Annotated in this window: 51 protein-coding genes and 1 tRNA gene (1 of these 52 running past the window's edge); 31 read left to right on the forward strand and 21 right to left on the reverse strand. The window is 75.4% G+C overall.

The window, feature by feature from the left end; all coding sequences use genetic code 11:
* Positions 1-96 precede the first annotated feature (96 nt).
* On the reverse strand, positions 97-846 hold the full coding sequence (locus tag WCD58_RS21980; protein WP_337705215.1) for a hypothetical protein: 750 nt from the start codon (positions 844-846) through the stop codon (positions 97-99).
* Between the two features lie 218 nt (positions 847-1,064).
* Here WCD58_RS21980 and WCD58_RS21985 point away from each other — a divergent pair, with 218 nt between their 5' ends.
* From WCD58_RS21985 to WCD58_RS21995, 3 genes are all read left to right on the forward strand, one after another.
* On the forward strand, positions 1,065-2,870 hold the full coding sequence (locus WCD58_RS21985; protein WP_337705216.1) for an acetyl/propionyl/methylcrotonyl-CoA carboxylase subunit alpha: 1,806 nt from the start codon (positions 1,065-1,067) through the stop codon (positions 2,868-2,870).
* Positions 2,871-2,949: 79 nt separating this feature from the next.
* The gene (locus tag WCD58_RS21990) at positions 2,950-3,372 is read left to right on the forward strand and encodes a DUF1707 SHOCT-like domain-containing protein (protein WP_337705217.1); all 423 of its coding nucleotides are present in this window, start codon (positions 2,950-2,952) and stop codon (positions 3,370-3,372) included.
* A gap of 195 nt (positions 3,373-3,567) precedes the next feature.
* Entirely contained in the window at positions 3,568-5,043 is a 1,476-nt protein-coding gene (locus WCD58_RS21995; protein WP_337705218.1) for an MDR family MFS transporter, read from the forward strand.
* A gap of 3 nt (positions 5,044-5,046) precedes the next feature.
* Here WCD58_RS21995 and WCD58_RS22000 read toward each other — a convergent pair whose 3' ends face one another.
* Together WCD58_RS22000 and WCD58_RS22005 are read right to left on the reverse strand one after the other, a co-directional pair.
* Positions 5,047-5,520, reverse strand: coding sequence for an anthrone oxygenase family protein (locus WCD58_RS22000; protein ID WP_337705219.1), 474 nt, complete (start codon positions 5,518-5,520; stop codon positions 5,047-5,049).
* Between the two features lie 139 nt (positions 5,521-5,659).
* The gene (locus tag WCD58_RS22005; RefSeq protein ID WP_337705486.1) at positions 5,660-7,360 is read right to left on the reverse strand and encodes a glycerol-3-phosphate dehydrogenase/oxidase; all 1,701 of its coding nucleotides are present in this window, start codon (positions 7,358-7,360) and stop codon (positions 5,660-5,662) included.
* Between the two features lie 394 nt (positions 7,361-7,754).
* Between WCD58_RS22005 and WCD58_RS22010 the strand changes: the two genes are divergently transcribed.
* Both WCD58_RS22010 and glpK read left to right on the forward strand, forming a co-directional pair.
* A complete protein-coding gene (locus tag WCD58_RS22010; protein ID WP_337705220.1) occupies positions 7,755-8,477 on the forward strand; it encodes an MIP/aquaporin family protein in 723 nt (240 codons plus the stop codon).
* A gap of 84 nt (positions 8,478-8,561) precedes the next feature.
* Positions 8,562-10,064 (forward strand): glycerol kinase GlpK, encoded by a 1,503-nt coding sequence (glpK, locus tag WCD58_RS22015; RefSeq protein ID WP_337705221.1) that lies wholly within the window; start codon positions 8,562-8,564, stop codon positions 10,062-10,064.
* A 16-nt stretch (positions 10,065-10,080) separates the two neighbouring features.
* Here the strand turns inward: glpK and WCD58_RS22020 are convergent, their stop codons facing one another.
* The gene (locus WCD58_RS22020; protein WP_337705222.1) at positions 10,081-11,148 is read right to left on the reverse strand and encodes a hypothetical protein; all 1,068 of its coding nucleotides are present in this window, start codon (positions 11,146-11,148) and stop codon (positions 10,081-10,083) included.
* Positions 11,149-11,342: 194 nt separating this feature from the next.
* On the opposite strand from WCD58_RS22020, the gene WCD58_RS22025 reads away from it, so the two are divergent.
* Positions 11,343-14,033: a helix-turn-helix transcriptional regulator gene (locus tag WCD58_RS22025; protein WP_337705223.1), complete on the forward strand. Its 2,691-nt coding sequence runs from the start codon at positions 11,343-11,345 to the stop codon at positions 14,031-14,033.
* 8 nt (positions 14,034-14,041) lie between these two features.
* On the opposite strand, the gene WCD58_RS22030 is transcribed toward WCD58_RS22025, so the two are convergent.
* On the reverse strand, positions 14,042-15,439 hold the full coding sequence (locus tag WCD58_RS22030) for an NAD(P)H-quinone dehydrogenase (protein ID WP_337705224.1): 1,398 nt from the start codon (positions 15,437-15,439) through the stop codon (positions 14,042-14,044).
* A gap of 124 nt (positions 15,440-15,563) precedes the next feature.
* On the opposite strand from WCD58_RS22030, the gene WCD58_RS22035 reads away from it, so the two are divergent.
* Positions 15,564-16,034, forward strand: a complete 471-nt coding sequence (locus tag WCD58_RS22035; RefSeq protein WP_337705225.1) for a gamma-glutamylcyclotransferase family protein — start codon at positions 15,564-15,566, stop codon at positions 16,032-16,034.
* A gap of 55 nt (positions 16,035-16,089) precedes the next feature.
* Here the strand turns inward: WCD58_RS22035 and WCD58_RS22040 are convergent, their stop codons facing one another.
* Together WCD58_RS22040 and WCD58_RS22045 are read right to left on the reverse strand one after the other, a co-directional pair.
* Positions 16,090-18,813 (reverse strand): Tex family protein, encoded by a 2,724-nt coding sequence (locus tag WCD58_RS22040; RefSeq protein WP_373696265.1) that lies wholly within the window; start codon positions 18,811-18,813, stop codon positions 16,090-16,092.
* Between the two features lie 103 nt (positions 18,814-18,916).
* Entirely contained in the window at positions 18,917-20,137 is a 1,221-nt protein-coding gene (locus tag WCD58_RS22045) for an amidohydrolase (RefSeq protein WP_337705226.1), read from the reverse strand.
* 287 nt (positions 20,138-20,424) lie between these two features.
* On the opposite strand from WCD58_RS22045, the gene WCD58_RS33710 reads away from it, so the two are divergent.
* The 4 genes from WCD58_RS33710 to WCD58_RS22065 all read left to right on the forward strand — a co-directional run bounded on the left by WCD58_RS33710 (position 20,425) and on the right by WCD58_RS22065 (position 25,490).
* The gene (locus WCD58_RS33710) at positions 20,425-23,142 is read left to right on the forward strand and encodes a serine/threonine-protein kinase (protein WP_373696262.1); all 2,718 of its coding nucleotides are present in this window, start codon (positions 20,425-20,427) and stop codon (positions 23,140-23,142) included.
* Complete coding sequence (locus WCD58_RS22055; RefSeq protein WP_337705227.1) at positions 23,139-23,972, forward strand: purine-nucleoside phosphorylase; 834 nt, start codon at positions 23,139-23,141, stop codon at positions 23,970-23,972. The genes WCD58_RS33710 and WCD58_RS22055 overlap by 4 nt, the downstream gene beginning before the upstream one ends.
* On the forward strand, positions 23,969-24,436 hold the full coding sequence (locus tag WCD58_RS22060) for a flavodoxin family protein (RefSeq protein WP_337705228.1): 468 nt from the start codon (positions 23,969-23,971) through the stop codon (positions 24,434-24,436). Before WCD58_RS22055 ends, WCD58_RS22060 begins: the two co-directional genes overlap by 4 nt.
* A gap of 118 nt (positions 24,437-24,554) precedes the next feature.
* The gene (locus WCD58_RS22065) at positions 24,555-25,490 is read left to right on the forward strand and encodes an NADP-dependent oxidoreductase (protein WP_337705229.1); all 936 of its coding nucleotides are present in this window, start codon (positions 24,555-24,557) and stop codon (positions 25,488-25,490) included.
* Here WCD58_RS22065 and rsmI read toward each other — a convergent pair.
* On the reverse strand, positions 25,479-26,348 hold the full coding sequence (gene rsmI, locus WCD58_RS22070) for a 16S rRNA (cytidine(1402)-2'-O)-methyltransferase (protein WP_373696263.1): 870 nt from the start codon (positions 26,346-26,348) through the stop codon (positions 25,479-25,481). The two genes, WCD58_RS22065 and rsmI, sit on opposite strands and share 12 nt — an antisense overlap.
* 13 nt (positions 26,349-26,361) lie before the next feature.
* Between rsmI and WCD58_RS22075 the strand changes: the two genes are divergently transcribed.
* Positions 26,362-27,927 (forward strand): dolichyl-phosphate-mannose--protein mannosyltransferase, encoded by a 1,566-nt coding sequence (locus WCD58_RS22075; protein WP_337705231.1) that lies wholly within the window; start codon positions 26,362-26,364, stop codon positions 27,925-27,927.
* Here the strand turns inward: WCD58_RS22075 and WCD58_RS22080 are convergent.
* Positions 27,878-28,144 (reverse strand): hypothetical protein, encoded by a 267-nt coding sequence (locus WCD58_RS22080; protein WP_337705232.1) that lies wholly within the window; start codon positions 28,142-28,144, stop codon positions 27,878-27,880. The genes WCD58_RS22075 and WCD58_RS22080 overlap by 50 nt on opposite strands.
* Before the next feature lie 75 nt (positions 28,145-28,219).
* Here WCD58_RS22080 and WCD58_RS22085 point away from each other — a divergent pair, with 75 nt between their 5' ends.
* Positions 28,220-28,345: a hypothetical protein gene (locus WCD58_RS22085; protein ID WP_337705233.1), complete on the forward strand. Its 126-nt coding sequence runs from the start codon at positions 28,220-28,222 to the stop codon at positions 28,343-28,345.
* On the opposite strand, the gene WCD58_RS22090 is transcribed toward WCD58_RS22085, so the two are convergent.
* The gene (locus WCD58_RS22090; protein ID WP_337705234.1) at positions 28,326-29,177 is read right to left on the reverse strand and encodes a class I SAM-dependent methyltransferase; all 852 of its coding nucleotides are present in this window, start codon (positions 29,175-29,177) and stop codon (positions 28,326-28,328) included. The genes WCD58_RS22085 and WCD58_RS22090 overlap by 20 nt on opposite strands.
* Before the next feature lie 54 nt (positions 29,178-29,231).
* Between WCD58_RS22090 and WCD58_RS22095 the strand changes: the two genes are divergently transcribed.
* Positions 29,232-29,852 carry a PadR family transcriptional regulator gene (locus WCD58_RS22095; protein ID WP_337705235.1) on the forward strand — a complete coding sequence of 207 codons (621 nt, stop codon included), beginning with the start codon at positions 29,232-29,234 and terminating at the stop codon, positions 29,850-29,852.
* Positions 29,853-29,886: 34 nt separating this feature from the next.
* Here the strand turns inward: WCD58_RS22095 and WCD58_RS22100 are convergent.
* The 4 genes from WCD58_RS22100 to glp form a co-directional block, all read right to left on the reverse strand.
* Positions 29,887-29,959: transfer RNA gene (locus WCD58_RS22100), tRNA-Ala, on the reverse strand.
* Between the two features lie 62 nt (positions 29,960-30,021).
* Positions 30,022-31,167 (reverse strand): divisome protein SepX/GlpR, encoded by a 1,146-nt coding sequence (gene sepX, locus WCD58_RS22105; RefSeq protein ID WP_337705236.1) that lies wholly within the window; start codon positions 31,165-31,167, stop codon positions 30,022-30,024.
* Positions 31,168-31,390: 223 nt separating this feature from the next.
* Positions 31,391-32,062, reverse strand: a complete 672-nt coding sequence (locus WCD58_RS22110; protein WP_373696264.1) for a GNAT family N-acetyltransferase — start codon at positions 32,060-32,062, stop codon at positions 31,391-31,393.
* Between the two features lie 13 nt (positions 32,063-32,075).
* Positions 32,076-33,329, reverse strand: a complete 1,254-nt coding sequence (gene glp / locus WCD58_RS22115) for a molybdotransferase-like divisome protein Glp (RefSeq protein ID WP_337705238.1) — start codon at positions 33,327-33,329, stop codon at positions 32,076-32,078.
* A 110-nt stretch (positions 33,330-33,439) separates the two neighbouring features.
* On the opposite strand from glp, the gene WCD58_RS22120 reads away from it, so the two are divergent.
* The 3 genes from WCD58_RS22120 to WCD58_RS22130 all read left to right on the forward strand — a co-directional run bounded on the left by WCD58_RS22120 (position 33,440) and on the right by WCD58_RS22130 (position 36,006).
* Positions 33,440-34,798, forward strand: a complete 1,359-nt coding sequence (locus WCD58_RS22120; protein ID WP_337705239.1) for a UTP--glucose-1-phosphate uridylyltransferase — start codon at positions 33,440-33,442, stop codon at positions 34,796-34,798.
* Positions 34,795-35,373, forward strand: coding sequence for a 5-formyltetrahydrofolate cyclo-ligase (locus tag WCD58_RS22125; RefSeq protein ID WP_337705240.1), 579 nt, complete (start codon positions 34,795-34,797; stop codon positions 35,371-35,373). Before WCD58_RS22120 ends, WCD58_RS22125 begins: the two co-directional genes overlap by 4 nt.
* A gap of 267 nt (positions 35,374-35,640) precedes the next feature.
* Positions 35,641-36,006, forward strand: a complete 366-nt coding sequence (locus tag WCD58_RS22130; RefSeq protein ID WP_337705241.1) for an FmdB family zinc ribbon protein — start codon at positions 35,641-35,643, stop codon at positions 36,004-36,006.
* A 240-nt stretch (positions 36,007-36,246) separates the two neighbouring features.
* Here WCD58_RS22130 and WCD58_RS22135 read toward each other — a convergent pair whose 3' ends face one another.
* The gene (locus WCD58_RS22135; RefSeq protein ID WP_337705242.1) at positions 36,247-37,158 is read right to left on the reverse strand and encodes a DMT family transporter; all 912 of its coding nucleotides are present in this window, start codon (positions 37,156-37,158) and stop codon (positions 36,247-36,249) included.
* A 201-nt stretch (positions 37,159-37,359) separates the two neighbouring features.
* Between WCD58_RS22135 and WCD58_RS22140 the strand changes: the two genes are divergently transcribed.
* Positions 37,360-38,055 (forward strand): SAF domain-containing protein, encoded by a 696-nt coding sequence (locus WCD58_RS22140; RefSeq protein WP_337705243.1) that lies wholly within the window; start codon positions 37,360-37,362, stop codon positions 38,053-38,055.
* Between the two features lie 213 nt (positions 38,056-38,268).
* Here the strand turns inward: WCD58_RS22140 and WCD58_RS22145 are convergent, their stop codons facing one another.
* On the reverse strand, positions 38,269-38,787 hold the full coding sequence (locus WCD58_RS22145; RefSeq protein WP_337705244.1) for a MogA/MoaB family molybdenum cofactor biosynthesis protein: 519 nt from the start codon (positions 38,785-38,787) through the stop codon (positions 38,269-38,271).
* 98 nt (positions 38,788-38,885) lie between these two features.
* On the opposite strand from WCD58_RS22145, the gene WCD58_RS22150 reads away from it, so the two are divergent.
* Positions 38,886-39,944, forward strand: a complete 1,059-nt coding sequence (locus tag WCD58_RS22150; RefSeq protein ID WP_337705245.1) for an NAD-dependent epimerase/dehydratase family protein — start codon at positions 38,886-38,888, stop codon at positions 39,942-39,944.
* Positions 39,945-40,056: 112 nt separating this feature from the next.
* Here the strand turns inward: WCD58_RS22150 and WCD58_RS22155 are convergent, their stop codons facing one another.
* Positions 40,057-41,436, reverse strand: coding sequence for a hypothetical protein (locus tag WCD58_RS22155; RefSeq protein WP_337705246.1), 1,380 nt, complete (start codon positions 41,434-41,436; stop codon positions 40,057-40,059).
* 172 nt (positions 41,437-41,608) lie between these two features.
* On the opposite strand from WCD58_RS22155, the gene WCD58_RS22160 reads away from it, so the two are divergent.
* Genes WCD58_RS22160 through WCD58_RS22170 form a run of 3 tightly spaced genes read left to right on the forward strand, consistent with a single transcriptional unit; the run spans position 41,609 to position 43,850 of the window.
* Positions 41,609-42,313, forward strand: a complete 705-nt coding sequence (locus WCD58_RS22160; protein ID WP_337705247.1) for a glycosyltransferase family 2 protein — start codon at positions 41,609-41,611, stop codon at positions 42,311-42,313.
* A 47-nt stretch (positions 42,314-42,360) separates the two neighbouring features.
* Complete coding sequence (locus WCD58_RS22165; RefSeq protein WP_337705248.1) at positions 42,361-43,158, forward strand: TIGR04282 family arsenosugar biosynthesis glycosyltransferase; 798 nt, start codon at positions 42,361-42,363, stop codon at positions 43,156-43,158.
* Positions 43,155-43,850 carry a class I SAM-dependent methyltransferase gene (locus tag WCD58_RS22170; protein WP_337705249.1) on the forward strand — a complete coding sequence of 232 codons (696 nt, stop codon included), beginning with the start codon at positions 43,155-43,157 and terminating at the stop codon, positions 43,848-43,850. Before WCD58_RS22165 ends, WCD58_RS22170 begins: the two co-directional genes overlap by 4 nt.
* Positions 43,851-43,857: 7 nt before the next feature.
* Here the strand turns inward: WCD58_RS22170 and WCD58_RS22175 are convergent, their stop codons facing one another.
* Complete coding sequence (locus WCD58_RS22175; protein WP_337705250.1) at positions 43,858-45,534, reverse strand: S1C family serine protease; 1,677 nt, start codon at positions 45,532-45,534, stop codon at positions 43,858-43,860.
* 85 nt (positions 45,535-45,619) lie between these two features.
* Between WCD58_RS22175 and WCD58_RS22180 the strand changes: the two genes are divergently transcribed.
* Together WCD58_RS22180 and WCD58_RS22185 are read left to right on the forward strand one after the other, a co-directional pair.
* Positions 45,620-47,206: a HAMP domain-containing sensor histidine kinase gene (locus WCD58_RS22180; RefSeq protein ID WP_337705251.1), complete on the forward strand. Its 1,587-nt coding sequence runs from the start codon at positions 45,620-45,622 to the stop codon at positions 47,204-47,206.
* Between the two features lie 100 nt (positions 47,207-47,306).
* Entirely contained in the window at positions 47,307-48,494 is a 1,188-nt protein-coding gene (locus WCD58_RS22185; RefSeq protein ID WP_337705252.1) for an LLM class flavin-dependent oxidoreductase, read from the forward strand.
* A gap of 56 nt (positions 48,495-48,550) precedes the next feature.
* Here WCD58_RS22185 and WCD58_RS22190 read toward each other — a convergent pair whose 3' ends face one another.
* Positions 48,551-49,255: a response regulator transcription factor gene (locus WCD58_RS22190; protein ID WP_337705253.1), complete on the reverse strand. Its 705-nt coding sequence runs from the start codon at positions 49,253-49,255 to the stop codon at positions 48,551-48,553.
* A 222-nt stretch (positions 49,256-49,477) separates the two neighbouring features.
* On the opposite strand from WCD58_RS22190, the gene WCD58_RS22195 reads away from it, so the two are divergent.
* A complete protein-coding gene (locus WCD58_RS22195) occupies positions 49,478-50,686 on the forward strand; it encodes a L,D-transpeptidase (RefSeq protein WP_337705254.1) in 1,209 nt (402 codons plus the stop codon).
* 82 nt (positions 50,687-50,768) lie between these two features.
* On the opposite strand, the gene WCD58_RS22200 is transcribed toward WCD58_RS22195, so the two are convergent.
* Positions 50,769-51,341 carry a hypothetical protein gene (locus WCD58_RS22200; RefSeq protein ID WP_337705255.1) on the reverse strand — a complete coding sequence of 191 codons (573 nt, stop codon included), beginning with the start codon at positions 51,339-51,341 and terminating at the stop codon, positions 50,769-50,771.
* Positions 51,342-51,352: 11 nt separating this feature from the next.
* Entirely contained in the window at positions 51,353-52,336 is a 984-nt protein-coding gene (locus WCD58_RS22205) for a helix-turn-helix transcriptional regulator (protein ID WP_337705256.1), read from the reverse strand.
* Between the two features lie 62 nt (positions 52,337-52,398).
* Between WCD58_RS22205 and WCD58_RS22210 the strand changes: the two genes are divergently transcribed.
* From WCD58_RS22210 to WCD58_RS22235, 6 genes are all read left to right on the forward strand, one after another.
* Complete coding sequence (locus WCD58_RS22210; RefSeq protein WP_337705257.1) at positions 52,399-53,277, forward strand: DNA-3-methyladenine glycosylase family protein; 879 nt, start codon at positions 52,399-52,401, stop codon at positions 53,275-53,277.
* A gap of 23 nt (positions 53,278-53,300) precedes the next feature.
* Complete coding sequence (locus WCD58_RS22215; RefSeq protein WP_337705258.1) at positions 53,301-53,897, forward strand: TIGR03086 family metal-binding protein; 597 nt, start codon at positions 53,301-53,303, stop codon at positions 53,895-53,897.
* Between the two features lie 57 nt (positions 53,898-53,954).
* On the forward strand, positions 53,955-55,337 hold the full coding sequence (locus WCD58_RS22220; RefSeq protein ID WP_337705259.1) for an MFS transporter: 1,383 nt from the start codon (positions 53,955-53,957) through the stop codon (positions 55,335-55,337).
* Positions 55,338-55,403: 66 nt separating this feature from the next.
* On the forward strand, positions 55,404-55,775 hold the full coding sequence (locus WCD58_RS22225; protein ID WP_337705260.1) for a VOC family protein: 372 nt from the start codon (positions 55,404-55,406) through the stop codon (positions 55,773-55,775).
* Between the two features lie 97 nt (positions 55,776-55,872).
* Entirely contained in the window at positions 55,873-56,412 is a 540-nt protein-coding gene (locus WCD58_RS22230; RefSeq protein WP_337705261.1) for a MarR family winged helix-turn-helix transcriptional regulator, read from the forward strand.
* 183 nt (positions 56,413-56,595) lie between these two features.
* Positions 56,596-56,663, forward strand: the 5' end (the start) of a protein-coding gene (locus WCD58_RS22235) for an FAD-dependent monooxygenase (protein WP_337705262.1). It continues 1,201 nt past the right edge of the window; 68 of the gene's 1,269 nt are visible here — the first part of the coding sequence; the start codon lies at positions 56,596-56,598; its stop codon lies off the right edge, out of view.

The raw sequence follows: 56,663 nt of genomic DNA on the forward strand, positions 1-56,663 counted from the left end.
CGTCGCGACACGCCGAGCCCGGGCGGTGATCGCGGGTCCGGTGACGAAACCCCGCGGATGCGCGGGCTTTCGTCACCCGGATCGTGATCGCGGCGCTCATGCGGGGTCCAGGCGCAGCGAGCGCACCACCGCGTCGGCGGCGTCGCCGTCGGCACCCACGGTCGGGGACGGGCGGGCGACGGCGAGCACCGCGAGCGTGCGCCCGGGCGCGCCGATGGTGCTGACGCGCACGAGCGCCCCGTCCAGCGGGCCCGCGTCGACGCGGCGCACCGAGGTGCGGGTGGGCAGGTCGGCGATCGCGTCGTCGTTGTTCGTCAGGTCGACGGTCGGGGCGCCGGGGGCGAGCTGCTCGGCGTAGGCGTCGGCGAGGCGCCGCGCCTCCGCGTCGAGGGCCGCGTTCTGCCGCGGGTCGACCCGGCCGGCCCGGGCCGGCACGCGGGCCGGGTCGGCGACGCCGACCAGGACGACCGCGTTCTCCCCGCGCCGCAGGATCGTGGCGCCCCCGAAGCGTCCCGCCGGGATCTCGACGACGTCCTGGGCCGGCACGACCCGCCAGCCGGGCAGCACCGCGACGGACGTGGCGGTGACGGCGTCGGGGGCACGCGGACCGGGGTCCGGCGCCTCCTCGGGCGGCGGCGCGTCGTCGGGGGGTGCCGCGTCCCTCGGCGGGCCGGCCGTCACGGGCGTCGGCGGCGAGGCGGGCTGCGTCACGGCCACGTCGTCCCCGGCCAGGCGCACGGCGGTGGCGCGGTCCGCACCGACCGCGCCGGCGACCACCGCGACGAGGCCGGAGAGGGCCAGCACGGACGCGCACGCGGCCACCGACCGCCACCACCAAGGCTGCATCGGTTGCCGACGGTAGCCGCGTGCCTCGTGTGAGCCGCAGGCGGGCGAGCCGTCACGATGCGTGGGACCCTCCGTCTCGTTGTGTGGTCATGGCCACGCTCACGCCCGCCGCACGCCCGCGTCGAGTACGAGAGAGTGACCCGGCCGGGCGCCCGTCCGGCCGCCCCTACACTGCCCCGACCGCCCCCGGTTCAGCGTCGCCCCCAGGAGGTCAACCGATGGCCGCGTCCGCCCCGACGGGGTTCGACCCGCTGCACACCGTCCTCGTGGCGAACCGCGGCGAGATCGCGGTGCGCGTGGTGCGCGCCTGCGCCGACGCCGGCCTCGCGAGCGTCGCGGTCTACGCCGACCCCGACCGCGACGCCCCGCACGTGCGCCTCGCCGACCAGGCCTTCGCGCTCGGTGGCGAGACCGCCGCGGACTCCTACCTCGACATCGAGAAGCTCCTCAAGGCCGCGCGGGACTCCGGCGCCAACGCCGTGCACCCCGGCTACGGGTTCCTCTCCGAGAACGCCGACTTCGCCCAGGCCGTCATCGACGCCGGGCTGATCTGGGTCGGGCCGAGCCCGCAGGCGATCCGCGACCTCGGCGACAAGGTCACCGCCCGCAAGATCGCCGAGCGCTCCGGGGCGCCGCTGGTGCCCGGCACCAAGGACCCCGTCGCCGACGCCGACGAGGTCATCGCCTTCGCCGACGAGCACGGGCTGCCGGTCGCGATCAAGGCCGCATTCGGCGGCGGCGGGCGCGGCATGCGCGTCGCCCGCGAGCGCGACGAGATCGCCGAGATGTTCGACGCCGCCGTGCGCGAGGCGGTGTCGGCGTTCGGGCGCGGCGAGTCCTTCGTCGAGCGCTACCTCGACCGGCCCCGCCACGTCGAGGCCCAGGTGCTGGCCGACCAGCACGGCAACTGCATCGTCGTCGGCACCCGCGACTGCTCGCTGCAGCGCCGCCACCAGAAGCTGGTCGAGGAGGCGCCCGCACCGTTCCTCACCGACGAGCAGCGCAAGCGCATCCACACCTCCGCCCGCGACATCTGCGTCGAGGCCGGCTACTCCGGTGCGGGCACCGTCGAGTTCCTGGTCGGCGAGGACGGGACGATCTCGTTCCTCGAGGTCAACACCCGCCTGCAGGTCGAGCACCCCGTCTCCGAGGAGACCAGCGGGATCGACCTCGTGCTCGAGCAGTTCCGCATCGCCGCGGGCCAGCACCTGCGCTTCGACGCCGACCCCGAGCCGCGCGGGCACGCGATCGAGTACCGCATCAACGGCGAGGACGCGGGCCGCGGCTTCCTGCCCGCCCCGGGCACCGTGACGCGGTTCGTCGCCCCCGACGGCCCCGGCGTGCGTGTCGACGCCGGCGTCGAGACCGGCTCGGTCATCGGCGGGCAGTTCGACTCGATGGTCGGCAAGCTGATCGTCACCGGCGAGGACCGCGAGCAGGCCATCGCGCGCTCGCGGCGGGCGCTGGAGGAGCTGGTCGTCGAGGGCCTGCCGACCGTCATCCCGTTCCACCAGGCCGTGCTGCGGGACCCGGCGTTCGTCGCCCCCGACGGTGCCGAGTCGTTCCTCGTGCACACGCGCTGGATCGAGACCGAGTTCGACAACCAGATCCCGCCGTACGAGGCCGCCCCGTCCGAGGACGACGAGGAGGCCGCCCCGCGGCAGACCGTCGTCGTCGAGGTCGGCGGCAAGCGCCTCGAGGTCTCGCTGCCCGGCGACCTCGCGATCGGCGGCGGGGGCGGCGCCCGCGCCGCCACGCCCAAGAAGAAGCGCAGCCGCTCCGGCGGCGGGGCCAAGGTCTCCGGCGACGCGGTCACCGCGCCGATGCAGGGCACCGTGGTGAAGGTCGCGGTCTCCGAGGGCGACACCGTGTCGGCGGGCGACCTCGTCGTGGTCGTCGAGGCCATGAAGATGGAGAACCCGGTCACCGCCCACAAGGACGGCGTCGTCACCGGGCTCACCCTCGAGGCGGGCGCCAGCGTCAACCAGGGCGCCGTGATCTGCGAGATCCCCGACGCCAACTAGTCGCGCCGAGGCGTGCGGCCCGTAGCGCTCCTTCGTCGCGCTACGTGCCCGAGCCGCCGGCGCGGGCATAATCTCGGGCATGGCCGAGGTCGGGGCGCACGAGCGGGAGCTCGCGATGGAGGCGCTCGATGCGCACCGGCGCGCCGGGCGGCTGGAGCGCGACGAGCACGCCAGCCGCTGCTCCACCGCGTCGCGGGCGACGTCGCGCGACGAGCTCGAGGCGCTGTTCCACGACCTCCCCGAGCCGCACCCCGACTACCCCACGCCGGGCCCGGCACGGCCCCGCCCCGTCGCCGCCGCGCCCGCGGCGCCGGAGCTGCCGGACCTCGTGGCGCCCACCGGCGCGACGATCGCCCGGCACGCCGGGCTGATCTCCCTGCTGACGCCGGCGGTCGCGGCGCTGATCTTCGCGGCCAGCGGCGGCCGCTTCCCCTGGATCTTCATCCTCGTGCCGTTCGTGATCGCCGGGGTGGCCTACATCTCCCACCGCCACGAGCGTTGAGCGGTTCGCGCCCGGCGCAATCCGCCACAGCCGGGAACACGGGTCCCCGACCCGACGTTGCCTCCCCCGTCGGCCGGTCGCTCGCTGTCGCGCGCCCGGCCACCCCCGGGCGAAACCCGTTCGCCTGTCAGGGGGGCGTGTGATGCTCTGGAGACCGGCCCGTGACCGCCACGGCCGCCGCCACGAGGGGGAACGATGACCGGCCCGTCCGGAACCGGCCAGGAGGCGCCCACGCGCCCGATGGTGATCATCATGACGTTGGTCGTCTCGGCGTTCGTGATGATCCTCAACGAGACCATCCTCAGCGTGGCCCTGCCGCACCTCACCGGTGACCTCGGGGTGTCGGCGACGACGGTGCAGTGGCTGACCAGCGGGTTCCTGCTGACGATGGGCGTGGTCATCCCGACCACGGGCTACATCCTCAACCGCTTCACGCCGCGCCAGGTGTTCCTGGCGGCCATGACGCTGTTCAGCCTCGGCACGCTGATCTGCGCGCTCGCCCCGGGGTTCGCCGTGCTGTTCGTGGGCCGCATCGTGCAGGCGTCGGGCACCGCGGTGATGATCCCGCTGCTCATGACCTCGGTCATGCGGCTCATCCCGGCCGACCGGCGCGGCGCCACCATGGGCACGATCTCGATCGTCATCGCGGTGGCCCCGGCCATCGGCCCGACGATCGGCGGGCTGATCCTCTCCACGCTCGACTGGCGCTGGATGTTCTGGAGCGTGCTGCCGCTGTCGGTGGCCGCGCTCGCCGTCGGGTTCGTGCTCTTCCGGCTCACCAGCGAGACCCACCGCACGCCGCTCGACCTGCTGTCGGTGGCCCTGTCGTTCCTGGCCTTCGGCGGCATCGTCTACGGCCTCTCGACGCTGGGCCACGGCGGCAGCGCGGTGGTCCCGCCGTGGGCCGCCCTCGTGGTCGGCGCCGTCGCGCTGGCCACGTTCGTCCTGCGCCAGATGCAGCTCCAGCGCACCGAGTCCGCGCTGCTCGACCTGCGGCCGTTCAGCCACAAGCCGTTCGTGGTCGCGATCGTGCTCTCGGCGCTGCTGTTCATGTCGCTGCTCGGCGCCGGGGCGATCCTGCTGCCGATCTACCTGCAGAACGTCCTGGGCGTCAGCGCGGCCACCACGGGCCTCGCGGTGCTGCCCGGCGGCCTGGTGCTCGGGTTCATGGGCCGCCCGGTGGGCCGGCTGTTCGACCGCGTGGGTGCCCGCCCGCTCGTGATCCCGGGTGCCATCGGGCTCGCGACGTCGATGTGGCTGCTCGCCCTGTTCGGCGCGGGTGCGGCCCTGTGGATGGTCATCGGGGCCCACATCCTGCTCATGGTGTCGCTCGGCCTGATGATGACGCCGCTGCTCACCGAGGGCCTCGCGGTGCTGCCCGAGAACCTCTACTCGCACGGCAGCGCCATCCTCACGACGCTGCAGCAGGTCGCGGGCGCGGCCGGTACGGCGGGCTTCGTCACCATCGCGGCCATCGGCTCGGCGAGCGCCTCCGGCACGCCCGACGCCGCCGGGCTGCGGCTCGCGTTCATGGCGGCCGGGGTCATCGGCCTCATCGCGGTCGGGGTGTCGTTCATGGTGCGGCGCAAGCCCGCCGCGGGCCCGGCAGCGCCGGAGGAGCTCGGGACGAGCAACGACACCACCCCGTCCACCCCGGTCGCCGGCGGCTGACGGTCACAGCAGCGGCGCCGCCAGCAGGGCCGCGGCCCCGAGGGTGGTGACCGCGGTGCGCACGCCGTGTGCGCGCACCCACGGGCGCTCGAAGGCCTCGCGGGCCCGGACGACGTCGGCGGCGTCGTGCGGGTCCGCGCGGTCGAGCCCGGTGTTCAGCGGGATGTTCACCGCCGCCGTGATCACCAGGGACGCGACCTGCAGCAGCGCCCCGAGGATCACCGCCGCCACCGGCGCACCCGCGACCAGCGCGAGCACCACCGCCGCGGCGGCGACCAGCGGGGCGCCGAGGAACAGCACCACGAACCCGGGGCGCACGATCACCCGGTTCACGGTCTGCATCACCGACACGAGCACCGGGTCGGGCAGCCGCGCCAACGCCGGCATGATCGACAGCGAGAACGCGAGGTAGAACCCCGCGAGCAGGGCCGAGAGCAGGCCCGCGAGCAGCGCGAGCGCGGGGACCAGGGTCGTCATGGCGACCAGTCCAGTGCCCGGCACCGGTCGCGACCAGTGCCGCGCGTCCGGCGTCTCTGCCCGCCCGTCCGGGAGCGAGGGCGTCCCTCGCTGCGTCCCACGCAGCCGGGGAGTCCCTCGCTCCTCCCGGGACGCCGCCTCAGCCGGTGCCGAGCGCCGCGAGCCGGGGGGCGCGCGGGTCGGGCGCGGCGACGCGCAGCTTGTCGGCCTCGATGTCGGTGTCGACCGACTGCGAGTCGCGCTCGGCCTGCACCCGCTCGACGTAGGAGCGGACCTCGAGGTCACGCTGCTCGTCGGTCCACCCCAGCAGCGGTGCCATCTGCGCGCCCACGGCCTCGGCGGAGTCGACGCCGCGGTGGGCGTACTCGATCGAGATGCGGGTGCGCCGGGTGAGGACGTCGTCGAGGTGCAGCGCGCCCTCGTAGGCCACCGCGTAGGCGATCTCCACGCGCAGGTAGTCCGGCGAGGCGGGCACCGGCTCGAGCAGCGACGGGTCGTCGTCGGCCATGGCGAGCAGGCCGTGCAGCAGCGAGCCGTAGCGGTCGAGCAGGTGGCGCACGCGGTGCGGGTGCAGCCCGTGGCGCTGGCCGAGCTGCTCGGACTGGTTGACCAGCGCGAAGTAGCCGTCGGCCCCGATGAGCGGCACCCGGTCGGTCACCGACGGGGCCACGCGGGTCGGGATGTCCTCGGACGCCGCGTCGATCGCGTCGGCGGCCATCACCCGGTACGTCGTGTACTTGCCGCCGGCGATGGCGACGAGCCCGGGCATGACCCGCGAGACGGCGTGCTCGCGGGAGAGCTTCGAGGTCTCCTCGCTCTCGCCGGCGAGCAGCGGGCGCAGGCCCGCGTACACGCCCTCGATGTCGTCGTGGCTCAGCGGCGTCACCAGCACCGAGTTGACGTGCTCGAGCAGGTAGTCGAGGTCCTTGCGGGTGGCCGCGGGGTGGGCCAGGTCGAGGTTCCAGTCGGTGTCGGTGGTGCCGACGATCCAGTGGTTGCGCCACGGGATGACGAACAGCACCGACTTCTCGGTGCGCAGGATCATGCCCGTGTCCGACGGGATCTTGTCGCGCGCCACGAGGAAGTGGACGCCCTTCGACGCCTTGACCCGGAAGCGCCCGCGGGTGCCGGCGGCGTGCTGCATCTGGTCGGTCCAGACGCCGGTGCAGTTGACCACCACCGACGCGCGGACCTCGGCCTCGCGCCCGCTCTCGACGTCGCGGACGCGCACGCCGGCGACCCGGTCGACCTCGTGGAGGAAGTCGACGACCTGGGTCGAGGTGCGCACGACGGCGCCGTACTGGGCCGCGGTGCGCCCGACCGTCATGGTGTGGCGGGCGTCGTCGGCCTGGGCGTCGTAGTACCGGATGGCCCCGACCAGCGCGCTGCGCTTGAGCGCCGGCGCCATGCGCAGCGCCCCGGAGCGGGTGAGCTGCTTCTGGTGGGGCAGCGAGCTCTTGCCGCCCATCGTGTCGTAGAGCGTCACGCCGGCGGTGACGTACGGACGCTCCCAGTGCTTGGTCAGCGGGTAGAGGAAGCTGACCGGCTTGATCAGGTGCGGTGCCAGGCGCGTCAGGTTGAGCTCGCGCTCGCGCAGCGCCTCGCGCACCAGCCCGAAGTCGAGCTGCTCGAGGTAGCGCAGCCCGCCGTGGAACAGCTTCGACGACCGGCTGGAGGTCCCCGACCCGAGGTCGCGCGCCTCCACGAGGGCGACCTTGAGGCCCCGGGTGGCCGCGTCGAGCGCCGCCCCCGTGCCGACCACGCCGCCGCCGACCACGACCACGTCGAACTTCTCGGACGTCAGCCGCTCCCACGCGCGTTCCCGCGACGCCGGTCCCAGGCGGGCCGGCTCGGCCGCCGCATCGAGCGCCTCCGCGGTCCCCCCGTCGTGCGCTCCCCCTGCGTCTCGTCCAGCGCCCACGTCCGGCCCCTCTCTCGTTCGTGTCCGTCTCCACAGCGTGCCGGGCCTGCCGCGACCGGCGTCCCGAGGGCGCTGTCAGTCACGCTAACGCGGTAACGCCGACCCCGGCACCGAGCACGCGGGGCAGCTGTTTGCTCCGTCCTGGTGCTCGGGTGCCCGCCCATCACCCTCGTCACCCCCGAGATCCACGTGAGTCATGGACACACGGTGAGCATCGCCACTAGCGTTCACGATCAACGCGCGCCCAGGACCCGCGGGGGGAGCACCGGACGAGCGTGTCGCAGAGGCCGGGTCGCCGTCGACAGGAGTCCTCGTGGGCGCTGGAAGCATCATTCTCTCGGAGTTCCTCGGCACCATGGTGCTGCTCCTCTTCGGCTGTGGAGTCGTGGCCAACGTGCTGCTGACCCGCACCAATGCCGACGGGGACACGGCGTCCTGGGTGCTCATCACGTTCGGGTGGGGTTTCGGGGTGTTCGCCGGCGCGAGCATCGCCGACGCCTCCGGCGGCGCCATCAACCCCGCCGTGACGCTGGCGAGCGCCATCAACGGCGGTACGCCGTGGGGCCAGGTGCCGTTCTATCTGATCGGCCAGTTCCTGGGCGCCTTCGTCGGCGCGGTCCTCGCGTGGCTCGTCTACAAGCTGCAGTTCGACCACAACGAGGACAACTCGGGCACGCTCAACATCTTCTCGACGAACCCGCCGATCAAGAAGCCGGCGTGGAACTTCGTCACCGAGATGATCGCGACGTTCGCCCTGGTGCTGTTCCTGCTGGTCAACCCCTACGGCAGCAGCCCGGCCATCTACGGTGCCGCGGCCGCGGTCGTCATGGGCATCGGCCAGGCGCTCGGTGGGTCCACCGGCTACGCCATCAACCCCGCCCGTGACCTCGGGCCGCGCATCGCGTACGCGGTGCTGCCGATCCGCGGCAAGGGCCGGCCCGACTGGGGCTACTCCTGGGTGCCCGTCGTCGCCCCGCTGGTCGGGGCCACGCTCGCGGCGCTCGTCGCGCTGGTCGCGCCCGTCAAGACGGGCTGACCCCGCTCCTCGGCACGGACGCCGACCCGGGGGACGGCACCCCACGCAGACATCGATCCTCACGACATCGCCAGGAGTTCAGGCATGACGCAGTACGTCGCCGCGATCGACCAGGGCACGACCTCGACCCGGTGCATGATCTTCGACCACTCGGGCCGGGTCGTCGCGGTCGACCAGCTCGAGCACCAGCAGATCTTCCCGCGGGCCGGGTGGGTCGAGCACGACGCCGCCGAGATCTGGGGCAACACGCGCCAGGTGTGTGGCGGCGCCCTGGCCCGGGCCGACATCAACGCGGACCAGGTCGCCGCGGTCGGCATCACCAACCAGCGCGAGACCACGGTCATCTGGGACAAGGCGACCGGCGAGCCGATCCACAACGCGATCGTCTGGCAGGACACCCGCACCCAGGCGATCTGCGACGAGCTCGGCGCGCTCGGCGGCGGCGCCGAGCGCTACCGCGCGAAGACCGGCCTCCCGCTGGCCACGTACTTCGCCGGCCCGAAGGCCCGCTGGATCCTCGACAACGTCGAGGGCGCCCGCGAGCGGGCCGAGCGCGGCGAGCTCGCGTTCGGGACGATGGACACCTGGGTGCTCTGGAACGCCACCGGCGGCAACGAGGGCGGGCTGCACGTCACCGACCCGACCAACGCCTCGCGCACCCTGCTGATGAACATCGACACGCTCGAGTGGGACCCCCAGCTCTGCGAGGAGATCGGGGTCCCGATGGCGATGCTGCCGGAGATCCGGTCGTCGTCGGAGAACTACGGCCCCATCCGCGCCCGCGGCACGTTCGCCGACGTCCCCGTGGCCGGCATCCTCGGCGACCAGCAGGCGGCGACGTTCGGGCAGGCCTGCCTGAGCCCCGGCGAGGCCAAGAACACCTACGGCACCGGCAACTTCGTGCTGCTCAACACCGGCACGGAGAAGGTCGAGTCGAAGAACGGCCTGCTCACCACCGTCTGCTACAAGATCGGCGACGCGCCGCAGGTGTACGCGCTCGAGGGATCGATCGCGGTCACCGGCTCGCTGGTGCAGTGGCTGCGCGACAACCTCGGCATCATCTCGTCGGCGCCCGAGATCGAGACGCTCGCGAAGTCGGTCGACGACAACGGCGGCGCCTACATCGTGCCGGCGTTCTCGGGCCTGTTCGCGCCGTACTGGCGCGCCGACGCCCGCGGCGTGATCGTCGGCCTCACGCGCTACGTCAACAAGGGCCACATCGCCCGCGCGGTGCTGGAGGCCACGGCCTTCCAGACCCGCGAGGTCATCGACGCCATGAACGCCGACTCCGGCGTGCCGCTGACCGCGCTCAAGGTCGACGGCGGCATGGTCGGCAACGAGGTCCTCATGCAGTTCCAGGCCGACCTGCTCGGCGTGGACGTCGTCCGCCCCGTGGTCGCGGAGACCACCGCGCTCGGCGCCGCCTACGCCGCCGGCCTGGCCGTCGGCTTCTGGGACTCCGAGCAGGACATCCGCGACAACTGGGCCCAGGACAAGGTCTGGACCGCGAGCATGGACGAGAAGCTCCGCGACGAGACCTACGCCGAGTGGAAGAAGGCGGTCACCCGCACGTTCGACTGGGCTTAGTGTCGCGGCAAGCCGGTCACGACCCGTCACACTCCTTCGTCGTTTCACGTGTCGGCTGCGGCGCCGCGCTCCGGCGGGGAGCGAGGACGTCGTAGATCTGGCCTCGGTCCTCGAGGCGGTGCAGCCGCTTCAGCGAGCGCCGCAGGACGGCCTCGTCGGGATGGCGGAGATACGCCGTCCCGGCGGGGCCGTTCTCACGCGCGGGGTCGCCGACCTCGAGCAGGCCCTCCGCGCGGTGGAAGCCCGGCAGCGCCCGCAGCGCCGCGAGCCCGGGCCGGCCGGTGACGACGCCGGCGGCCGGGACGTGGAGCGGGACGGTCGCGACCGAGGCGTCGGGCCGGTAGGGGTCGGTGAACCGCAGCGCGAACGCCGCCGGGTCGGCGAACCGCTCGGCGGTCAGGTCGGCGTGGCTGTAGCCCAGCGCCGGGCGGTGCAGCGACGGGTCCTGCGAGGCCGGGGTGAGCGTCGGCGCGAACCCCACCAGGCGGGGCCCGTCCCCGGTCATCGCGACGGTGCAGTGCGCGGGCCCCTCGCGCACGCCCAGCGCGTCCAGGCAGTGGCTGACGTGCGCGACGACGGCCAGGTGCACCGCCGTGGCGCGGCGGATCAGCACCGTGTGCCGCTCGACCGGGCCGCCCGCGACGCGGTCGATGCGCACGGCCTGCAGGTCGCAGAGCGCGTGGCGCCCGCCGGCGCTGACGGTGTTGACGACGAAGCGCGGGCCGCCGACCGGGCCCCGCGCGACCGGGAGGCCGGCGGCGCCCAGGGCGTCGTCCCGGGCCGCGTCGTCGCCGCGGGCGGGGGCCGTCGCGGCGTCGTGGTGCGGCAGGCCGAGCGCGTGGGACAGCGTGTCGGCCGCGTCGACGGCGCCGCGGCTGCCCGCGACGACCGCGGTGACCCCGCGCGCCGCGAGGTCACCGAGCGCCTCGCGGGGGTCGTCGACGAGCAGCGTGTGCGGGTGGGTGCCGGCGGCGAAGGCCGGCGCGCAGCGGCGCTGGTAGAGGTGCAGCGGGAGGACGCCCCGCTCGACGAACGACGCGGAGAGCTCACGGCCGGTCGAGACCGGATCGACGATGGTGATCATGGGGCTCGCTCCCGGGTCCGCGCGACGGGGGTCGCCCGGACGGCCGCACGCAGGCGCTGGGGGGCGCGCCGCGCCGGCGCCCACGGACGCCGGGGACCGTCCGGGCGACGAGATCCAGCTTCCGGACGCGCGGAGGCGCCTGCCCCAGGCAGATCCCCTAGTCCTGGCGGGCCGAACGGGCGACGATCGATCCCGTGGGGGGCACGGGGACGGTCGGGCGCAGCGACGAGCTCGCGCGGCTCGGCGCGCTGGCCGAACGGGTGCGCGGCGGCACCGCGACCGTCGTGCTGCTCGACGGCGCCCCCGGGGTCGGCAAGTCCGACCTCGTCGACCGGTTCGCCGCCGGCCACGGCGACTTCACGCTCGTGCGCACCCGCGCCCCGGCCGGCGGCACCGCCCCGCCGGGCGCCGTGCTCGCGCGCTGCCTCGCGGCGGCGGGCTGGACACCGGGCGACGGCGACGTGCCGCTGCTGCTCGGCACCGCGCTGCTCGCCGCGCTGGAGGACCTCGACCGCCGGGGGCCCGTCCTGTTCGTCGTCGACGATCTCGACCGCGCCGACCCCGAGTCGCTCGGGGTGCTGCGGCTGCTGCTGCGCCGGCTGACCCCGCTGCGCGTGCTCGCCGTGCTGACCGGCCGCGACCGCCCCGACGGCTGGCTCGACCTCGCCGGCGCCGGCGGCGGCTGGGGTGACGACGCCGTCCGCCTGCACCTGACCGGGCTCACCGTCGCCGACGTCGACGACCTCACCCGCGCGGCCGGGCGCACCGGCACGGCGTGGTCGGTGCGGCGCCTCCACGAGGAGACCGCGGGCAACCCGCTGCACGTCCGCGCGGTGCTCGCGGAGTCGGACCTGCCGGACCGCTACCGGCTGGGCCGCCCCCGCCCGCCCGGCACCCTGACCGCGGCGCTGCGGGCCCGGCTCGACGCCCTCCCCGATGCGCCCCGCCGGGTGCTCGAGGCGATGGCGGTGCTCGCCGAGCCCGCCTCGACGCCCGCGCTCACCGCGCTGGCGGGCCCCGACGCGCCGGGCTGCGGCGAGGCGCTCGTCGACGCAGGGCTCGCGGTGCGGCAGGCCGACGAGACCGGCGAGCACCTCGCGTTCCCCTCCCCCGTGCTGCGCGACGCCGTCTACGCGGGCACCCCCGCCGACCGTCGGCGCGCGCTGCACCGCGCCGCCGCCGACCTCACCGGCGGGAGCGCGCGCTGGCGTCACCTCGTGGGCGCCACCGACGGCCCGGACCGCGAGCTCGCCGACGGGCTGGACGCCGCCGCGGCCGAGGCGATCGAGCGCGGCGAGCTGGTGCCCGCCGCCGAGTACCTGGAGTGGGCCTGCGAGTGCAGCGACGACGACCGCCTCGCCGGCCGGCGGCTGATCGACGCGGTCCGCCTGCTCGTCTACGCCGCCCGCGAGGGCGACGCGCTGCAGCACGCCGAGGCGATCGAGTGCCTGCCCGACTCGGCGGCCCGCTCCGAGATCCGCGGGCTGCTCGCGTTCGCCCGCGACGAGGTGGCCTCGGCGCGGGACCTGCTGCTCGTCGCGCGCGACGAGGCCGCCGCCGAGGGCGGCGGCGAGCTCGCCGGGCGCATCGACGTCGAGCTCGCCTACGTGCACTCCCACCTCGCCAGCGGCGAGGCCGCCACGGCCGCGGCGACCCGGGCCCTGCGCGACCACCCCGACCTGCCCCGCCTGTGCGACGTCGCGCGCGCCTTCCTCGCCGCCGGCACGGCGCTCACCGACGGCGCGCCCGCGGGCCTGGAGCCGCTGGCGTTCCTCCCCGCGCGCCCCGTCGACGCGACACCGCCCCAGCTCCCGGCGCTGATCCAGCGCGGCATCCTCTCGGGCCTGCTCGGCCGCCTCGACCCCGCCGTCGCCGACCTCACGGTCGCCGCCCGCCGCCGCTCACCGTTCACGCGCTTCCTCGGCATGGCGGCCGACCTGCACCTCGTGTGGTGCCACTACCTGCTCGGCGAGTGGGACGCGGCCGGCCGGGGCCTCGAGATCGCGGTCGCGGGCGCCGACCAGTACGGCCGCAGCTTCGACCACGCCGCCCTGCGGTCGCTGTCGGCGATCCTGCACGCCGGGCGCGGCGAGGAGGCGGCGGCGCGGGCAGATCTCGCGGCGGCCACCGAGTGCGCCGAGGCCGCCGACTTCCTCGGCCCGCGCGTCCACCTGGCCATCGCCCGGGGCGCCATCGCGCAGGCCGCGGGACGCCCCGCCGACGTCGTCGCCGCCCTCACCCCGCTGACGCCCGGGGCCATCGAGGCCGACCGCGTGCGCCTGCTGTCGGGCTGGTGGCTCCCGGCGATCGCCGACAGCCAGATCGACCTCGGGTGGTGGGACGAGGCGCAGCGCACGATCGACCAGCTCGCGCGGGTGCCGGCGCGGGGCAGCTGCCTGCCGGTGGCGCGCGCGTGGGTGGGCGGGCGCCTCGCCGCGGCGCGCGGGGACATCGCGCTGGCCTGCCGCCTGTTCGAGGACGGGCTCGCGATGCCGGCCGAGGGCGGCGAGCCCGCGTGGTACCGCGCGCGGCTGCGGCACGCCTACGGGTGCCTGATGCTGCGCGTGGGCGAGCACGCGGTCGGCCAGGCCGTGCTCGCCCAGGCCTGCCGCACCTTCGCCCGCCTCGGCGCCCGGCCGTTCCTCGACCGCGCCCGCGCCGACGGGGAGGTCGCCCTCGACGACGACGCGCGCTGGACCGACGCCCTGTCGGACCGCGAGCGCGAGATCGCCGGCCTCGTCGGGCGCGGGTGGACCAACCCCGAGATCGCCGCCGAGCTGTTCGTGTCGGCGAAGACCGTCGAGTACCACCTGCGCAACGTCTACGGGAAGCTCGGCATCCGGGGCCGCCGCGCGCTGCGGGATCGGGTGCAGCTCGGGGCCTAGTCCAGCCGTCAGTCGAGGTCGTCGTGCTGCATGAGGCGCCGGCCCGCCTCGGTGACCGACCCGGACAGCGACGGGTAGATCGAGAACGTGTGGGCGAGGTCGCCGACGGTGAGGTTGTTCTGCACCGCCATGGCCAGCGGCAGGATCAGCTCGCTGGCCACCGGGGCGACGACCACGCCGCCGATGACGACGCCCGTCGCCGGCCGACAGAAGATCTTGACGAAGCCCTCGTGGAGCCCCGACATCTTCGCGCGCGGGTTCGTGCCCAGCGGCATGATCACCTCGCGGGCGGAGAACTCGCCGCTCTCGACCTGGGCGTGGCTGATGCCGACCGTCGCCACCTCGGGTCGTGTGAACACCGCCGAGGCGACCGTCTTGAGGCGCAGCGGCGCGACGCCCTCGCCGAGCGCGTGCCACATCGCGATGCGGCCCTGCATCGCGGCCACCGAAGCCAGCGGGAGCAGCCCGGTGCAGTCGCCGGCCGCGTAGACGCCGGGCACGTCGGTGCGCGAGACGCGGTCGACGGTGATGTGCCCGCTGTCGCGCAGCGTCAGGCCGATGTTGGCGGCGCCGAGGTCGTCGGTGTTGGGCACCGAGCCGACGGTCATCAGGGCGTGCGAGCCCTCGACCTCGCGGCCGTCGGTGAGCGTGACGCGCACGCCGTCGGCGGTGGCGACGACCTTGTCGGCGCGCGAGCGCGGCTCGATCCTCACGCCGCGCTCGGTGAAGACCTCCTCCAGCGTCGTCGCGGCGTCGGGGTCCTCGTGGGGCAGCACGCGGTCACGGCTGGAGATCAGCGTGACCTGGACGCCCAGCTCGGCGTACGCCGACACGAACTCGGCACCGGTGACGCCGGACCCGACGACGATCAGGTGCTCGGGCAGCGTCTCGAGGTCGTAGATCTGGCGCCAGGTGAGGATCCGCTTCCCGTCGGGCTGGGCGTCGGGCAGCACGCGCGGGGAGGCGCCGGTCGCGATCAGGGCGACGTCGGCGGTGACCGTCTCGGTGGCGCCGTCCGGGTAGGCGATGCAGATGTCGTGGGTGGCGCTGGTCCGGTCGCTCTCCTCGAACCACGCGCGCGCCTTCACCACCCGCACCCCGGCGGCCTGCAGCGTCGCATGGACGTCCGCCGACTGGGCGAGGGCGAGCCCACGAACACGGCCGTTCACGCGCGGCAGGTCGACCCGCGGGTCGTCGACGTCGACGCCCATCTCCGCGGTGCGCCGGAACCCGGCCCGCACGCCGGCCGAGGCGATGAAGGTCTTCGACGGGACGCAGTCGTACGCCACGCAGTTGCCGCCGAGGCTGTCCTGCTCGACGACCGTGACGTCGGCCTCGTGCTGGGCGGCGACCAGCGCCGCCTCGTACCCCGCCGGTCCTCCGCCGAGGATGACGATGCGGGTCATGGTGGTGGTTCCCTCCTGTGGCGTCACCCTGCATGGTCCACGACCGCGATGACGTGCGCGCACCGATCGTGTTCCGCTCACCGGTGCGGGCCCGCGCGCGCCTCTCCTGGCTACCCTGTCGCCCGTGCCGCTCTACGCCGCGTACGGATCCAACATGGAGCCCGCGCAGATGATGCAACGGGCGCCCCACTCGCCCATGTCGGGCACGGGCTGGCTCGAGGGCTGGCGCCTGACCTTCGGGGGCGAGGACTTCGGTCTCGAGGGCGCCCTCTCCACCGTGGTCGAGGACCCGTCGTCACGGGTCTTCGTGGTGCTCTACGACGTCAGCCCCCTCGACGTCGACCAGCTCGACCGCTGGGAGGGCGGCGAGCTGGGGATGCACAAGAAGCTGCGCCTGCGCATCCAGACGATGGACGGCCCGCAGCTGGCGTGGGTCTACGTGCTCGACGCCTACGAGGGCGGCCTGCCCTCGGCGCGCTACATCGGCGTGCTCTCCGACGCGGCCGAGGCCGCGGGCGCCCCGGACGACTACGTGCAGGCGCTGCGCGAGCGCCCCTGCCGCTCCGTCGGCCCCGGGCCCGGCTCGGAGCTGTAGCCCGCGGCGAACCCGTGTCCTCGGGACACGGGTCGCCGCCGGAGGAGTCGGGTCCTCAGCTCTTGTACCCGGCGCGACGCAGGGCCTCGGCCATCGCGTCGTTGGTGGGGGCGGGACGCCGGTCGCGGTTGCCCTGGCCCCCGCGGTTGCCCTGGCCGCCGCGACCCTGACCGCCCTGACCGCCCTGGCCCCCGCGCTCACCCTGACCACGGCCGCCGTCCTGCGGGCGCCCGCCCTGGCGGCCGCCACGGCCACCCTGGCGGCCGTCGCCCTGGCGACCGTCACCCTGACGCCCGTCCTGCTGGCGCCCGTCCTGGCCCTGACCGCCCTGACCGCCGCCGCGACCCCGCCCGCCGCGGCCGCGGCCACCCTGGCCACGACCACTCTCGCGCTCGGCGGGCTGTGTCGCGGTGCCGCCGGCCTCCGGGGCCGTCGCCGCGGTCTCGGGCGCTGCCGCCGGCGCCTCTCCCTGAGGACGGGGGCCACCCTGGCCGCCGCGACCCCGACCGCCGCGCCCGCGACCGCCCCGGCCGCCGCCGCGCCCGCCCTCGGGCCGGGTCTCGGCGGCGGCGGTCTCCTCCTCGTCGATGCGCAGCGTCAGCGAGATCCGCTTGCGCTCGACGTCGACGTCGAGGACCCGCACGCGCACGACGTCGCCCGGCCCGACGACCGCGCGGGGGTCGGAGACGTAGTCCTTGGACATCGCCGAGATGTGGACGAGCCCGTCCTGGTGCACGCCCACGTCGACGAATGCGCCGAACGCGGCGACGTTGGTGACCTGGCCCTCGAGCACCATGCCCGGCGTCAGGTCGGTGATCTGCTCGACGCCCTCGGCGAACTCGGCGGTGGTGAACTCGGGGCGCGGGTCGCGGCCCGGCTTGTCGAGCTCGGCGATGATGTCGAGCACCGTCGGGCGCCCGAAGCGCTCGTCGGTGAAGGCGTCGGGGTCGAGCCCGGAGAGCAGCGCGGTGTTGCCGACGAGGCCCTCGACGTCGGTGTGGGTGGACTCCACGATCCGGTGCACCACCGGGTACGACTCGGGGTGCACCGCCGAGCGGTCGAGCGGGTCGTCGGCACCGGGGACGCGCAGGAAGCCCGCGCTCTGCTCGAACGCCTTGGCGCCCAGGCGGGGCACCTCGCGCAGCGCCGTGCGGGACGCGAACGGGCCGTGCTCGTCGCGGTAGCCGACGATCGTCGTCGCCAGCCCCGCGCTGATGCCCGACACGCGGCGCAGCAGCGGCGCCGAGGCGGTGTTGACGTCGACGCCGACCGCGTTCACGCAGTCCTCGACGACGGCGTCGAGCGAGCGGGACAGCGCCGTCCCGGCGATGTCGTGCTGGTACTGGCCGACCCCGATCGACTTGGGGTCGATCTTGACGAGCTCGGCGAGCGGGTCCTGCAGGCGCCGCGCGATCGACACCGCGCCGCGCAGGGAGACGTCGAGGTCGGGAAGCTCGGCGGAGGCCTGCTCGGACGCGGAGTACACCGACGCGCCGGCCTCCGACACGACCGCCGCGGTGAGCCCGAGCTCCGGCTCGCGGGCGATGAGGTCGCGCACCAGGGCGTGGGTCTCGCGCGAGGCGGTGCCGTTGCCGATGGCGACGAGCTCGACGCCGTGCTCGCGCGCCAGCTCGCCGATCCGCGTGCGCGACGCCTCCCACTGCCGGCGCGGCACGTGCGGGTGGATGGTGTCGGTGGCGACGACCTTGCCGGTGCCGTCGATCACCGCGACCTTCACGCCGGTGCGCAGGCCGGGGTCCAGCCCCATGGTCGGGCGCGCGCCGGCGGGGGCGGCGAGCAGGAGGTCGCGCAGGTTGCCGGCGAACACCAGCACCGCGCCCTCCTCGGCGACCTCGCGCAGGCGCACCCGCAGGTCGACGATCAGGCGCGACAGGATGCGCGTGCGCCAGGCCCAGCGCACGGCCTCGCCCAGCCAGCGGTCGGCGGGACGGCCCCGGTCGGCGACGCCCACCGCGCTCGCGATGCGGGCGAGGTAGACGTCGTTGATCGCGGTCTCGTCGTCGTCGGCGGCCAGCGGGTCGAGCGTGAGCGCGAGCACCTCCTCGGTCTCGCCGCGCAGGACGGCGAGGATCCGGTGGGAGGGCAGGCGGGTGAACTTCTCGTCGAAGGCCCCGTAGTCGGAGAACTTCGCCGCGTCCTTGTCGCCCTCGCCGCCGCGCCCGTCGCGGTAGGTCGCGGTGAGCCGCCCGCGGCGCCACATCTGGTCGCGCAGCTCGCCGACGAGGTCGGCGTCCTCGGCCCAGCGCTCGACGAGGATCGCGCGGGCCCCTTCGAGGGCGGCGTCGCGGTCGGGCACGCCCTTGTCCGGGTCGACGTAGGAGCCGGCGGCGGTGCGCGGGATGTGCGTCGGGTCGGTGAGCAGCGCGTCGGCCAGCGGCTCGAGCCCCGCCTCGCGCGCGATCGCCGCCTTGGTGCGCCGCTTGGGCTTGTAGGGCAGGTAGACGTCCTCGAGGCGGCTCTTGGTCTCCGCTCCGAGGATGCGCGCCTCGAGCTCGGCGTCGAGCTTGTCCTGCGAGCGCACCGACTCGAGCACGGCGGTGCGGCGTTCCTCGAGCTCGCGCAGGTAGGTCAGGCGCTCCTCGAGGGTGCGCAGCTGGGCGTCGTCGAGCCCGCCCGTCGCCTCCTTGCGGTAGCGCGCGACGAACGGGACGGTCGCCCCACCGTCGAGCAGCTCGACCGCCGCCGACACCCGGTGCTCCACGACGCCGAGCTCGTCGGCGATGCGGCGGGTGACAGGGGGCAGCACAGGGGTCGACACACTTCCCTCGGCAGGAGGGACGTCCGTGGCGGTCACCGTCGCATCGCTCACGGACGCCATCGTGCCCGACCGCTCGTCGGCCGCGCCAAGCAGATGCGGGTGATCAGCCGCCGAGGGAGGCGAGTGCCGCGTGGACCAGGGTCCGCACACCGACGGGCAGGGCGCGCTCGTCGAGGTCGAACGTGGGCTGGTGGATGTCGGACATCTCCCCGACGCCCGACCACACGCCGAGCCGGCCCATCGCGCCGGGCACGTGCTCGAGGTACCAGCCGAAGTCCTCGCCGCCGCTGGACTGCTCGGTGCCGACGGCCGCCGCGGGGCCGTTCGCCTTCTCCGCGGCGCGGGCCAGCAGGTCCGCGGACACCGCGTCGTTCACCACCGGCGGGACGCCGCGACGGTGCTCGAGCACGTAGCCGACGCCGGTGGGCGCGAGCAGCGCGGTGACCAGCGAGCGCACCAGCGGCTCGAGCTCGTTCCACGTCGCGTGCTCGGCGGTGCGCAGGGTGCCCGCGAGCATCCCCTGCTGGGGCACCGCGTTCGCGGCGTGACCGGCCTGCACGGCGCCCCAGACGAGCACGGTGCCCGAGCGGGGGTCCACCCGGCGGGAGAGCAGGTCGGGCAGCCCGGTGATGACGGTGCCGAGCGCGTGCACGAGGTCGGCGGTGAGGTGCGGGCGCGAGGTGTGGCCGCCGGGCGAGGTGAGGCGCAGCTCGAGCATGTCGCACGCCGAGGTGATCGCCCCGGTGCGCGTGCCGACCTTGCCGACCTCGAGGCGCGGGTCGCAGTGCAGCGCGAAGATGCGGTCGACGCCGTCGAGCCCGTCGGCGGCGATGACGTCGAGCGCGCCGCCGGGCTGCACCTCCTCGGCGGGCTGGAAGACCAGCCGCACCCGGCCGGGCAGCGAGGGCGCGGACGCCAGCGCGAGGCCGGCGCCGAGGAGCATCGCCGTGTGCGCGTCGTGACCGCACATGTGGGCGACGCCGGGCACGCGCGAGGTGTAGGAGGCGTCGGTGTGCTCGGTGAGCGGCAGGGCGTCGAGGTCGGCACGCAGGGCCACCGTGCGGGGCTCCTGCCCGATGTCGCAGATCAGGCCGGTGCCGGGCAGCAGCCGGGGCTGCAGGCCCGCGGCGGTGAGGACCTCGGCGCAGAGCCGGGTGGTCTCGAACTCGCGGCGGGCCAGCTCGGGCCGGGCGTGCAGCGACCGACGCCAGCTGACGACGTCGTCGGCGTGCGCAGCGAGCCACCGGTCGATCCACTCCGGTCCGTTGCCGGCGCCGAGGTCGACCACGGGGGCCGACGCAGGGCGGGGCGCCGCCAGAGTCATCGAACACACCTCCCGTGTCGGGCCCGTGGCAGGTCCGACTGTCCGGACCAGCATGCCTGCGCCGGACGGCGGTTGTGAGCGATCGAGTCGCCTCGGCGCCGAGGGGTCGCGATCGCGCTGTCGGCGGCGACCTGTGTCACCCACCGCCCCGACGAGCGGGCGGTCTGCGCAGGTCACCGGCGTGCCGGGCCGCTGCCCGGCGCTTGCTGGCCGTCCAGCGCAGCTGATCTGACACGGGGTACCCCGGGGGCGCCCCGCCCAACGGTCGACGTTGCCATGATGGTCGGGTGAGCCCCGCACCCCCCGACGCCGCCGGCCCACGCCGGATCGTCGGTCGCTACCGCCTCGAGCACGAGCTCGGCCGCGGCGCCATGGGCACGGTGTGGTCGGCGTACGACGAGGTCCTGCACCGCCCGGTCGCGGTGAAGGAGGTGCGGCTGTCCTCGGTGCCGGTGAACGAGCGCGCCATCGTCCGCGAGCGCACGCTGCGCGAGGCGCGCGCGACCGCGATGCTCAGCCACCCGAACGTCGTCACCCTCTACGACGTCGTCGAGGTCGCCTCCGAGCCCTACGTCGTCATGGAGCTGCTGCCCTCGCGCTCCCTCGCGAGCTACATCGGCGAGCGGGGCCGGCTGACCCAGCCCGAGGCCGCGGAGATCGGGTCGGCGGTGGCCTCGGCGCTCACCACGGCACATCGGGCCGGCATCACCCACCGTGACGTCAAGCCCGGCAACGTCCTCATCGGCGAGAACGGGCAGATCAAGCTCACCGACTTCGGCATCGCCCGCAACGCCGCCGAGCAGTCGATGACCCAGACCGGCACGGTCCTCGGGTCGCCGCCCTACATCGCGCCCGAGGTGGCGATGGGGCGCGCCGTCGGGCCGGCCGCCGACCTCTGGGGGCTCGGCGCCACCCTCTTCGCCTGCCTCGAGGGGCGGCCGCCGTACGACGCGGGCGACCCGGTGGGCACGGTCACCGAGGTCGTGCACGGCGACGTGCCGGTGCCCGCGGGCCGCGGGCCGGTCGTGGACGTGATCCGCGGGCTCATGGTCAAGGACCCGGCGATGCGCATGCCGCTGGCGGCCGTGCGCCGGCGCCTGCGCCCGCTGCTGTCCGACCCCGAGGGGCCGGTGCTCTCGACGTCGTCGGCGCCGCGCACCGCGGCGATCCGCGTGCCCCGCCCGGGTCCGGCGAGCGACCAGGCCGGGCTGATCCCGGCGCCGTCCCCGGCCTCGTCGCCCTCGTCCTCCCGGGGCCCGACGGGCACGCTCGCCGACGGCGACGCGGCGGCTCCCGCTGCTCCCGCTGCCGACCAGCCGGGGAGGCCGCGCCCGTCGCCCGCGCCGCGGACCGGTCCCGAGGTGCCGGCGGCCGAGGCGCCCGCGAAGGAGACCGAGGAGGCCGGGGCCGCGCCCGCCGAGGAGGACGCCGGGTCGCCGGAGGTCTCGGTGGTCGCCGCGCCGGAGAAGGACGACGACGCGTCCCCGGCCGCCGGGGTCGCCGCGGCGGGGGCCGTCGCGGCGGCGGCCGCCGTCGCCGCGTCCGACGGCGACGCGGACGAGGAGCCCGCCGCCGAGGACGCGCAGGAGGCCGCCGAGGAGCCGGCGGGCGAGGCGGACGACAAGGCCGGCGGGGCCGAGGACGACGAGCCCGAGGCCGCGGCCGAGGAGGAGGCCGGCGCGGAGGAGTCCGCCGCCGGGGACGAGGCCGAGGAGAAGCCCGCGACCGGGGAGTCCGCGACGGCGGACGCCGAGCCGGCCGCCGAGGCGGACGAGAAGACCGGCGACGAGGCCGAGGACGAGGCCGCCGAGGAGCCCGCGGGCGAGCCGGTCGCCGAGGCGGCCGACGAGCCCGCCGCCGCGTCGTCCGAGGCCGTCGAGAAGGACGACGAGACCGCCGACGAGACCGCCGACGAGAAGCCCGACCGGGCCGCGGACGCGGCCGACGAGCCCGACGAGCCGGCGGGCGAGAAGCCGGACACCGAGGAGAAGCCCGACACCGGGTCGAACGGCAACGGCAACGGCAACGGGCACGGGCCGACCGCTCCGAAGACGCCGGCCCCCGCCGCGCGCGTCCCCCCGCCGCCGTCGGACGCCGAGACGACGATGGTCGGGCCGCGGGTGTCGACGTCCGAGGACGTCACGCGCACCGTGCGGCGCCCTCCCCTGCCGCCGCGCACCGGGCCGGCCCCCGCCGCGCGCTGGACCCCGCCGGGCGGCGCGCCGGCGCCCGGGTGGCGTCCCGCGCCCCCGCGGCCCCAGACGCAGGGCATGAACACCCCGGGCCCGGGGCAGCTGGCGTCGGACCCCGGTCCCCTGCCCTTCACGCCGACCCCGAAGCCGCCGGCGCCGCGCCGGTCGCCGTGGACGGTGGCCGCGGTGGTGGCGCTCCTGGTGCTGATGGCCGCGATCGGGGCCGTCGGCGCCTACGCGCTGACCCGCTCGCTGGCCGGCCAGGGCGCCACGACGACGATGCTGACGCCGTCGGGACCGGAGGTGGCGGGCGCGGTCCTCATCGCCCACGCCGACACCGACGAGCGCTACAGCGGCACCGGGCTCGGGTTCAGCGCGCTCGTGCCCGCCGGCTGGCAGCAGTTCCGGCTCGAGCAGGCCGGCGGGGACATCACGGTGCGCTTCGTGTCGCCGGACGCGAACCGCGAGCTGCGGGTCGACCGCGTCGCCGGCTTCTACCCGTCGCAGCGGGCCGCCGACTACCTCGCGCTGCTCGCCCGCCCGGCCGGCCTGGGCGTCGACGGCAGCACGGTCGGGCCGGTCGAGAACGTCGGCCCGGCCGCTCCGGGCGCGGAGCCGCCGCAGCAGGTCGTCTACCGCACGACCTCGGGGCCGGACGACCGCACGACGTGGGCGCGGCTGGTGCCGTCGGGCAGCGACCTCTGGGTGGTCCGGCTGACCGCGCCGAGCGCCGACCCGGTGGGCGCGCCCGAGCAGTTCCGCGCCGTCGCCGACAGCTTCGCCGTCCCGCCGCCCGAGGCGGCCCCGCGGTGACGATCACCGAACCGCCCGAGCCGCTCCCCCCGTCGCCCGAGGAGGCGGCCGCCGAGCTGGCGAAGCGCACCGGCGCGCTCACCCACGACGTCGCCGTCGTCCTGGGCTCGGGCTGGCGCCCTGCGGCGGACGCGTTCGGGGAGCCCGTCGCCGAGATCCCGTTCACCGACCTGCCCGGGTTCGCCCCGCCCGGCGCCCCCGACCACGCCGGGGTGGCGCGCTCGGTGGACGTCGGCGGGCACCGCGTGCTCGTGATGCTCGGGCGCACGCACCTCTACGAGGGGCACGGGCCCGCCCAGGTCGTGCACCCGGTGCGCACCGCGTGCGCCGCGGGCGCCCGCACCGTCGTGCTGACCAACGCCGCCGGCGGCATCGACCCGTCGTACGCGGTGGGCCAGGCGGTGCTGGTCGCCGACCACCTGAACCTGACCGCGACGTCACCGCTGGTCGGACCCGCGTTCGTCGACCTCACCGACGCCTACGACCCGGGGCTGCGCGCGCTCGCCCGCCGGATCGACCCCGACCTGCCCGAGGGCGTCTACGCCGGGCTGCGGGGCCCGCACTTCGAGACGCCCGCCGAGATCCGCATGCTGCGCACGCTCGGCGCCGACCTGGTGGGCATGTCCACCGTGCTCGAGACGATCGCCGCGCGGGCCGCCGGGGCGCGCGTCGCGGGGGTGGCGCTGGTCAGCAACCCGGCCGCGGGCACCACCGAGGACGCCATCGACCACCTCGCGGTCATCGACGCCGTGCACGCCGCCGCGGCGCGCACCGGCGAGCTGCTGCACCGGCTCGTCGCGGCCGCCCTGGAGGAGACGCCGGCCCCGTGACCCGGCTGCTGGTGGTGCACCACACGCCGTCGCCGACGCTGCACGAGCTGCTCGGCGCGGTGCTCGACGGCGCGGGCACCAAGGAGATCGAGGCCGACGTCGAGGTGATCAGCCGCCCGGCCCTCACCGCCGGCGCCGCCGACGCCCTGGACTGCGACGGCATCGTGCTCGGGACGCCGGCGAACATCGGCACGATGTCCGGGGCGCTCAAGCACTTCTTCGACCAGGTCTACTACCCCTGCCTCGACCAGACCGCCGGCCGGCCCTTCGGGCTCTACGTGCACGGCGGCTCCGACACCGCCGGCGCGGTCCGCGACATCCTGAGGATCACGGGTGCGCTGGGGTGGGAGCAGGCGGCGGAGGTCGTCACGTCCACCGGCGGGATCGGGCCCGCCGAGCGCGAGGCGGCGTGGGAGCTCGGCGCCACGGTCGCGCTCCGGGCGGTGGAGAGGGTCACCGGCTAGCAAGATCCTGGTTCGCGGAGCGGATGTTCCGCTGAGCCGCATTCGGAGCGTCCGCTCCACGAACCGAGATCTTGCACCGCCGGGGCATGCGCGCGCACCGGCGAGCGTTGCGCGGGGCATGACATCGCGAGCCGTGCAGTACCGCCGCTTCGGAGGGCCCGAGGTCCTCGAGGTCGTCGAGCGCGAGGACCCGGTCCCGGGCGAGGGCCAGGTGCGCCTCGCCGTCCGCGCCGCGGCGGTGAACCCGCTGGACTGGAAGCTGCGTGCCGGCGCCATGGCGGGCACCGACGCGCCGCCGGAGCCGCAGGTGCCCGGGTACGACGTCGCGGGCGTCGTCGACGCGGTCGGTCCGGGGGTGACCGGGTTCGCGGTCGGCGACGAGGTGCTCGGCAAGGGCGCGAACGGCGCGTACGCCGAGAAGATCCTGGCCGACGTCGTGCGCCTGGTCCGCAAGCCCGCGGCGCTCTCGTTCGAGCACGCGGCGTCGGTGCCGGTGGGCGCGACGACCACCTACCGGGTGCTCGACCTGCTCGGTCTCGGCGAGGGCGACCACACCGGGACGACGCTGGTGGTCGACGGGGCGTCCGGCGCCGTCGGCGTCTACGCCGTGCAGCTCGCCGTCGCGCGCGGCGCCACCGTGATCGGCACCGCGAACGAGAAGCACCAGGACGATGTCCGTGCGCTCGGCGCCACCCCGGTGGTCTACGGCGACGGGCTCGTCGACAGGGTCCGCGCCCTCGCCCCGCAGGGCGTCGACGTCGCGCTGGAGACGGCCGGCAAGGGCGCGCTGCGCGACCTCGTCGAGCTCACCGGCTCCCCCGACAAGGTCATCACCATCGCCGACTACCCCGGCGCCCAGGAGCTGGGCGTCACCTTCAGCTCGGGCGGCGACCCCGACGACGAGCGCCGCTGGCTCGCCGACGCCGTCGACCGCCTCGCCGACGGCCGGTTCCGCACCATCGGCGTCGTCACCTACCCCCTCGACGAGGCCGGGAAGGCCCAGGACGACAACCAGCACGGACGCGTGTCCGGGAAGCTGGTGCTAGTCCCGTAGGCGCACGGCCGCGTCGTAGAGCGACTTCGTCGACACGCCGCGCGCCTCGCCCACCTCACGGGCCGCGTCCTTGAGACGCCGCCCCTGCGCGACGAGCCCGAGGACCTCCGCCGCGAGGTCCTCGGGCTCCGGCGCCGACGCGGTCGCCGGGCCCAGCACCACCGTGATCTCCCCCAGGGGCTCGCGTGCGGAGGCCCAGGCGAGCAGGTCGCTCAACGGCCCGCGCACGACCTCCTCGTGCGTCTTCGTCAGCTCCCGGCAGATCGCGCCGAGGCGGTCGCCGCCGAGCTCGGCCACGGCGACCTCCAGCAACGACCTCACCCGCCGCGGCGACTCGAAGAAGACCGTCGTGCGCGGCTCGCGGGCGAGCCCGGCGAACCACGCCCGGCGCTCGCCGTCCTTGCGCGGCGCGAACCCCTCGAAGCAGAAGCGGTCGGTGGGCAGCCCGGACACCGCCAGCGCCATGAGCACCGCCGACGGCCCCGGCAGGCAGCGCACCGCCAGCCCCTCCGCGAGACACGCCGCGACCGCCCGGTAGCCCGGGTCGGACACGCTCGGCATCCCGCCGTCGGTGACGAGCAGCACGGTGGCGCCGCCGCGCACGTCCTCGACCAGGCCCGGGGTGCGCTTCACCTCGTTGTCCTCGCGGAACGTCGTGACGCGCCCGCCGATCTCGACGCCGAGGTCGGACGCCAGGCGCCGCAGCCGGCGGGTGTCCTCGGCGGCGACGACGTCGGCGCCGGCCAGGGCGTCGCGCAGGCGCGTCGAGGCGTCCGCCGGGTTGCCGAGCGGGACACCACCCAGCAGGAGCACCCCGACGAGACCCCCAGTTGGCACCTCTGGCACGCCCGAGACCATACGATCGGCCCCCGTGACGGCCACCATCGCGCGCCCCGCGTCCCCCGGCGGGCTCGCGCGACCGGCGCCCCAGGACGCCCCGGCCGTCGCCCAGCTCCTCGGCCGGCCGATGCCCACCGACCGCCTCCGCGGCTGGGTCACCGCGCTCGTCCTCACGGTGGTCGGCGGGGTCGTCCGGTTCTGGGACCTCGGCTGGCCCACCGACCAGGGCACGCCGATCTTCGACGAGAAGCACTACGTGCCGCAGGCCTGGCAGGTCCTGCGCAACGGCGGCTACGAGGACAACCCCGGCTACGAGCTCGTCGTGCACCCGCCGCTGTCCAAGCAGCTCATGGCGGTCGGTCAGTGGGTCTTCGGCTACGACCCGGTGGGCTGGCGGGCCGCGTCGGCACTCGCCGGCACGATCTGCATCCTCGTCATCATCCGCGTCGCCCGGCGGATGACGCGGTCGACGCTGCTCGGCGCGCTGGCCGGCGTGCTGCTCATCGCCGACGGCGTCAGCCACGTCTCCGCCCGCGTCGGCATGATCGACATCTTCCCCGCCCTGTTCGTGCTGCTCGCGTTCGCGGCGCTGCTCGTCGACCGCGACGACGTGCGGGCGCGCCTGGCCGTCGTCGTCGCCGAGGGCCGCATCGGCGACACCGTGTACGGGCCCCGGCTCGGCGTGCGCTGGTGGCGTCTCGCGGCCGGTGTGTGCTTGGGGCTGTCGCTGGCCGCGAAGTGGTCGGGGCTGTACTACATCGTCTTCTTCGGGCTGCTGCTCGTCGGCTTCGACGCGGCGGCCCGGCGCGCGGCCGGCGTCACCCGCCCGTTCGTCGGGACGCTGGTGCGCGACGTCGCGCCCGCGGTCTGGGCGTTCCTGGCCGTCCCGATCCTGTGCTACCTGGCGAGCTGGCTGCCCTGGATCGCGAGCGAGACGGGCACCGACCGCCACGCCGTCGGCCAGCAGCTGCCGGTCGGCGGGCCGTTCGGCTTCCTGCCCGACTGGCTGCGCGGCCTCGTGTACTACAGCACCAAGGTCCTCGAGTTCCACGCCACGCTCGACACCCCGCGCGGGTCGCCGCACCCCTGGGAGTCGAAGCCCTGGACGTGGCCGATGGGCCTGCGCCCGATGCTCTACTACTACGAGTCGGGCACCGCCGAGCTCGGCTGCGGCGGCCCGTCGTGCGTGTCCGCGGTGATGCTGATCGGCACGCCGGCCCTGTGGTGGGTGTCGGTGCCGGTGCTCGGCTGGTCGATCTGGCGTGTCGTGACGACGTTCGACTGGCGCCACGTGGCGGTGCTCGTCGGTTACGGCGCCGGCTTCCTGCCGTGGTTCACCAACCTCGACCGGCAGATGTACTTCTTCTATATGACGCCCGTGGCGCCGTTCCTGGTGCTGGCGGTGGTCCTCGCGCTCGGCGAGTTCCTGGGGCGCCGGGAACAGGGGCTGGAACGCCGCCGCACCGGCACGCTCGTCGTCGGCGTCTACACCGGGCTCGTCGTCGCCAACTTCGCGTGGCTATGGCCGATCCTCGTCGGCACGTGGATCACCGCCGACCGCTGGAATGCGGAGCTCTGGCTGCCGTCGTGGCGGTGACCAACGTGATCGACACCGCGAGCAGCCACACGCACCACACGACGTAGCCCGCGAAGTTCGTCAGCCGCGCGACGTCCACCCCGAGCGGCACGAGCACGCCGGAGGCGACGAGCACGGCGGCGGCGATGCCGGACAAGCGCAGCCACCGGCCGAACCGGACCGCGATGAGCACCGTGAACGCCGCGGTGAGCGCGCAGCCGAGGGTCTCGCCGATCATCTGCCCGACCGCGGCGGCGACGGCGAGCTGCTCAGCCGCTGCCTGCTCGCCGCCCTGCGCCCCGGACCGCCGGCGGTGCTCGCGGCGCTGCGCGTCGAGGCCCGGGACGCCGGCGACGCCGAGGCCGAGCTCGTCGTCGCCGACGCCCTGACCCGGGCGGGGCGGACCACCGCGCCCGGCGTCACATCCGACGTGCCGTGACCAGCCACGCCGCGGAGTCGAGCGTCACGCCGTCCGGGCCCTCGTGCGCCGCCAGCGTGGCGCGCAGGGCCGCCGTGCGCCGGTCGCGCTCCGCGGGCCCGAGGTCGGAGAGCATCCAGCCGAGCAGCCCGAGCACGAACGCCAGCGCGTCGTCGGCGTCGCGCCCGTAGACCTCGGGCTCGGCGACGCCGTCGAGCGCGACGTCGGTGAACCCCGCGCCCTCGAGCAGCGCCCGCACGTGGTCGGGATCGCTGAGCGAGAACGGCCCGGGCCGGTGGGGCGGCGAGGGCGGCGGGCCCGTCCCCGCCAGGTCGCGGGCGAAGGCGACGATCCACTCGTTGCTCGCCGCGGCCTGCCACGTCAGCAGCGTGAGCCGCCCGCCGGGGCGCAGGGCGCGGTCGAGGTTGGCGAACGCCACGTCGGGCCGTCCGAAGAACATCGCGCCGGTGCGGCTGATCACCGCGTCGAACTCCCCGTCGGCGAAGGGGTGCACCTGGACGTCGGCCTGCGCGAACCGGGCGTTGCCCACCCCGTCGGCCGCGGCCCGCTCCCGCGCCACCTCGATCATGCGCGACGACAGGTCGACCCCGAGGGCCTCCCCGGCGGGCGCCGCCCGGGCCGCGGCCCGCGTCGTCAGCCCCGTGCCGCACCCGACGTCGAGCACCCGGTCGGCGGCCCCGATCCCCGCCGCGGCGTGGAACGCCGGCTGGTAGCGGGCCAGGGCGAGGTCGAACCGGTCGGCGTGGGTGGCCCAGTAGCCACCTTCGGTGCCGTCCCAGGCCTGGGCCTGGGCGCGGTTCGTGGGATCGACGCGCGGGGTCATGGTGGACATGACCGTTCTCCGATACTCTCCAAGGGAGTATCAGAGTCGCCCCCAGGGGAGTACGTGTCAAGCCCTCGCCTCACGAGCACCTCGTACGCCGTCCTCGGACTGCTCGCCGTGCAGCCCTGGAGCACCTACGAGCTGACCCAGCAGATGGACCGCAGCCTCGGCCGGATGTGGCCGCGCGCGGCGAGCAAGCTCTACGAGGAGCCGAAGAAGCTCGTGGCGCACGGGCTGGCGTCCGCCGCGACCGAGACCGTGGGCCGCCGGCCGCGCACCGTCTACGCGATCACCGACGAGGGGCGGGCCGCGCTGGCCCGCTGGCTCGCCGAGCCCGGCGACGGCCCCGTGCTCGAGTTCGAGCAGCTGGTGAAGCTCGCGTTCGCCGAGCACGGCACGCGCGAGGACGCGCTGCGCACGGTCGCGGCGGCCCGCGCGTGGGCCCAGGAGCGCAACGTCGCGAACCGGGCGGCGGCCCGCGAGTACGCCGACGGCGAGGGCCCGTACCAGCACCGCGCGGCCCAGGGGATGATCGCCGGCGCGTTCTTCACCGATCTCTACGCGACGGTCGCCCGCTGGGCCGACTGGGCCGAGACGCAGATCGAGGCGTGGCCCGAGGACCCGGCCGACGCCGTGGCCGACCCCCGGGAACTGGAGGAGATCGCCCGGCGGGCGGACTGGTGAGAGCCGGTCGACCGACCCGCCGGAAGAGCAAGGGTGGAGCTGAGGGGAATCGAACCCCTGACCTACTCGATGCGAACGAGTCGCGCTACCAACTGCGCCACAGCCCCTGGTGCGACGCCAACTCTAGCAACGCCGCGGATCAGTGTCGGACATCGGGTCGGGCAGCGGGTCAGGCTCCCGCCGCCCGGCGGTAACCGTAGGTCCGCTCGCCGTCGAGGTCGTGGAACGCGGGGTCGTCGTCGGTGTCGTCGACCAGCTCCATGTCGTCCGGCACCGGCGGCGGGGGCGTCCGCGGAGCGGCCCAGCGGGGGGCGTCCCTGATGTCGCGGTCGTCGAGCTCCTCGTCGTCGTCCTCGGCGAGGACGTCCTCGTGCTCGTCGTACTCGCCGTCGATCCACTCGGTGTCGCGGTAGGACGCCATGCGCGCCTCGTGCTCGGCCTGGCGCTCACGGCGGGCCTCGAGCGCCCGCCGCTCCCCGGAGAGCCGTGCGGCACGGCGGGCGCGCACCTCCTCCTCGATGCGCGTCTGCCGGCGCAGGAAGACCAGGTAGCCGATCAGCAGGACGTCGGCGGCGGCGTGCAGCCACCACATCGCGCTCGAGACCACCAGCGCCGCGAGCGCGGAGAGGATCGCCACCGCGATGAGGCCCAGGGCGATGCGCTGACGGAACGCGTAACGCGCGTGCGCGGCGGCCTCGGCGGCGTCGGGGTCGAACCCGCCGCGCCCCGGCCGGTAGGGCCGCAGCTCGCGGGCGGCCTCGGGCTCCGGGTCGTCGAGGTCCCGGTCGAGGTCCCGGTCGAGGTCGTCCTCGAGGTCGTCGTACTCGTCCTCGTAACGGTCCTCGTCGTCGTACTCCCCGAGGTCCTCGGGCACGTCGGCGCGCTCGTCGTGGGCCGGCCGGCGCAGGACGCGCTCGCGCCCGACGTCACGGGTCGGCTCGTCGGCGGGGACACGGTCGTCCTCGCGCTCGTCCTCGTCGGCGTACTCGTCGTAGTCGTCGAGGTCGGCCCGGTCGGCGTCGAGGTCGAGCTCGGCGTCGAGGGCCTCCTGGGTCTCGTCGGCGCGCTCCGCCAGGGCCGTGCCGCCGGCACCCTTCGTCGCGGCCGCACGCTCGCCGCGGGCGCGTCCGTCCGTCTGCGCTGTCGCCACGGTGACCTCCTCGATCAGGGGTGCGCCGGCCGTCCTCGGCAGCACCCGGGCGCTCAGATCGGCCTCGGCGGGACGCGGGACCATCTGGCGGCGGCGGGCGACGACCGGGACGAGCACCACCAGCCACGCCAGGACCAGGGCCGCGAAGACGACCGAGCTCGGCACCGCAGACCTCCCACCCCGACGACGCGACGGCCGGATCCGGTCCGTCGCAGGCGCCACGCTAGTCACACGAGTCCCGCGCGCCCCGCAGTTCGGACGGCGTGTCGTGTGCGAGCGGTGACGAGATCCCTCCAGTAGGGGAACCTCACGCTGCGGGGTTTGGCCCCTTTACCACTCGACCGGATGGCGCGCCAGGTTCGACCTCTGGGCCATGTGGGTGCAGACCTCACGCGCGCTCGGCACGGCCGGCCCTGAGGAGTCGCGCCACGAGGCCGTCGGGCAGCACGTCCTCCTCGGTGACCGCCAGGACGAGGTGGTCGCGCCAGTCGCCGTCGACCTCCAGGTACCGGCGCAGCAGGCCCTCCTCGCGGAACCCGAGCTTGGCGAGGACCCGCAGGCTGCGCACGTTCTCGGGCCGCACGGTCGCCTCGATGCGGTGCAGGCCGACGCGCGCGAAGCAGTGGTCGACGGCGAGCGCGACGGCCGCGGTGGCCGCTCCCCCGCCCGCGACGTGCGCGCCGATCCAGTACCCGACGTAGGCCGAGAGCAGGGGCTCGCGGACGACGTTGCCGATCACGACCTGGCCGGCGAACTCCCCGTCCACGAGCAGCGTGAACGGCAGCGCCTGGCCCGACCGTCCCATCGACCGCAGCGCGCTCCAGCGCGCCGGCCACTCGACGAGCGCGTTGCGCTCCGCCCACGGTCCCGGCAGCGTCGGCTCCCAGGGCGCGAGGTGCTCCTCGTCGCGCAGCCGGGTCCGCGACCACGCGGCCCCGTCGCGCAGCCGGACCGGCCGAAGCTCCACGACACCCGCCGGGACCTTCAGGGCGCGGGTGCGGGCGGGCCAGCCGGGGTGGCGTCCGGTCGGTCGGGCGCCGCCCCACGGGGGTCGGCCCACGTCAGCCGGCCATTCAGCTGCGCGGCGCGAGGAACGACACCCGCACCGGGGCGTCCATGCCGATCTCGGTGGTGTCCTCGTCGACGACGATCAGCGCGTTCGCCTCGGCCAGCGACGAGAGCAGGTGCGAGCCCGAGCTGCCCAGCGGCTGGGCCAGGTACTCGCCGGTGGCGCGGTCGCGCAGCAGGCGCCCGCGCACGTAGCTGCGCCGCCCGGGCGGCGAGCTGACCGGGGAGAGCAGCGCGGCGGTGACCTCGCGGCGGTGCAGGTCCTGCTTGCCCAGGGTGAGGCGGATGAGCGGGCGGACCAGCACCTCGAAGGCCACGAGCGCCGAGACGGGGTTCGCGGGCAGGAGGAAGGTCGGGACCTCCTCGGCGCCGAGGCGCCCGAAGCCCTGCACGGAGCCGGGGTGCATGGCGACCCGCGAGATGTCGACGGGCCCGAGCTGGGCGAGGGTGTCCTGCACGTCCTCCCCCAGCCGCCCGCCGACCCCGCCGGCGATGACGACGATCTCCGAGCGCGCCAGCGCCGACGCGACCGCCTCGCGCAGCGCCGCCGGCTCGGTGGACGCGATGCCGAGGCGCACGACCTCGGCGCCGGCGTCGGAGGCCGCGGCGGCCAGGGCGTAGGAGTTGACGTCGACGACCTGGCCGGTGCCGGGCGTGCGGTCGAGGTCGACCAGCTCGTCGCCGACGGCCAGCACGGACACCCGCGGGCGCGGGTGCACGAGGACCTTGGTGCGGCCGACCGCGGCCAGCAGACCGACCTGGGCCGGGCCCACGGCGGCGCCGCGCCGGACGGCGACGTCACCCGGCGCCACGTCCTCGCCGACCCGGCGCACCCAGGCGGCGGACGGGACGGGGGTCTTGACGGTGAGGCGCGCGCGGTGGCCGGTGGCCCGGCTCGCGGGGTCGTCGGCGGCGTCGGTGTGGTCGTGCGGGGCGACGGCGTCGGCCAGCGTCGGCAGCGGCGCGCCGGTGGCCACGCGCACGGCCTGGCCGGGCTGCAGCCGGTGCGCCTGGCGGGAGCCGACCGCCACCTCGCCGACGACGGGCAGCTCGACCGGCTCGTCGGCCGCGGCCAGCACGTCGACGCTGCGCACCGCGAACCCGTCGACGGCGGCCTGGTCGAACCCGGGCAGGGCCCGGTCGGCCACGACCTCCTCCGCGCAGAGCAGCCCCTGGGCGGCGGAGATGTCGACCCGGATGGGCGCCGGGCGGACCGCGGCGTCGAGCACACGGCGCAGCTGGGCCTCGACCGTCCTCACCGCGACTCCCTCCTCATGGGGCCCATGGTCCTACGCCCGGCGCACCGGGGTCGGTTCCGACGCGCCCGATATCGTGGGACGGGCCCCGACGCTTCTCACGGAAGAGCCGCATGACCTACGTCGACGACGCCCTGGCCGCCCTCACCGCGCGGGACGCGCACCCCGCCGAGGTCGAGGCCTTCCGCCGCCGCCTCGAGCAGCTCGCCAAGCCGGAGAGCGCGGTGATGCCCGGCGAGGAGCTGGCGCCGGTGGAGGCGCTGCCGACGCTGGACACGCTGCCCGAGCCGTCCGACGACGACGCCCGCCGGGCGCTCGACGAGCTCGCGGTGATCAAGCTCAACGGCGGGCTCGGGACGAGCATGGGGCTCGCCGGGCCGAAGTCGCTGCTCGAGATCAAGCCCGGCACGAGCTTCCTCGACGCGGTCGCCGTGCAGACCCTCGCGCTGCGCGAGCGCCACGGCGCGCGGCTGCCGCTGCTGCTCATGAACTCCGAGGGCACCCGCGAGCCGTCGCTGGCCGCGCTGCGCCGCCACGCCGGGCTCGAGGACGACGAGCTGCCCCTGGACTTCCTGCAGGGCTCCGAGCCCAAGCTGCGCACCGACGACTGGCGCCCGGTGTCGTGGCCCGCGGACCCGCGCCTGGAGTGGTGCCCGCCGGGCCACGGCGACCTGTACACGGCGCTGGCCGCGTCCGGGGCGCTCGACAAGCTGCTCGCGGCCGGCGTGCGGCGGGTGTTCGTGTCGAACTCCGACAACCTGGGGGCGATCCCCGACGTGCGCATCTCGGCGTGGATGGCGGCCGAGCGGGTGCCGTTCGCGCTCGAGGTCGCCCGGCGCACGGCGATGGACCGCAAGGGCGGGCACCTGGCGTCCCACCACGGGTCGCTCGTGCTGCGAGAGACCGCCCAGGTGCCCGAGGGCGACGACTCGTTCACCGACATCGAGCGGTTCAGCTACTTCAACACCAACAACCTCTGGTTCGACCTCGAGCACCTGCGCGCGCTCCAGGAGGCCGACCCGGCGGCGCCGTACCTGCCGCTGATCGTCAACAGGAAGACCGTCGACCCCACCGACAAGTCCTCGACGCCGGTGCTGCAGCTCGAGACCGCGATGGGCGCGGCGATCGGGTCGGTCGAGAACGCGCGGGCCCTCGAGGTGCCGCGCACCCGGTTCGCGCCGGTCAAGACCACCGACGACCTGCTCGTCGCCCGCTCGGACCTCTACGACCTCACCGCCGACGGGCGCATGGAGCCGACCGGCGCCGCCCCGGACGTCAAGCTCGACAAGGCGGAGTTCGGGATGCTCGACGACTTCGAGCGCCGCTTCGCCGGCGGCGCGCCGTCGCTGTCCCAGGCGACGTCGCTGACCGTCTCCGGGGACGTGACGTTCGGCGCGGACGTGGTCGTCACCGGCGACGTGACGGTGACCGGGCCGCGGCACGTCGAGGACGGCGAGACGCTCGCGGGGTGACGTCCACGAAGGCGGACCTGCGGCGATCGCTGTCAGCGGCTCGGCGGGCGCGATCCTCTGTCGACCGCCGTGCCGACGCCGACGCCCTCGCCGCGGGGCTGCCGGCGCTGCTCGAGGGCGTCGACGACCCGATCTGCCTGTTCGTCGCCGTGGGTGGCGAGCCGGGCGGGCTGCCCGTGCTCGACGCCGCCCGCGCGCTCGGGCGCCGGGTGCTCCTGCCCGTGACGGTCGGCGCGGCGCCCCTGGACTGGGCGGAGTTCACCGGGGCGGACTCGCTGGCCCCCGGTCCCCACGGGCTGCGCGAGCCCACGGGGCAGCGGCTGGGTCCGCACGTGCTCGCCGACGCCGGGCTCGTCGTCGTCCCCGCGCTCGCCGTCGACCACCGCGGCGTGCGCCTGGGCCGCGGCGGCGGGCACTACGACCGCTCGCTCCCCCTCGCCGGCCCCCGGACCCGTCTCGTGGCCCTGGTGGGCGACGACGCCCTCGTCGCCGACGACCTCCCCGCCGAACCCCACGACGTCCCCGTCCACGCCGTCTGGCGCCCCCGTCACGGGGTGACGTGGCTGGCGTGGTGAGTCAGCGTGGGGGCCACGCTGACACTCAACGTCAGGAAACCCCCCATCTCGCGCCGCGGCCGTGCGAGCGATGCGGCATCGCTGGCATGTGAAGCCACATCCTCGCCGGCGCGACACGCCGAGCCCGTCGACCGGCGCGGCGGATGTCTCGGATCGGAACAGCAGTGACGCTGTCGGTGTTGGCACTCTCGAGGCGCGAGTGCCATCTACACTCTGCGCGGACATCAACGTCCCCGGGCGCGGGGGCGGACGAGATCAGGAGTGCACGTGCCGACCTATCCCTACGCCTGCACCGCCTGCGACCACCGCTTCGAGCAGGTGCAGGCGTTCTCCGACCCGTCGCTGACCGAGTGCCCGGTGTGCGGCGGACGGCTGCGCAAGGTGTTCTCGTCGGTGGGGATCGTGTTCAAGGGCAGCGGCTTCTACCGCAACGACGCCCGCACCGGTTCCGGGTCGTCGTCGGAGAAGGCGTCCGCGTCGTCCGAGTCCTCGGGATCGAGCGACGCGAAGAGCTCCGGGGAGTCGAAGAGCGAGTCCAAGAGCACCTCGGACTCGAGCTCGTCCGGGTCGTCGTCGACGGCGGCGTCGTCGAGCTCGGGCAGCACGTCCAGCTCCTCGGCGAAGTCGGCCTGAGAAGCACTCCGGCCGGGCCCCTCGTGAGGGAACCCGGCCGGGAGAAGCAGCGAGGGGTGGCCGGGACGCCGACCCCGAGTCGGCGTCCCGGACCTACCTGACGCCCACCCGCTCCCCAGCGGTCGGCGTCGAGGGCCTCACACAGTGGAAGACGGTTCGGGAGACGAAAACGTTGCCGAATCCCCCACACATCACCCTTTCAGGTGACAAAGTCGGGGTTTCGGTTCCGAGCGACGTGGATCACAACGGCCGACGACGCCCGCCCGGGCTGTGCTTCGCGGCGCCCGACCCGTCCCGCGGACCGCCCTCCTGGGCCGCCAGCAGCGGGGAGCGGGACAGCAGGAACACCCCGATCACCATCAGCACGGCACCGGCGAGCCCGCCCAGGAGCGCGAAGCCGCCGTTGATCTCCTCGCCGAGCAGCGCGATGCCCCACGTCGACGACAGCAGCGGGTTCCCGAGGATCAGCCCCGGCTGCGAGGCCAGCAGCCGTCCCGCCCGCAGCGAGTGCTGCAGCACCAGGAACGCGGCCGGCGCGACCGGGATCAGCAGGTAGCTCTGCCAGGTCGTGAAGACACCCGCGACGCCGTCGTGCTGGAGCGCCTCGGACATCGCCTTGACGATCACGGCGACGAACCCGGACCCGATGCCGGCGGCGATGCCGTAGAACGCGGCGCGGGTGACGGTCCGGGACCGCTTCGCGATCGAGCTGGTGAGCCACAGCAGGCCCATGGTCACGACGGTGCCGAGGATCCACGTGAGCGTGCCGGCGCCGAGGGCGTCGCCGCCGCTGGGTTGCAGCGTGACGAGCAGGACGACGAGGCCGATCGACATGATCGCGACGGCGATCCACTCCCGCCGCCGCAGCGCCCCGCCGAGCACCCACCAGCCGAGCAGCAGCGTGAACGGCAGCTCCATGACGAGCACCGGCTGCACGAGCGCGATGGACCCGAGGCTCAGCGCTGTCGCCTGCAGCGCGACCGCCACCGCGAAGATCGAGGTCCCGATCAGCCACGCGGGCCGCTGGACCATGTCGCGCAGGGTCCCGGCGCTGACGCCCCGGGCGCGGGCGCTGTCCTGGGCGGCCTTGCGCTGCAGGACCAGGGCCGTCGCGTTGGCGATGGTGGCGAGCAGCACGAGCACCACGGCCATGCCTGCGCCCGCCCTCTTCTCGATCGCCCGCAATTCTTCGGCCCGGCGCAAACTACCGCCCGCCCGGGCGGGGGCGCTGCGCCGGGCAGCGGGTGCCCACGATCACGCTGGGCCGAACGCCGTCCCCATCGTCCGATCGCGTCCACGGCCGTCCGAGGGACTTCCGGGCTCCGGAGGTGGCGCCGCCCTAGCGTCGACGACGTGCGAGAACGAGATGGGCCCGCCACGGAGCGGCGACGACGCCGCCGCCCGCGCCTCCCGCCGCCCGGGTGGCGGCGGACGGTGGCGCTGCGCCGGGCCGCGGCCGGGCTGCTGGCGGTGCTCGCGGTCGCGTTCCTCGCCGCTCCCGGTGTCGCGCCGGCCGGGACGCCCGTGCTGGTCGCTGCGCGCGACCTCGGGCCGGGGGTGGCGCTGGGGCCCGCGGACGTCGCGGTGCGCACATTGCCGCCGGACCTCGTGCCGCTGGGTGCGCTCGGCGAGCCGGCGGTGGTCGCCGGGCGTCAGGTGGTCGGCGGGGTGCGGGCCGGCGAGCCCCTGACCGACGTGCGCCTCCTCGGGCCGGTGGCCGCGGTTGCCGCGGCAGGGGTCCCCGACGCGGCCGGCGTGCCGGTGCGGCTCGCCGACGCGGGCGTCGCCGCGCTCCTGACGCCGGGCACGCGCGTCGACCTCGTGGCGGCCGGCGGGACGGGGTCCGAGGGGCTGGGGGCGTCGCGGGCGCCACCGGAGGCCGGCGAGCCGGCGGTGCTGGCGCCGGGCGCGGTGGTGCTGGCGGTGCTCCCGGCCCCGCAGCGCACGGCGGGCGCGGCTCCGGTCGTCGTGGTCGCGCTGCCCGCGGAGCTCGCGGCACGGGTCGCGACCGTGTCGCTGCGGGAGGAGGTGACGGTCACGCTGCGCTGACGGTCACGAGCCGCGCTCAGGGACGGTCGTGGTGCGGCGGGCGCTCCTCGTCGTAGCGACGCCGGTCGGCGTCGTCGGCCTCCGGGCCCGGGCCGGCGTCGCGGGCGGGATCTCGCTCGTCGGACGACGCCACGGGGTCGTCGCCGAAGATCGCCGCCCGCCGCGCCGCCCGCCGCCGGTCCTCCTCGCTCGGTGGTCCGCCCGGTGGTCCGCTCAGTGCTCCTCCATGCCCGACAGCTCGGCGATCACGTGGGAGATCATCGGGGTGAGGGTGGCCATACCGTCGCGGACGGCGGCGCGCGAGGACGCGAGGTTCACGACGAGCGTGCTGCCCGAGACGCCGACCAGGCCGCGCGAGAGCCCGGCGTCGACGGCGCCCGCCGCGAGGCCCGAGGCCCGGATCGCCTCGGCGATGCCGGGGATCGGGCGGTCGAGCACGCCCGCGGTCGCGTCGGCGGTCACTGCGCGGGGCGAGACCCCGGTGCCGCCGACGGTGACGACGAGGTCGACCCCGCCGATCACCGCGGTGTTGAGGGCGTTGCGGATCGCCACCGACTCGCCCGGCACGACGATCGTGCCGTCGACGACCAGGTTGGCCTCACCGAGCAGCTCGGTGACCAGCGGTCCGATCGAGTCCGCGCTCTCGCCCCGGCTGACGCGGTCGTCGACCACGACGACGAGGGCGCGTCCCAGCAACTCCTCCGTGCCGCCACGCAGCGGCTGGTTCTCCATGCCCGCCAAGGTAGTCGTGGCTCCGCGAGCGGAACGAAGCGGACGCGCGGCGACGGGCAGGTCACGGCGAGTACCCACGGTCGGGCTAGCGTGCGCGGGTGCGCGTTCTCCTCACGGGCGGTGCCGGCTTCATCGGCTCGCGGATCGCCGACCTGCTCGCCGAGCGCGGGCACACCCCGGTACTGCTCGACGCCCTGCTGCCCCAGGCCCACGCGGCCGGCAAGGCACCGGAGTGGCTCGACCGCTACGAGCTCGTCCACGGCGACGTCCGCGACGCCGGGCTCCTCGACCGCCTGCTGCCCCAGGTCGACGCGGTGTGTCACCAGGCGGCGATGGTCGGGCACGGCGTCGACCCGAACGACGCCCCGGACTACGCCGAGAACAACGACGTCGCCACCGCGGTGCTGCTCGCGGCGATGTACCGCTCCGGGCACCGCGACCTGGTGATGGCGAGCTCGATGGTCGTCTACGGCGAGGGCCGCTACTCGTGCCCGGAGCACGGGATCGTGCCGCCGCCGATGCGCCGCCAGGCCGACGTCGACGCCGGTCGGTACGACCTGCCCTGCCCGCACTGCGGGCGCGACCTCGAGGGCGAGCTGATCCCCGAGGACGCCCCGCTCGAGCCGCGCAGCACCTACGCGGCGACGAAGCTCGCGCAGGAGCACCTCGCGGTGGCGTGGGCCCGCGCGACCGGCGGGCGGGTCTGGGCGATGCGCTACCACAACGTCTACGGCCCCCGGATGCCGCAGAACACGCCTTACGCGGGCGTCGCGTCGATCTTCCGCTCGTCGCTGGAGCGCGGCGAGGCCCCGCGCGTCATGGAGGACGGGCGCCAGCGCCGGGACTTCGTGCACGTCGGCGACGTCGCGGCCGCCAACGTCGCGGCCCTCGGGACGCCGGCCGCCGAGGGTCGCTGCGTGCCCGTGAACGTGTGCTCCGGCGAGGTCCGCACGATCGGGGACCTCGCCACCACGCTCGCCGACACGATGGGCGGCCCCGCGCCCGAGATCGTCGGCGGCGCCCGGCCCGGCGACGTCCGCCACGTCACCGCCGACCCCGCCCGCGCCGCGGACCTGCTCGGGTTCCGCGCCCGCACGAGCTTCGCCGACGGCATCGCCGCCTTCGCGACCGATCCCCTGCGCGACGCCGTCGGCTGACCCGCCGGCGTGATCCTGCGGGCTCGCCGGTCCTCCTCCGCGAACGAACGGCGCTCTCGCTGCTCCGGAAGCAGCGAGAGCGCCGTTTGTTCGCCGCGAACTCCCGGCGCGCCTACCAGACCGTCGCCAGCAGGTGGTTGACCGCGAGCGCGAGCACCGCCTGGGCGAGCAGCCACCAGCGCCACGAGGCCCGCGGGAGCAGGGCCGCGAGCGGCACCACCCACACAGCGAACGGCAGCCAGATGCGCTCGACCTCGGACTTCGAGAGCCCCGAGAGGTCGGCGACGAGGACGGCGGCGAGCCCGGCCGCGGCGAGCGCGACCAGCACGAGCGGCGCGGCACGGGGCCGCCAGGCGGCGCGGCGCAGGCCCGCGATCACCGCGGGCCCGAGCACGAGCACGAGCGCGGCGAGGTTGCCCCACACCCAGTACTCGTACGGGCGCAGCAGCCCGTACTCGCCGGCCTGGTAGTAGCGGACCTTGACCTGCTCGTAGCCGTCGAACCACCAGAACCCGCCGACGGTGAACGCCGCGACGACCGCCGCCGCGCCGAGCCCGCCGGTGAGCAGCGGGGCGACCCGCCGGCTCAGCAGCGCGACGGCGACCGGCAGCAGACCGGCGAGGACGAACCCGTACGACAGGTACAGCGACAGCCCGAGCACCACGCCGCCGGCCACGCACAGGACGTGCCCGAGCACCCCCCGCCGCGCCGCGCCCAGCGCCAGCAGCGCCACGCCCCACGCGAGCACCGCGGCGAACATGCCGTCCGCCGAGACGCCGACCCAGACCGCGCCGGGGAAGAGCACGCCGAAGGGCAGGTAGGCGCGGGCGAGGTCGCGGTCGCCCAGCGCGGCGACGGTGAGCGCGACGGCGACGACGGCGGTCGCCCCGATCGTGGCGGTCACCGCGCCGGCCCACTCGCCGCCCGGGAAGCCGGCGCGGTCGAGCAGGACGTAGAAGATCGTCGCCGCCGGCGGGTGCCCGGAGGAGTGCGTGACGAGGGTGTCGGGGGTCAGGCCGGCGATGCGGTCGGCGAAGGTCGCGAGGAAGACCGACAGGTCACCCGTGCGGGGAATCTCCGCGAGGTACTCGGTCGGCGTCGCCAGCCGTTCGGCGACCCCGACCACCCACCCGTCGATCGTCGCCAGCGCGAACGTCCACGCCATCGAGGCGACGGCGGCCACCGCGAGCAACGGGCCCCACCGCAGGCGTCGGGCGACCGCGGGGCCACCGAGAGCGACGAGCAGGGCCACCAGGACCGCGGGGACCGTGCCCGGACCGACGTGCGGGAGCCACGACGCCAGCAGCGGCGGCCACCCCACGAGCACCGGCACCCCGGCGTCGATCAGCCGCCATCCGACCACGGACGACGCCGTGACCAGCAGCGCAGCGGCCAGGACGGCCAGCAGGTCACCCCGCAGGCGCAGCGGCGGGCGCGTCGCCGCGGGCGGCTCGCCGGCGGATCCGGGGCGGTCCCGCAGCTCGGTGGTCATCGCCGCCGGACAGTACGGAGCCGCGGTGATCTCGGGGTGAGGAGGTCCGTCCCGACGCCGCGAGGCACCCGGACGGGGCAGGCCGGACACGCCCCGACGGGGCACGGGACACCCGACACGGGGACCAGTCCCCGCACGGCGAGGAAACAGCCGGACTCATAGCGTGACGGCGATGGAAGCTCGGGTCGACGTGGTGCTCCCCTGTCTCGACGAGGCGGAAGCGCTGCCCGGCGTCCTCGCCGCCCTGCCCGACGGCTTCGACGCCGTCGTCTGCGACAACGGCTCGACCGACGGCACCCCCGAGGTCGCCGCGCGACTCGGCGCGCTCGTGGTGCACGAGGCCCGGCCGGGCTACGGCGCCGCCGTGCACACCGGGCTCGAGGCGACGCGCACCGACGTCGTCGCGGTGATCGACGCGGACGGCTCGCTCGACCCCGCCGAGCTGCCGGCCATGGTGCGCCTGCTGCTCGACACCGGCGCCGACCTCGTCGTCGGCCGCCGCGTGCCCCAGGCCCGCGGGGTCTGGCCCTGGCACGCGCGGGTCGCCAACCGGGTCCTGTCCGGGCTCCTGCGCGCCCGGGGCGTGGCGGTACGCGACATCGCTCCGGTCCGCGTGGCGCGCCGCGAGGCGCTGCTCGACCTCGGGGTCACCGACCGCGCCTTCGGCTACCCCCTCGAGCTGCTCATCCGCGCCGGCGCCGCGGGCTGGCGCCTCCGCGAGGTCGACGTCGCCTACCGCCCCCGGGGCGGCGGGCGGTCGAAGGTGTCCGGCTCGGTGAAGGGCACCGCGCGGGCCGTCCGCGACATGTCGAAGGCCATCGCGCGCACCCGGTCCGCACCGTCCACCGCACTCGGCGAGCGGGGCACCGCTCGATGACCGACGGGGTCGAACCGATCACGAGACCCCAGACGAACGCGCGGACCATGCGGACCACTGTCCCGTCCACGACGCCCGTCACGAGGGTCGTGCTCGTCCTCGCGAAGGCGCCCGTCGCCGGCCGGGTGAAGACCCGGCTGACGACGGCCACGACCCCCGCCGGCGCGGCCGACATCGCCGCCGCGGCCCTGCTCGACACCCTCGACGCCGCGCGGGCCGTCCGCGACGCGCAGGTGGTCGTCGCCCTCGAGGGCGACCCGGCCGACGCCGAGCGCCGCGACGAGATCACGGCGGCGCTCGCCGGCACCGTCGTCGTCCCCCAGCGCGGTGCGACCCTCGGCGAGCGGATCACCGCCGCGCACGACGACGTCGCGGACGCCTTCCCCGGCGCGGTGAGCGTGCAGATCGGGATGGACACCCCGCAGGTCGACCCGGCGGTGCTCACCGCCGCCCTCGACCTCGTCACCACCGACGCCGACGCCGCGCTCGGCCGCGCGCACGACGGGGGCTGGTGGGCGCTCGCGCTCGCCGACCCGCACCGGGCCGGGCTCGTCGCCGACGTGCCGACATCGCGCGACGACACCGGCGCCCGCACCCTCGCCGAGCTGCGGGTGGGCCTCACGCCCAGCCGTGTGCGCGAACTGCCGCCGCTGTCCGACGTCGACACCCCCGACGACGCCGTTGCGGTCGCCGACCTCGCCCCCACCGGCCGCTTCGCCCGCGCCGTCGCCGACCTCGTCCCCACCGGCCACGTCGCCCGCGCCGCCGCGGACGTCGTCCCCGCTGCCGGGTCGAGCTCCGCTCCGCTCCGTCTCCCCGTCATCCCCGGAGGCCTCCCACGATGACCCGCACGACAGCACCACCCGCGGGCATCACCGCCCCGACGGACACCGGAACCGTGTTCGACGCGGCGCTCGCGGGCCGCCGCCACCGGCTCGTGCGCCACGACGGTGTCGTGCTCCCCCTGGCCGTCCAGCGCTGGCACGACGACGCGGACACCGACGACGACTGGCTGCTCGCCCGCTGCTCCGGGCCCACGCTGGACCTCGGCTGCGGGCCCGGCCGGCTCGTCGTCGCGCTCGCCGACCGGGGCGTGCCCGCCCTCGGCGTCGACGTGTCCGTGCAGGCCGTCGAGCGCTGCCTCGAGCGCGGCGCCGCCGTGCTGCACCGCGACGCCTTCGAGCGCCTGCCCGGCGAGGGACGCTGGCAGCACGTGGTGCTCGCCGACGGCAACATCGGCATCGGCGGCGACCCGGTGACGCTCCTGCGCCGATGTCGCGCCCTGCTCGCCGACGGCGGCACGATCCTGCTCGAGCTCGAGCCCGACGCCGGCCTGTGGTGCGGCGGCGCCTACCTCGAGTGCCTCGACGAGCCCGCCCTCGACACGCTGGGCTTCGACACGCTGGCCGACGCCCCCTGGTTCCCCTGGGCGGTGCTCGGCCCGCACGCGGTCGACGACGTGGCCGCCGAGGCCGGCCTGAGGGTGGTCGACCGCGAGGAGGGCGCCCGGGCCTTCGTCGTCCTGACGCCGGCCTGACGGGCCCTCAGCGCCCGCCGATCACCCGGCTCCCGAGCGTCACCGGCACCTGCCGCGTGCCGCCCGGCGCCTGCAGGGTCAGCGTCACGGTCTGACCCGGCGCCCGCGACTGGATCGCCGCGACGAACGCGTTGGCGTCCTCGATGACCCGGTTGTCGACGCCCACGACGACGTCGCCCGCCGCGATCCCGGCGGTCGCCGCCGGCGAGCCCGGCGCCACGTCCGCCATGGCCGCGCCCCGCGGTGCCGCGTTCGCGACGCCGACCCCGATGACGGCCTGCGTGGCCTGCCCGGTGTCGACGAGCTCGGTCGCGAGCCGGCGGGCCTGGTTGATCGGGATCGCGAACCCGAGACCGATCGAGCCGCCCTCCTGCCCGGAGCCGCCGGTGACGCTCGCGATCGCGGTGTTCACGCCGATCACGCGGCCCTCGAAGTCGACGAGCGGGCCGCCGGAGTTGCCGGGGTTGATCGCGGCGTCGGTCTGGATCGCGTCGAGCACGCTGCTCTGCCCGGCGCCGGACCCGCCGGCCTCCACGGGCCGCTGCAGCGCGCTGACGATGCCGGTGGTGACCGTGCCCGACAGCCCCAGCGGCGAGCCGACGGCCATCACGGGCTGCCCCTGCACGAGCTCGTCGGAGTTGCCGAGGCTCGCCGCCCGCAGGCCGTTCACACCGCTCGCGCGGACGACGGCGATGTCCGCGGCGGGCGCCGTGCCGACGACCTGGACCGGCGCGGCCCGCCCGTCGGAGAAGATCGCCTCGAGCGCGCCGCCCTGGCCCGCCTGCAGGACGTGGTTGTTCGTCATGATCAGGCCGTCGGCCGAGAGCACGATCCCCGAGCCCTCGCCCGCCTGTCCGCGGATCTGCACGGCGCTGGGCAGCACGTTCGCGGCGACGGCCTCGACCGATCCCGGCGCGGGCGCGGGCCCCTCGCTCTCGGGCACCGGCTCGTCGAGGGCGGTGCCCTGCGACGAGGTCGACGACCCGCCGCCGATCCCGCCGACGACCACGGCGGACAGCGCGCCGCCGATGAGCCCCGCGACGAGCGCGAGCGCGACCAGCCCGAGGGTGCCGCGACGCCGCGGCGCCGGGCCGCCCGGTCCGGGACCTCCGCCCGGTCCGCCCGGTCCGCCCGGTCCCCCGCCCCAGCCCGCGCCCGGGTCGCGGGGCCAGCCGCCGGGCGGGGTCGCGGGTCCGGGCGAGGCGGCGCCCCAGCCGGTGGTCGGCGCCCCCGGTGACGTGGGTGGCCCGAACCCCGGCACGGCGGGCGCCTCGCGGGTCTGGGGCGCGGTCGCCGGGTAGGACGGCATCGGCCCGAACGCCGCTGTCGCGCCCGCCGAGGACGGGGGCTGGCCGAGACCGGGCGGGACCTGCGTCGGCGGCTGGGTCGGCGCCTGCGAGGGCGGCGGGGAGGACGCCGGGGTGGGAGCGCTGTACGACGTCGCGCCCTCGGTGGTGCCGACGCGCGTGGTGTCGTACTCGCGGCCGGTGCCCTCGGCCCACCGGACACCGCCGGGACCGCTGCTCTCGGTCGGCGTCGACGGGGCGGTCGACGGGGCGGTCGACGGGGCGGACGCCGCGCCCGGCGACGAGCTGGACGAGGCGGACGTCGACCCGCCGGGCGTGTCGGCCCCTGAGGGGCCGGGGCCGTCCGGGGCGGAGGGCGCGGCGTCGTTCTCGCTCATGTCCCAACCCTCTCGCATCGACCGTCCGGGCGCGTCGACCGGCGTCCCGCTGCCGGAGGACGCGCCGACGGGGGAAGCTGGTGGGGTGGACCGTCCCGCACCCGCCGCGCCGACCGGGGATCCCCCGGTCCTCGACGACCGTTCCGCGGCGGACACCACCGCCGCCACGGCCGCCACGGACGGCCGCACGGGCGGTCCCCTCGGCACGCCCACGACCGCGCCCGCCGACGGTGCCGCGCCGGCCGGCGACGACGAGGACCCGCCGCCCGGGCTGATCCGGCACCTCCTGCAGGGCATCCCGCTGCGCCGGCGGGTCGGCATCCTCGTCTCGGTCGGCGGCGGGCTGCTCGTCGCCCTGATCTCGATCGCGGTGTTCTTCACCGCCCAGCGCGCGCTCTACGACCAGCTCGACGAGAGCCTCGTGCAGCGCGCCACGGTGGCCGCGGCGGGCGACCTCGCCGACCCGCAGATCCTGCTGCGCGTCTCGTCCGACGCCCTCGCGGCCGGCGAGGTGCGTGTCGCCATCGTCACCTCGGACGGGGAGTTCGTCACGCTGCGGGGCAACAGCCCGCCGCTCGGCGCGGCCGAGGTGTCCGCGGCGCGCCAGGACCCGGCGACGTCGGTGCGCACCGGTGTCGCGGACGGCGAGGTCTACCGGGTCGTGGCCGTCTACGCCGGCGAGGGCCGCGCGCTCGTGCTCGCCCAGGAACTGGACCCGACGCGGCGGACGCTCTCGAAGCTCGCCGTGGTCCTGCTCGTCGCGGGCGCCTCCGGCGTGCTGCTCGCCGCGCTCACCGGCGTCGCCATCGCCCGCGCCGGCCTGCGGCCCGTCGAGCGCCTGATCTCGGCGACCGAGCGCGTCGCCCGCACCGGCGACCTGCGCCCGATCCCGGTCACCGGCGGCGACGAGCTCGCCCGCCTCACCACGAGCTTCAACGCGATGCTCGCCGCCCTGGCGTCGTCGATCGAGCGACAACGCCGGCTCGTCGCCGACGCCGGCCACGAGCTGCGGACACCCCTGACCTCGCTGCGCACCAACCTCGAGCTGCTCATGGCGTCGGACCGCGCGTCGGGGAAGCCCGGCGCGCCGACGCTCTCGGCGCAGGACCGCGAGGAGCTCCAGGCCGATCTGCGCGCCCAGGTGGACGAGCTGGCGAACCTCATCGGCGACGTCGTCGAGCTCGCCCGCGACGACCCGCCCGAGGTCGCCGCCGAGCCCCTCGACCTCGCCGACGTCGTCGAGCGCGCCCTCGACCGGGCCCGCCGGCGCGCCACCGCGGAGAACGTCACGTTCGACGTCGACCTCGCGTCGTGCGAGGTCACCGGCGACGCCAACGCGCTCGAGCGCCTCGCGCTGAACCTGCTCGACAACGCCGCGAAGTGGAGCCCGCCGGGCGGGCGCGTGCGCGTGACCCTGCGCGAGGGCGTGGCCCCGGAGCGCCCGGGCACCGCGGTGCTCGAGGTCGCCGACCAGGGCCCGGGCATCGCCGACGAGGAGCTCGACCTCGTCTTCGAGCGCTTCTACCGCTCCCTCGACGCGCGGACGATGAGCGGGTCGGGGCTCGGGCTCTCGATCGTCGCCCAGGTCGCCGAGCGCCACCACGGCGGCGTCTCGGCCGGACGGGCGCCCGAGGGCGGGGCCCTCCTGCGGTTCTGGATGCCGCGCCGCTGACGTTCCACAAGATGCTCACGGAGCGTCACGCGGTCTGTACGTGTGCCTGTGACCCGGCTTACGGTCGCCTCAGTCGGACACAGACGTCGAGGAGACTCCCGTGAGCAGACTGCGCTTCGGCACGTTCCTGGCCCCGTTCCACCGCGCCGGTGAGAACCCCACCCTGGCCCTGCAGCGCGACCTGGAGCTGATCGAGCACCTGGACGCGCTGGGCATCGACGAGGCCTGGATCGGCGAACACCACTCGGCCGGCAGCGAGATCATCGCGTCCCCGGAGATCTTCATCGCCGCGGCCGCCGAGCGGACCAAGCGGATCAAGCTCGGCACCGGCGTGACCTCGGCGAGCTACCACAACCCGCTCTGGGTGGCCGACCGCATGGTCCTGCTCGACCACCTCACCCGCGGGCGCTCGATGCTCGGCGTCGGGCCGGGCTCGCTGCCCAGCGACTCGGCGATGATCGGGCTGAACCCGACCGACACGCGCGAGCTGCTCGACGTCAACCTCGACATCATCATGCGGCTGCTGCGCGGCGAGGTCGTCACCGAGCAGACGAAGACGCACAACCTCATCGAGGCCCAGCTGCAGCTGCGGCCCTACACCGAGCCGTGCTTCGACGTCGCCGTCGCGGCCGTCGCCTCCCCCACCGGCCCGCGCATGGCCGGCCGCCACGGCGTGGGGCTGCTCTCGATCGGCGCGACGCTGACCCAGGACGGGTTCGACGCGCTCGCGCACCACTGGAACGTCGTCGAGGAGCGCGCCCAGCACTACGGGCAGCCGGCGCCGGACCGCGAGAAGTGGCGTCTGGTGGGTCTCATGCACATCGCCGAGACCAAGGAGCAGGCCTACCGCGAGGTCGAGTACGGGATCGAGAACTGGTTCCGCTACTTCCAGAAGACCGCGGCGTTCCCGCAGATGGCGGTCGAGGGCGGCGACGTCAAGGAGATGATCGACTTCATCAACGAGGCCGGCATCGGAGCGATCGGGACGCCGGACGACGCGCGGGCCCAGGTGCAGCGGCTCGCCGACCAGTCGGGCGGCTTCGGGGCGATGCTGCTGCTCGGGCACGAGTGGGCGAACCCGCAGGCCACGAAGCGCTCGTGGGAGCTCATCGCCCAGGAGGTGCTGCCGCACTTCCAGGGCACGACGTGGGGCGGGCGCAGCCACGCCGAGTCGACCCAGGCCGCCAAGGAGCGCGCGGGCCTGCGCCGCGACGAGTTCGCGGCCACCCAGCTCGACGCCGTCGACCACATGACCAAGAAGTACGAGGCGGAGGTCGCCTCGAAGTAACTCTTCTACGTGCGTGATCTTCTGAGCTATAGCTCAGAAGATCACGCACGTGGGCCTCACGGCGGGGTCTCGCGCAGGACGTAGCCCACGCCGCGGACGGTGTGGATCAGGCGCGCCTCGCCCTCGGCCTCGGTCTTGCGGCGCAGGTAGCCGACGTACACCTCGAGGGCGTTGCCGGTGGTCGGGAAGTCGTAGCCCCAGACGTCCTCGAGGATCCGGCTGCGCGTGAGCACGCGGCGCGGGTTGGCCATGAACAGCTCGAGCAGCGAGAACTCGGTGCGCGTGAGGCTGATCGGGCGCTCGCCGCGGCGGACGTCGCGGGTGACGGGGTCGAGCGAGAGGTCGGCGAAGCGCAGCGGCTCGGGGTCGGGCGCGCCGGTCTCCTCGTCCGGCGACGTCCGGCGCAGCAGCGCGCGCAGGCGCGCGAGCAGCTCCTCGAGCGCGAAGGGCTTGGCGAGGTAGTCGTCGGCGCCCGCGTCGAGGCCGGCGACGCGGTCGGACACCGCCTCGCGGGCCGTGAGCACGAGCACGGGGATGTCGTCGCCCGCGTTGCGCAGCCGGCGGCACACCTCGAGCCCGTCGACCCGCGGCATCATCACGTCGAGGACGAGGGCGTCGGGCCGCGGGCCGGTGTCGTTGGCCAGGGCGTCGAGCGCCTGCTGCCCGTCCGCCGCGAGCTCGACCTGGTAGCCGTTGAACGCCAGCGAGCGGCGCAGCGAGTCGCGCACCGCCCGGTCGTCGTCCGCGACGAGGATCCGCATGCGCACAGTGTGGCCGGACGGCCTGAGACGGTGCTGAGACGCGCCGGTCCGTTCTCACCCGTCCGGCCCAGCCCGATCGCGACACACGGTGGCGACACTCCGGCCCGAGTTGTCCGTTGTCGGATCGACATGGGCGACACGCAACCGCGCAGGGTCCCGGGGCGTCTCGCTCAGGGATGATGTCCAGGCTGGGATCTCCCGGATCGGGATGAGGAGTTGGGTGTGTCGAGGACGGAGCGCAGTCGCGCGACGCGAAGCCGGGGGCTCGACCGGAGGACGGCGGTCCCCCTGGTCGTCCTGCTCGCGGTCGTCGCCCTCCTGGGTGGGTGCGCCGGCGCCACGGGTGCCCCGCCGCCCCCGCCCGTCCCGCCCCTGGCGCTCGCCGCCTCGGTCGCGCCGGGCGCGGTCGACGTCGCCCCGGCCGACCCGCTGGTCGTGTCCGCGGCCGGCGGCCGCCTGACGTCGGTGACGGTCACGCCGGCCGGCGGCGCCGCGCTCGCCGGCACCCCCGACCCGTCGGGCACACGCTGGACGAGCCCGCAGCTCGCCTACGGCACCGAGTACCGCGTGCAGGCCGCGGGCCTCGACGAGGCGGGCCGCCCCGGTGCCCCGCTCGACCAGACCTTCCGCACGGTCGCACCCGAGGACACCCTCGAGATCGCGAGCATCCGCCCCACCGACGGGCAGACCGTCGGCGTCGCGATGCCGATCTCCATCACGTTCGCCGACCCTGTCACCGACCGCGCCGCCGTCGAGCGCCGGGTGTCGGTGGAGACCTCGATCCCCACCGAGGGATCGTTCCGCTGGATGTCCGACGAGCAGCTCAACTGGCGCCCGAAGGAGTACTGGAAGCCGGGCACGCAGGTGTCGGTGAACGCGCGCCTGTTCGGCGTCGACAGCGGCGGCGGCGTCTTCGGCGAGGAGGACCGGGCCTTCTCGTTCACCGTCGGGCGCGACCAGCGGGCCCGCGGCGACGTCAACGCCCACACGCTCGTGCTCTACCAGGACGGCCAGGAGCTGCGGACCATGCCCGCGTCCTACGGCCGCGCGCAGTACCCGACGCAGTACGGGGTGCACGTCGCGTTCGAGAAGCACGAGATCAAGCGCATGCGCTCCGACACGTGGGGCGGCCCCGCCGAGGGCCAGCCCGGGTTCTACGACGAGGACCTGCCGCTGGCCGTGCGCATCTCCAACAACGGCGAGTTCGTGCACGTCAACGCCGCCACCACCCGCCAGCAGGGCCGCAGCAACGTCTCGCACGGCTGCGTGAACCTCTCGCCCGCCAACGGCCAGTTCTTCTTCAACTGGGTGCAGATGGGCGACCCGGTGGAGATCGTCGGCTCGGAGCGGCCGCTGACCACGCGCGACGGCGACATCGCCGACTGGACGATCCCGTGGGAGGAGTACCGCCAGGGCTCGGCCCTGGCGTGACGACCCGCGCCGTGGCGCGCCGTAGATCGCAGGACAGCGCGACGAAGGAGCGCTGGCCTGCGCATCTACTTGGCGCGAGCAGCTAGAACTCGACGCGCACCAGGCCGAGGACCTCGGCGCGCCAGTCCGCGTAGGCCTTGCCGATCGCCTGGCGGTCGGCGGCCTGCTCGGACGGGGTCGCCGACGGCGTGCTGCCGTCGAGGCTCGCGGCGATGTCCGCGCCGCTCCACTCCGGGCCCGCGGTGCGCACGCGCAGGTGGCCCGGCGCCCGCTCGGCGCGCAGGGCGTGGGCGAGCACGCGCATGAGGGCGGTGCGCGCCTCCTGGTCGTCGGGCGCCTCGGTGTCGATGTTGGTCTGCCCGCCGACGAGCACGACGGTCGACGCGTCGTGCAGCGCGGGCAGCACGGTCTCGGCGGCCCGGAAGCGGCTGAGCAGCCCCTCCGAGAGGAACTGCTCGACCCGCCCGACCAGGCTGCCGCTGCGCGGGGTCATCGCCACCGGGAGCTGCACGTAGGCGTCGAAGGTCTGCCCGGACACCGCCTCGCCGAGACGGTCGAGCGAGTCGACCACCGTCGTCTCCGCACCGGTGGCCCGGATGGCCTCCGCCACCTCGTCGAGTCGATTGCCGCCACCGGTCACCAGCACGCTCGTCATGGCGCGTGACCCTAATCGGGCGGGGGCACTCCGGGCACGCCGTAGAGCGCCAGCACACGCGCCGCCGCGTCGGCCATCTCCTCGCGCAGCTCGTCGGGCGCCAGCACCTCGACCGCGTCGCCGTAGCCCAGCAGCCCGGCACGCGCGGCGACGAGCGAGCGGAACGGGGCGGTCATCACCTCGCGGCCGTCGCCCTCGACGCCGGTCGTCCTCCAGGGCCCCGCCTGCACCGCGAGCGCGACGCGGCGCAGCGTCGGCGCCCACGCCGGGTCGACGCGCACCGTCACGTCCACCTCGGCGGTCGGCGCCTGCAGCCGGTCGCGCAGCTCGGCCCACACCTCGGCCAGGCCGCGCTCGTCGGGACGGCGCGCGGGCGTGCCGGTGGCGGCGACGTCGCGGACCCGGCTGACCCGGTACATCTTCGGCTGCCCGCGGTGGGCGGCCACGAGGTACCAGGTGCCGGCCTTGCTGACCAGGCCGTACGAGTCGACGGTGCGCCAAGTCGCCTCGGCGGCGTCGCCGGTGGCGTAGTGGATGCGCACCCGCTCGTCGGCGACCAGCGCGGCGTCGAGCGCGGGCAGGGCGGGCAGGTCCTCGGGCGCGCGCCGCCAGCCCTGGTGCTCGACGAGCAGGCGCCGACGCGCCCGGTCGACGCCGTCGCGGCGCGCCTCGGGCACGGCGGCGAGCAGCTTGCGTGACGCCGACGCGAGCGCCGTCCCCAGCGCGCCCCCGTCCGCCGAGGCCCCGAGCGCGACGAGCGCGCGCAGCTCGTCGTCGGTCATGCCCGTGACGTCGGTGCGGTAGCCCTCCAGCAGCGCGACGCCGCCGCGGCGCCCGCGCTCGCAGTACACCGGCACCCCCGCGGACGAGAGCGCCTCGACGTCGCGCTGCACGGTGCGCGTCGACACCTCGAGGCGTCGGGCGATCTCGGGCGCGGGCAGGCGGCCGTGGGTCTGCAGGAGCAGCAGCGTCGCGAGCAGGCGGTCCGAGCGCACCGTCCGAGAATGCCTCAGAAACACGACAGAAGGTGTCGTGTATGAGGTCGCACGCTGCCCCCATGACCGCCGCACTCGCCACCCGCGCGCTGGAGCCCCTCGGCCCGTTCGACCTCGAGCAGACCCGCGCCTTCGTCGGCCGCTGGGGCCCGATCACCCGGCACACCCCCACGCCCGACGAGATCCTCCGCCTCACCGCACCCCTCGACGGCGACCACCGCCCCGTCGCCTTCGCCCTGCGCCAGGCCCGTCCGGACGGGCCCGTCGAGGTCGAGATCGCCGGGGCCGAGGGCGCCGAGGACCGCGCCCTCGCCCAGGTCGCGCGCCTGCTCTCGCTCGACCACGACGCCCGCGACTACCCGGAGGTGGGTCGCCGGGTCCCCGCGGTCGGACGGCTCATGGCCGCGCACCCCGGCCTGCGCCCGACCCTGTTCGGCGGGGGCTACGAGGCCGCCGCGTGGGCCGTGGTCTCCGCCCGGATCAGCGAGCGCCAGGCGGGCACGGTCTTCCGGCGCCTGTCCGCCGCGCACGGCGAGCGGCTCACGGTCGGGGGCGCCGAGGTCGAGGCGTTCCCGCGCCCCGAGGCCCTGCTCGCGATGACGGAGCTCCCCGGGCTCCCCGCGGAGAAGGTGCGCCGGCTCCACGGCGTCGCCGAGGCCGCACTGGCCGGGGAGCTCGAGGTCGACCGGCTGCGCGCGCTCGGGCCCGACGGCGCCCGGGCCGCACTCCGGCGCCTGCGCGGCATCGGCGACTTCTACGCCTCCCTCGTCTGGCTGCGCGCCTGCGGCGTGGTCGACGAGTGGCCCGCCGGCGAGCCCCGCTGCCGCGCCGCGCTCGCCCGCCTCCACGGACGCCACCCCGACGACCCGCTCGACGACCTGGTCGACGAGCTCCGCCCCTACCGCACCTGGGTCGCGCTGCTCCTGCGCGTGGCCTCCTGACCCCCACCTCGAGAAGGAGAGACATGACCACCGAGTCCGACCCCCGCGCCCTGCTCACCCGCGCGCTCGACCAGATCGGCGACCTCGTCGCCGCCACGGGGCCCGACGCCCTCGACCGCCCCACCCCGTGCGCCGACTGGGACGTCCGCGCCCTGCTCGACCACCTCGTCGGCGTGCACCGCCGCATCGCCCACGTCGGCGCCGGCGGCCACTTTGCCGACGTCCCGTCGCGGCCCGAGGTCGCCCCGGGCACCCACGCCGCCGAGATCGCCGCCGCCCGCGCGGACGTCGACCGCGTCTGGATCCACGACGACACCGTCCTCGACCGCGTGCTCACCGTCCCGTGGGGCACGATGCCCGGCCGGTTCGTCGGCTTCGGCTACGTCCAGGAGCTCACCGTGCATGCGTGGGACCTCGGCGCCGCGATCGGGCGCACCGCGGGCCTCGACGACGCGCTCGCCCTGGCCGTCGAGGACACCGCCCGCCAGGTCCTGCCCGCCGCGCCCCGCGGCGGGGACATCCCGTTCGGCCCGCCGGTCGCGGTCGCCGCGGACGCCGGGCCGTACGAGCGGCTGGTCGGCTGGCTGGGCCGCGACCCGCAGGGACTTCTTGTCCGATAGCCCGACAATCCGGATCCTCGTCCGGCGTGAGGTCCGCGTGAGCGTGAGCATCGCCCGATGGCGGTCCCGACTGGTGCAACGGAGCGCTCGAGCCCGGCCGGCGCGATCCTGGAGCGGCTGCCCCTCGCGGGGTGGCACCGCCGCCTGGTCGTGCTGGTCGGTGTCGGCTCGTTCTTCGATCTCTACGAGGTGTTCCTCGGCGGCGTGCTCGCCCCGATCCTCGCCAAGGAGTTCGCGCTCGGCTCCGCGGGCAAGGCGGCGGTGGTCGCCAGCGGGTTCCTCGGGATGTTCGTCGGCGCGAACGTGCTGTCGGTGCTCGCCGACCGCATCGGGCGCCGCCGGGTGTTCCTGCTCAACCTGCTGACGTACTCGCTGTTCTCGCTCGCCGCGGCGTTCTCGCCCGACATCGGGTGGTTCCTCGTGCTGCGCTTCCTCGCCGGCATCGGGCTGGGCGCGGAGCTGGTGCTCGTCGACACCTATCTCGCCGAGTTCCTGCCCGCCCACGCCCGCGGGCGGTACACGGCGTGGGCGTACACGGTCGGCTTCCTCGGGGTCCCGGTGGCCGCGCTGCTCGGCGGCAAGCTCGTCGGCTCGGCGCAGATCGGCGGGATCGACGGCTGGCGGTGGCTGCTCGTCGCGGGCGGACTCGGCGCGGTGTTCGTGCTCCTGCTGCGCCGGGTGCTCCCGGAGTCGCCGCGCTGGCTGGAGTCGCAGGGCCGCGGGGACGAGGCCGTCGAGGTGGCGCGCACGATCGCGGCGAAGGTCGGGGCGCCGGTCGCCGCCGAGGACGTCCGCGCCGGACCCACGGACGAAGCCGAGAAACGCTCGACCGTCGAGGTCCTGCGCACCGCGCTGACCGGCACCTACCGCACGCGCACGATCATGTTGCTGATCTTCCAGGTGCTCCAGACCGTCGCCTACTACGGCTTCGGCACGCTCGCGCCGCTCGTGCTGGTCAGCAAGGGCTTCGAGGTCACCGAATCGCTCGGCTACGCCGCGCTGTCCTTCTTCGGCTACCCGATCGGTTCGCTGCTCTCGGTGCCGCTGGTCGAGCGCTTCGAGCGCAAGTGGCTGATCGTCGGCTCGGCGATCGCCATCGGCGTGCTCGGCATCGTGTTCGCCGCCGCGAGCGCGGTGTGGCTCATCGTGCTGGCCGGCTTCCTGCTGACCTCGGCGAGCAACGTGTTCTCGAACGCGTTCCACATCTACCAGGCCGAGATCTTCCCGACCTCGATCCGCTCCACCGCAAGCGGCGTCGCCTACTCGCTCTCGCGCGCCACGTCGGTGGTCATGCCGTTCATCGCGGTCCCGCTGCTGGCCACGGCCGGCCCGGTCGCGGTCTTCGGCGGCGCGGCGTTCCTGATCCTGCTGCTCTGCCTCGACGTCGGCATCCTCGGGCCGCGCAGCACGGGCCTCGCGCTCGAAGAGGTGGACGCCTGAGCGATGAGTCGGGCGCCCGGGGCGCGTCCCACCTCCGACACCGTTTCCCGGCACAGGAGGTCCGTCATGGCCCGCCCCGTCGTCCACTTCGAGATCACCGGTCGTGACCCCGCGGCGCTGCACCGCTGGTTCGGCGAGCTCTTCGCCTGGGACTTCGACGAGCCGAGCACCGTCGCCGAGGGCATCTCCGACCCCGGCACCTATCACTTCACGGCTCCGGAGGGCGGCATCCCGGGCGGGGTCGCCGGCGGTCCGGGGTACACCCCGGGCACGCTCTTCTACGTCGCCGTCGACGACGTCGAGGCCGCGCTCGCACGGGCGGAGGAGCTCGGCGGGCGCCGCGTCTTCGGGCCGGCGGCGGCGCCGTCGGGGCTCGTCGTCGGGCACCTGGCCGACCCCGAGGGCAACGTCGTCGGCCTCGCGGCCCTGCCGGGCTGAGACCGAGTCCGCCCGCGAATCGTTCCGAGCACGTATTATCCGAGGAACGGGAAGTGACCCGAGGGCACGGGTGGGGCGCGACGGACGGGGGCGGACAGTGGCGACGAGGGCGGGGTCCACAGCGTCGACGGCGTCGACGGGGTCGGCGGCACCAGCGGGCAAGGACGCCCGGCGTCGCACCCGCCTGGACCCGCCGGCCGACCTCGTCGCGGCCCCCGGCTACGGCGCCCGGCGGGTCTACCAGGCCTACCTCGCCGCGTGGAACCGTCACGTCGACTCGGTGCTCACCGGCCCGCAGTTCGCCGTGCTCTCCACCGTGCGCGCCTACCCGGACGCCGACCAGACGTCGCTGGCCAGCGCGGTCGCCCTCGACACCTCGACGATGGCCGACGTCTGCCGCCGCATGGAGCGCCGCGGACTCATCGCCCGCCACGAGGCGCCGCACGACGCGCGCGCGAAGGTCCTGACGCTCACCGACGCGGGCGTCGAGGCCCTCGCGGAGACCAACCGCCGCGCCCGCGCGCTCGACGAGGCCCTGCTCGCCAGCTGCCCGGAGGAACAGCGCCCGCACCTCGCGGCGCTCCTCAACGACCTCGGGCAGCAGTGGGAGCAGGTCGCCGAGCGCGACAGCCTCTGACACACGCACGCGGAGCAATCGCCACGAGCCGATGCGCCTCCTCCGTAGCCTGAACGGAGCATGCCGCCGCCTGCGATCTGTTACGGCCGTGTCTCGGGACACGTCCGGCTATTGCGTCCTCGGATAGTACGTGCTCGGATTGAACGCAGCCGAACGCGAGCACCACACCGGGAGGGCGGCCAGATGGCGAGCCAGTCGTTCGAGGTCACCATCGTCGGGGGAGGTCTGGGCGGCCTCTGCGCGGCGCTGTC

It is taken from the genome of Actinomycetospora flava (genome assembly GCF_037400335.1).
Taxonomy (GTDB): domain Bacteria; phylum Actinomycetota; class Actinomycetes; order Mycobacteriales; family Pseudonocardiaceae; genus Actinomycetospora; species Actinomycetospora flava.

What these genes read in the sequence shown, in the direction of transcription:
- WCD58_RS21980 (WP_337705215.1), bottom strand. Translation starts at nt 846, where the DNA reads ATGCAGCCTTGGTGGTGGCGGTCGGTGGCCGCGTGCGCGTCCGTGCTG.
- WCD58_RS21985 (WP_337705216.1), top strand. Translation starts at nt 1,065, where the DNA reads ATGGCCGCGTCCGCCCCGACGGGGTTCGACCCGCTGCACACCGTCCTC.
- WCD58_RS21990 (WP_337705217.1), top strand. Translation starts at nt 2,950, where the DNA reads ATGGCCGAGGTCGGGGCGCACGAGCGGGAGCTCGCGATGGAGGCGCTC.
- WCD58_RS21995 (WP_337705218.1), top strand. Translation starts at nt 3,568, where the DNA reads ATGACCGGCCCGTCCGGAACCGGCCAGGAGGCGCCCACGCGCCCGATG.
- WCD58_RS22000 (WP_337705219.1), bottom strand. Translation starts at nt 5,520, where the DNA reads ATGACGACCCTGGTCCCCGCGCTCGCGCTGCTCGCGGGCCTGCTCTCG.
- glpK (WP_337705221.1), top strand. Translation starts at nt 8,562, where the DNA reads ATGACGCAGTACGTCGCCGCGATCGACCAGGGCACGACCTCGACCCGG.
- WCD58_RS22020 (WP_337705222.1), bottom strand. Translation starts at nt 11,148, where the DNA reads ATGATCACCATCGTCGATCCGGTCTCGACCGGCCGTGAGCTCTCCGCG.
- WCD58_RS22030 (WP_337705224.1), bottom strand. Translation starts at nt 15,439, where the DNA reads ATGACCCGCATCGTCATCCTCGGCGGAGGACCGGCGGGGTACGAGGCG.
- WCD58_RS22045 (WP_337705226.1), bottom strand. Translation starts at nt 20,137, where the DNA reads ATGACTCTGGCGGCGCCCCGCCCTGCGTCGGCCCCCGTGGTCGACCTC.
- WCD58_RS22065 (WP_337705229.1), top strand. Translation starts at nt 24,555, where the DNA reads ATGACATCGCGAGCCGTGCAGTACCGCCGCTTCGGAGGGCCCGAGGTC.
- rsmI (WP_373696263.1), bottom strand. Translation starts at nt 26,348, where the DNA reads ATGGTCTCGGGCGTGCCAGAGGTGCCAACTGGGGGTCTCGTCGGGGTG.
- WCD58_RS22080 (WP_337705232.1), bottom strand. Translation starts at nt 28,144, where the DNA reads ATGATCGGCGAGACCCTCGGCTGCGCGCTCACCGCGGCGTTCACGGTG.
- WCD58_RS22090 (WP_337705234.1), bottom strand. Translation starts at nt 29,177, where the DNA reads ATGTCCACCATGACCCCGCGCGTCGATCCCACGAACCGCGCCCAGGCC.
- WCD58_RS22120 (WP_337705239.1), top strand. Translation starts at nt 33,440, where the DNA reads ATGACCTACGTCGACGACGCCCTGGCCGCCCTCACCGCGCGGGACGCG.
- WCD58_RS22135 (WP_337705242.1), bottom strand. Translation starts at nt 37,158, where the DNA reads ATGGCCGTGGTGCTCGTGCTGCTCGCCACCATCGCCAACGCGACGGCC.
- WCD58_RS22145 (WP_337705244.1), bottom strand. Translation starts at nt 38,787, where the DNA reads ATGGAGAACCAGCCGCTGCGTGGCGGCACGGAGGAGTTGCTGGGACGC.
- WCD58_RS22155 (WP_337705246.1), bottom strand. Translation starts at nt 41,436, where the DNA reads ATGACCACCGAGCTGCGGGACCGCCCCGGATCCGCCGGCGAGCCGCCC.
- WCD58_RS22160 (WP_337705247.1), top strand. Translation starts at nt 41,609, where the DNA reads ATGGAAGCTCGGGTCGACGTGGTGCTCCCCTGTCTCGACGAGGCGGAA.
- WCD58_RS22165 (WP_337705248.1), top strand. Translation starts at nt 42,361, where the DNA reads ATGCGGACCACTGTCCCGTCCACGACGCCCGTCACGAGGGTCGTGCTC.
- WCD58_RS22170 (WP_337705249.1), top strand. Translation starts at nt 43,155, where the DNA reads ATGACCCGCACGACAGCACCACCCGCGGGCATCACCGCCCCGACGGAC.
- WCD58_RS22175 (WP_337705250.1), bottom strand. Translation starts at nt 45,534, where the DNA reads ATGAGCGAGAACGACGCCGCGCCCTCCGCCCCGGACGGCCCCGGCCCC.
- WCD58_RS22190 (WP_337705253.1), bottom strand. Translation starts at nt 49,255, where the DNA reads ATGCGGATCCTCGTCGCGGACGACGACCGGGCGGTGCGCGACTCGCTG.
- WCD58_RS22200 (WP_337705255.1), bottom strand. Translation starts at nt 51,341, where the DNA reads ATGACGAGCGTGCTGGTGACCGGTGGCGGCAATCGACTCGACGAGGTG.
- WCD58_RS22210 (WP_337705257.1), top strand. Translation starts at nt 52,399, where the DNA reads ATGACCGCCGCACTCGCCACCCGCGCGCTGGAGCCCCTCGGCCCGTTC.
- WCD58_RS22215 (WP_337705258.1), top strand. Translation starts at nt 53,301, where the DNA reads ATGACCACCGAGTCCGACCCCCGCGCCCTGCTCACCCGCGCGCTCGAC.
- WCD58_RS22220 (WP_337705259.1), top strand. Translation starts at nt 53,955, where the DNA reads ATGGCGGTCCCGACTGGTGCAACGGAGCGCTCGAGCCCGGCCGGCGCG.
- WCD58_RS22225 (WP_337705260.1), top strand. Translation starts at nt 55,404, where the DNA reads ATGGCCCGCCCCGTCGTCCACTTCGAGATCACCGGTCGTGACCCCGCG.